Raw genomic sequence first — 57,671 nt, 5'->3', positions numbered from 1 at the left:
CAACAGATTCAATCCGGCCAGTAGCGACGTTGGATTGGGCGCTGGTCTGGAAAGTACCGCATGTTTGAGCTGCTTAACATCTTTACGCGCCGAAGGGCTGCCCATGGCTTGCAGCGCCATAAAGCGCTCGATGGTCAATTGGAAATCATCGACCAGTTGCTCGGTAAAAGCACTTAAGACTTGTGGCTGGATGCCTCGCCATGGTTTTTGCGCGGCAAACTTCGGCGAGCTAGCCACAGTGACAAGCTTACAGACTCGCAGTGGGTGGTGAAGGGCAATGTGAGTGGCGAGCAGGCCTCCGAGTGACCAACCGAGCCAAATTGCATTCTCTGGCGCATGCTTAAGGACTTGCTCGGCAAGATCGTCCATGCGTTCAAAGCTGGCTTGATGGCTGTGGCCAAAACCAGGTAAATCGACCACGTGAACACAGTAGTGTTGGCTGAGCGCTTCTACCGTGTTATGCCATACCGCGCCATTCATTCCCCAGCCGTGAACCAGCACTACGTCTTGACCGCGACCGCAGGTTTGCCAATAAAGCGGAGGTGAGTTGCTCTCATTTTGCTGCACTTTTTTCATCCTTCATCATGCTGCTTTGGCGCCATAATCGTTGTTCCAACTGGCCAAAGTGAAACTATGTTAGCGCAAACAATCAACAAATACATCGCGGACCTGTTGCCGATGCAGTGTGAGGTGTGTCAATTACTCTTGGCGGCCGACGAGCAGCAACTAGGGGTTTGCGCTACGTGTCAACACTATTTTTCACCAGTGCCGCGTTGCCAACGTTGCGGCTTAATGACGGTGGCTGAGCAAGTTGAGTGCGGACAGTGTTTAAAGCAGCCACCATACTGGCATAAGTTGTATTGTGTTGGTGATTACCAAGCGCCACTCTCTTCTTACGTGCATTTACTCAAGTACGAACGGCAATTCTGGCACGCCCGTAAGCTTGCGATGCTATTGGCACCACGTATCGACCAACCTGCCGATTTGATCACCTTTGTGCCCTTGCATTGGCGGCGTTATTTACAGCGAGGATTTAATCAAAGTGAGTTGCTTGCGCAGTCGTTAGCCAAACAACTTGCTGTGCCCCAGCAAGGCGTGTTTCGCCGTACTCGTGCAACTGCTCAGCAGCAAGGGTTAGACAAACACCAACGGATGAACAACATCCACAACGCTTTCGCATTGAAATCATTGCCAAATGTGAAGCGGGTAGCGATTGTTGATGATGTTTTAACCACAGGAAGTACCGTGCAGCATTTGTGCAAATTACTGCTTGATGCCGGGGTAAAAAGCGTTGATATTTATTGTATTTGCCGTACTCCTGAACCTGCGAGTTAGCCGAATTTGATGAATAGGGCTAGATCTCTCAATTTTCAGGAGTAGAATGGACAACTAATAGCCTACAAAATTACTCAGGTATTCGTCGTGTCAAATACAAATACAATTATTATTACTGAAACTGCCCAAAAACATTTTGCTAACCTACTGAGTCAGCAGCCAGAAGGCACTAATATTCGTGTGTTCGTTGTAAATCCAGGCACCCAAAACGCAGAGTGTGGTGTCTCTTACTGCCCACCAGAAGCCGTCGAAGCTACGGATACCGAACTCAGTTTCGACCACCTTACTGCTTATGTTGATGAACTCAGCTTACCTTTCCTAGAAGACGCTGAAATTGATTTTGTCACTGACAAAATGGGCTCTCAACTCACCCTGAAAGCACCGAATGCAAAAATGCGTAAAGTGTCTGACGATGCACCATTGGTTGAACGTGTTGAATACGCTATTCAAACTCAAGTAAACCCTCAGCTTGCTGGTCACGGTGGTCACGTTAGTTTGGTTGAAATCACTGATGATGGCATCGCGATCGTCGCATTTGGTGGCGGTTGTAATGGTTGTTCAATGGTTGATGTCACACTGAAAGAAGGCATCGAAAAAGAGTTACTGCAGCAATTTGAAGGTGAGTTGTCGGCGGTACGAGATGCAACTGAGCATGATCGCGGTGAGCATTCTTACTACTAAATTCGTATTAACCGAATGAAATACATAGGGTTGGCCACAAGGCGAACCCTTTTTTTTGATTTCAAACCCGGCTATTTTCTCCTATATTAATAGCATTCTCTTCGTGTAAAGGATCAAGCTTGTGGCCAAAATGACTCCACCAGAGATTATGGCGAAACAAACCGTCGCACAATCTCGATTATTCGCAATTGAAGCGCTCGACTTACGCTTTAGTAACGGTGAGCGGCGCACTTATGAGCGAATGAAACCGAGTGGTCGTAATGCGGTCATGATGGTGCCAATCACAGCGCAAGGCGATCTCTTGCTAGTGAGGGAATACGCGGCGGGTACGGAGCGCTATGAGTTGGGCTTTCCCAAGGGGTTAATTGACCCTGGCGAAAATGCCGAGCAAGCCGCAGTACGCGAGCTGAAAGAAGAAATAGGCTATGGCGCGAATAAGCTGACACCATTAAAGCAAGTGGTGTTGGCACCGTCTTATTTCTCAAGTCAAATGACCCTATTTATTGCAGAAGATCTATACTCAGAGCAATTAGAAGGGGATGAACCTGAGCCTTTGGATGTGGTGCGCTGGCCATTGGATCAGGCAGAAGAGTTACTGACGCACCTCGATTTTTGTGAAGCGCGGTCGATTACGGCGCTGCTACTTGCCTTGCGTATCTTACAAGCCTAATTATGACGACAGAGGTCATCGCCGCAGAGCATTAAGGATTATCTATGCCAATAACAAAAGATCTCTCTCATCACTTACCTGCCGTGATTGAAATTGCCCGCTCGGCAGGGCAGTTAATTCTCGAAATTTACGAGAAAAAGGAGTACCAAGCGTACACCAAAAGTGATGAAACACCCGTGACGAGCGCCGATATTGCGGCGCATAAATTGATTGTTGAAAAGCTCTCAGAATTGACACCAGACATTCCAGTGTTATCAGAAGAAGCGGCGGATATCAGCCTTACTCAGCGAGCGAGCTGGGATCGCTACTGGTTAGTTGACCCACTGGATGGCACCCAAGAATTTATTGCTCGTAGTGGTGATTTTGCCACGGTGATTGCACTGATCGAAAACAATCAACCAGTCATGGGCGTTGTCTATGGTCCGGTTTCCGGCGTAACGTATTACGCTTATCATGGTAAAGGTGCATGGAAGATTCCAGACCTAGACCAAAACGTGCGGATTAAAACCCACCAACATACAGGGCAATCAAGCCCCATCGCGATGGCCATCAGTCGTCGCCAAGACATTAACCGTATCACTCGCCGTATGAGTAGTGGATGGAACTACGATTTAGTGCCGCTCGGTTCTGCCGCATTGAAAGCGTGTTTGGTCGCCGAAGGTGCTGTCGACTGCTATCTTCGCCTTGGTCCAACGGGCGAATGGGATACCGCTGCGACACAATGCATTGTCGAAGAGGCGGGAGGGCGCATCCTAAGCACTCACCTTGATCCTTTGTCCTATAACGAGCGCGATACGTTAGAAAATCCTAATTTCATTGTTTTGGGTGACGAAAACTTACCTTGGGATCAGATCCTGAAAGTGAAGGATTAATGTTTATCCACTTTAGATTCCGAATATCTCGTTGCTCGATTCCGGAATGACGATGTTTTTACTGTCGTCATTCTGAACCGCGAGGAACGAGCGTGATTCAGAATCTGATTGACGACCTACGCTTTCGAATAGACATCCCTATCGCCAAGCCATCTATCAATAATCGCGACAGCATTATCCGGATAGTTGTCATGAATATGGCGAGCTATCCGCTGAACTTCCGGAATTAAGCGTTGATCGCGCACTAAATCGGCAATCTTAAAATCCGCCATGCCAGTCTGTTTCGTCCCGAGCAGTTCGCCTGGGCCGCGAATCTCTAGGTCACGCTGAGCAATCACGAAACCATCATTACTTTCTCGGAGCACGCCAAGTCGTTTTTGCGCTGTCTTTGACAGAGGAGAGTGGTACAGCAGCACACAATGACTGGCAACGCTGCCTCGCCCGACTCGGCCCCGCAACTGGTGCAGTTGAGCTAGCCCTAGGCGCTCGGGGTTTTCGATGATCATCAGGCTCGAGTTAGGTACATCAACACCCACTTCAATCACCGTGGTGGCAACCAACAAGTGCAGTTTGTTGTCTTTGAAGTCTTGCATCACGGCTTGTTTTTCTGCGGGCTTCATCCGACCGTGGACTAGGCCGATTTTAACATCCGGTAGCGTGCGTTGTAGCGCTTCGGCGGTATCCGCAGCCGCTTGTGCTTCAAGGACTTCAGACTCATCAATCAAAGTACACACCCAGTAAGCTTGCTTGCCTTCGGTTAAACACGCATGGCGCACCCTTTCGACAATATCATCACGCTTGGTATCAGGGATGGCGACCGTTTGAATCGGTGTCCGGCCCGGAGGTAGTTCATCAATGACTGATGTTTCAAGATCGGCATAAGCCGTCATTGCCAGCGTGCGTGGGATCGGCGTGGCCGTCATGATTAATTGGTGTGGATATGCGCCCTGCTTTTGGCCTTTCTCGCGTAACTCAAGACGTTGATGAACACCAAAGCGGTGTTGCTCATCAATGATCACTAAGGCGAGATGATGAAACGCAACGTGCTCTTGAAATAATGCATGGGTGCCGACCACCATTTTCGCTTCACCACTCGCGATGTCTGCTAACTGCGCCTCTTTGGCCTTACCTTTTAGTTTTCCGGCAAGCCAGCCTACCTTGATGCCCATCGGTTCAAGCCAGGTCGAAAAATTCACGGCATGCTGCTCTGCAAGCAGTTCGGTTGGAGCCATCAGGGCGACTTGATAGCCGTGCTCAAGCGCGCGCAGAGCGGCGAGCGCCGCGACTAAGGTTTTACCCGAGCCAACATCGCCTTGCACTAAACGCATCATCGGGTGCGGTTTGGCCAAGTCTTGTTCGATCTCTTGTACCACTCGCGTCTGAGCATTGGTGGGCGAAAACGGCAAGCCGGCCAGTAGTTGCTGTTTCAGCGTATTACGCTCTGCCAGAGGCAATGCGGCATCTTGCTGGCCTTTACTGCGCACCGAGAGCATCGATAAGTTTTGCGCCAACAACTCTTCCATGATTAAGCGAATCTGCGCTGGATGTTGGCCGTTGTCAAATTGCTCTAAATCGATACTTGGAGGTGGCCGATGAATGGTATGCAACGCGTGGGCGAGGGTGATTTGACTATCGTAAAGGCCACTGGGTAACAGCTCCTGTACGGCGGCTTTATCGAGTAACTCTAATGCTTGGTCGGTGAGGTTACGCAAGGTAATTTGACGCAAGCCCTCAGTGGTTGGATAGACAGGCGTCAGGGTTTGCTCGACATCGGGTTGTTGATGGGCAGTGTGGAATTTGTAGTCGGGATGGACAATTTCGAGTCCGTAGCCACCGCGTTTAATCTCGCCATAAGCATGGACGGTTTTACCCTCGACAAAGTTATTTTTTATCGCGGCAGTAAAATTGAAAAAACGTAAAGTAATGGTGCCGTTACCATCGCTGATTTTGACCGCGAGCATTTTGCGTTTGCCAAATACAGTATCGACGCTCATCACTTTGCCTTGCACCGCAGCCCATAAACCCGCATGTAATTTGACGATCGGATAGAGGCGAGTTCGGTCTTCGTAGCGCAGTGGCAGATGAAAAAGCAGGTCTTGAACCGAGTTTAAGCCGACTTTTGCAAGTTTCTCGGCGACTTTCGCGCCTACCCCCGTAAGGGACGTGAGAGGAATTGCAGATAGCAGTTGCGACATAACAGGGCTCGGTAAGTCATTCAATCATTAACAATAGTTAACCACCGAGCTGTGTTTTTGTACAGGAAAAATGTCGTTACTTCTTCTGCATCTCGGCCCACCATTGATCGTCAGCGACAATTTGGCCCTGCTCATCTAACGTTGGGTACGGCAAACCTTTACGCTTTGCCACTTTGGCCAATACCGGATGACCACGTTCAAATAGCAGGCGGTGAATAGTCTGTTGTGGAACTGAGCTAATGTCATTGTCGTACATACCCGCCGCTTCACGTTGACGCTGCGCTTCGTACAAAATGACGGCGCTGGCGACGGAGACATTGAGTGACTGAACCATGCCGAGCATAGGAATCATGATGTCTTGATCGGCAAGTTGTTTGGCTTTGGCTGACGCGCCCGCTTTTTCGTTGCCGAGAATGATCGCTGTCGGTTTGGTGTAATCGACTTGGCGAAAATCGACCGCGCTATTAGAAAGATTCGTTACCAGCACTTGCATGCCTTGCGCTTTAAGCTCGGCAATCGCGGTGTCGATATCGTCATGAGTTTCAACATCAACCCAGTTACGCGCCCCCGCAGAAGTATGGCTGAGGGTGCGCATTTCATTGGGCCACACGGCGTGAATCTTATGGATACCTGTGGCATCGGCAGAGCGAATCACAGCAGAGACATTGTTGGGCTTATGCACGTCTTCAAGACACAGAGTGAGATCGGCTTGACGCGCTTTTAATACTTGTTGGATTCGTTGGTAGCGTTCTAAGTTCATAGTGGTAGTGTGAGGTTCGTAGCGCCAGTAATTGAGGCATTAAGTCAAAAATGTCCTTGCAGCAGTGGCGGCAAGGACATTTTATTACGGTTTGAACAACGAGTTAGTTCTTGCGGCGACGAACTTTTAACGTCTGTGGCATGGCTTTGATTTTACGCATGATGCCTGCAAGATGAACACGATCTTTGGTTGTGAGCAGCACAGTGACGGTGTACAAACGGCCATCGCGCTCTTCGGTTGAAAGACCATGGATGTTAGAGCCTGTGTTGGAGATAACATTGGTCAGTTCAGCAAGCGCACCTTGACGGTTTTGCACATCAATAGTGACTTCGGTAATAAACTCTTTGTCGTAATCGTCTGACCATTCAACGGCCATGTACTTATCGGGTTCTTTTTGGTAACCGCGTACGTTTGGACACGTTTCACGGTGAACCACCAGACCACGGCCGGGTGAAACGTGAGCGATAATGTGATCGTCAGGAATCGGATGGCAGCAGTTAGCAAAGGTAAGCAAAATGCCTTCTGCACCACGAATAGGCAGTTTTTTCTTCGGCGAACCGTCGGCATTGACACTGATCGACTCCGTGAGCTCATCAGCATTGCCCAGTAAGCGGCGGGCGATGACGATACTCATTAATTCACCTAAGCCTATTGCCGCCAGCAAATCATCGACGCTAGCGACTTTAAGATCGGCCAAGACATGGTTGACGTTCTCTTCACTGATGTCTGAAAGTGACAGTTCACCGAGCGCATGGTTGAGAAGACGGCGACCTAGCGTAATTGACTCTTCGCGGCGCATCGTCTTGAGAACTTGGCGTATCTTAGTGCGCGCGCGTGAGGTCACCACGTAGTTGAGCCAAGCTGCGTTAGGGCGAGCCCCAGGCGCACTAATGATCTCGATGGTTTGACCATTTTTGAGTGATTTACTCAGAGGATACGGATTGCGATCGACACGGGCACCAACACAGGTGTTGCCGACATCGGTATGCACCGCATAAGCAAAGTCAACGGCGGTCGCGCCAACAGGGAGTTCAACAATACGACCTTTGGGCGTGAAGACGTAAATCTCATCTGGGAACAGATCAGATTTTACGTTTTCAATAAATTCAAATGAGTTACCTGCGCTTTGTTGTAGCTCAAGCAGGCTTTGCATCCAACGCTGCGCTTTAACTTGCGCGGTCGTGCCTGTGCGATCTCCGTTACCTTTATAAGACCAGTGAGCGGCGACCCCTTTGTCGGCCATCTGATCCATATCTTCAGTACGGATTTGCACTTCAACGGGTACGCCGTGAGGGCCTATCATCGAAGTATGCAGCGATTGATAGCCATTGGCTTTCGGCACGGCAATGTAGTCTTTCATCCGTCCTGGGCGTGGTTTATACAAGCTGTGTACTTGGCCAAGAACGCGATAGCAGGTATCGGCATCTTGCACGACAACTCGGAACGCGTAGATATCCATAATGGTGTGGAAACGCTGCTCTTTGGTTTTCATCTTGTTGTAGATGGAGAACAGGTTTTTCTCACGACCGACCACACGCGCCTTCAAGCCGACCTCTTCGAGGCGACCTTCGATTTCAGTATGGATACGCTGGATCATCTCTTTGCGATTGCCACGAGCGGATCGCACGACCTCTTTAAGTACCCGATAGCGATTCGGATAGAGCGCTTCAAACCCAAGCTCTTCGAGTTCGGTCTTGATGTTGTGGATACCGAGGCGGTGGGCAAGTGGCGAGTAAATCTCTAACGTTTCGCGCGCAATACGGCGTTTCTTGTCTGGACGCAGTGCGCCAAGAGTACGCATGTTGTGGGTGCGGTCAGCGAGTTTGATCAGGATAACGCGGATGTCTTGCACCATGGCAAGCACCATCTTACGGAAGTTTTCTGCCTGGGCTTCTTTGCGATCGCGAAACTTGAGTTTATCAAGTTTAGACACGCCATCGACCAATTCAGCAACGGTATTGCCAAATTGCGCTTCTAACTCCTCTTTTGTAACTTCAGTATCTTCGATTACATCGTGGAGTAGAGCCGCTTGCAGAGTTTCGATATCAAGGCGCATTTCCGCCAAGATACGAGCCACAGCCACAGGGTGGATGATATAAGGTTCGCCGCTAGAACGGGTCTGCCCTTCATGAGCATCTTTCGCTACCACATAAGATTGACGCAGAGCCTCAATTTGAGGCTCTGTTAGGTATTCTTGGGCAACGTCTTTGAGGCTATCGAATAGATACAAACTTTAGATCCGGAAGATAGTTGTTGACGTGAAGATCTGATTAACGGCTGTGAGCGATGCTGCTTACGGCGGCTAATTCAGCGGCTTCTTGTTCTTGCTGCTCTTGACGCGCACGTGCGTCAAGGATGTCTTTAGTGATAAGACCTTCTTCGATCTCGCGAAGAGCGATGACCGTTTGCTTATCATTCTCTTCTGGCACTAGTGAATCTTTACCGCCGGTTTGCATTTGACGAGCGCGGCGTGCCGCAATGAGAACTAGGTCGAAACGGTTACCAACTTTTTCAACAGCGTCTTGAACAGTTACGCGTGCCATGAGAACTCCAAATTAGTTTACTAAAATCTTGAATGACGAGAAATTATACAGGGTGTGAGTTCCTAGTGTCTAGGAACTCTTTCTCTTTAAGGGGATTATTCCGCTAAAAGCGCGTCAAGCATGCCTTTATATTTATCAGCTTGTTTGTCTTGCTTTAATCTTTCAGCGCGGATGATGGCCTTAAAGTCCATCAGTGCGTTGTCGAAGTCATCATTAATGATGACGTAGTCGTACTCGCGATAGTGTGAGATTTCCGCTTTCGCTTCTGCCATGCGCTTGGCAATAACGGCTTCACTGTCTTGACCACGAGCGTTAAGACGGCGTTCTAACTCACCGTTTGACGGTGGCAGAATAAATAAGCTTTTTGCTTGCGGCATTTGCTGACGAATTTGACGGGCACCTTGCCAGTCAATATCCAGAAAGACATCAATGCCTTTTTCTAAGTTGTTTTCAATCCAAACGCGCGACGTGCCGTAGTAGTTGCCGAACACTTCGGCGTACTCAAGGAATTCGCCTTTTTCAATCAGCTCTTCAAAGAGATCTTTTTGCACAAAGTGGTAGTGAATGCCATCTTGCTCACCAGGGCGCATACCACGAGTGGTATGCGAAACCGATACTTTCATTGCATAGGTAGGGTTGGTTTCTAGCATGGCTGAAATCAGACTCGATTTTCCCGCACCGCTTGGTGCCGATACGATATACAGAGTGCCTTTACCCATAGGGACATTCTCACATTTGGTTTGGTGATGGCTAACAGAGATCTGCTGACCATTATAAAGATAGCACTGACCGAGATTTTTCACCGAGTTGGTCAAATTTAGGTCAGAAAAATGGACGCGAAGAGTAGCATAAATAGGCGCTCTAGAACAACTATAGCAAGGGTTAGTGTGAGTAAGGAGGCGCAAACCACCAGTAATCTCAGACGGATTGAATTCATCGTTCAAAAGGCAAACGTTTGCTTTTGTTCTCTTTTAAGCCAGAAAAGCGTTGAGTTTTGATGTGAGATTCGTACAATGCCGCGCAAACGTTTAAATGCTGTATATGTTTAGTAAATTGGACTGAACGTCTCTACCACCGAGCCTATCTTGGTGACTACAGTTTTGTTTGTGGTTAGCGTCTGTTTCGTTCTCTATCAGCATTTGACTCCGTTCCTGTTTATTTAATCGTTAAGGTTTGATTGTGAGTCTCGATACCGCTGTAAAAGCCCAGGATAACCCTGGCATCCTAGAGTCCATTTTTAAAATTTCTGAGCGTAAAACCACCATTGGCACAGAGCTGTATGCTGGCTTTATTACCTTCTTAGCTATGAGCTATATCCTTGCGGTTAACCCAGCGATTTTGGGTGGCATACCAGGGATGGACAAAGGGGCGGTTTTTACTGCCACGGCTTTAGCGGCAGCGGCAGCTACTCTGATTATGGGGATTTGGGGTAATTACCCAGTGATGCTTGCACCGGGTATGAGCATGAACGGCTTTTTTAAAGGGATGTTGTTGAGTGGCTCAGTCGCCTTAGTGTGGCACGAAGCATTATTCGGTATTTTCCTTTCCGGCGTGCTGTATCTGATTCTATCGATGACCAATATTCGTAAATCGATGATTGAGTCGATTCCAGAAGATTTGAAGCTGGCCATTACTGTCTCTCTCGGTCTATTCATTGCCTTCTTGGGGCTAAAGAATGCGGGAATTATTGTTTCCAATCCGATCATCTTGGTGAGTATGGGCGATATCTCTGAGCCGAAAGTCATCATTGCTTACCTGAGTATCTTCATTGCGCTTGGCTGTATGATTCGCGATATCAAGTTGGCGACCTTTATCTCTTTTATTTCAGCGATTGCTCTGACGGTTTTGGCTGATGTGGTGATGGGAACCAACAATGCGCCGATGCCAGAGCAATTTATTACTGCGCCGCCAAGTATGGAAAGCAGTTTCGGCGCCGTATTTAACTTCTCGGGCCTGACGGCAGAGAAGATGTTCGATCTGCTGTTTATTGTCATTATCTTTCTGATTGTCGATTTCTTTGATGGTTTGAGCACTATCATCGGTGTTGGCCGTGACGCGGGGATCATTGATAAAGACGGTAAAGTGCCAAATGCTCGCTCTGCGCTAGTGGCGGATGCGGGAGGCACTGTGATTGGTTCTGTGTTGGGAACCACGTCAATTACGGCGTTTTCAGAGTCAGGTATTGCCTCGTCTCAAGGTGCGAAAACAGGTTTGGCGGCGGTTGTGGTTGCTGGCTTATTCCTTGTGTCTCTGTTTCTATACCCGCTCTTCTCAATTTTTTCTGCTGCGATGGTGGCACCAGCCATGGTTGTGGTCGGTATCTACATGATTGGTCGTTTGGGGCAGATTCAGTGGGAACAAAAAGAGTCTCGCATTGCGGCCTTCTTTACCATTATGTTCACGGTATTGAGTTTCTCGCCTGCAAACGGCATGGCAATGGGCTTTATTAGTTACGCTTTCTCTATGGTCGTGGCGGGCAAGCGTAAACAAGTCCATCCTGTTATTTATGTTCTGTGTGGTCTATTTATGAGTTACTTGATTCTGCTTTAGTACTAGCGGGCTAAATACGAATGGCTTTGCGTCGCGCAAGGCCATTTTTTATGGTCAGATACCAGAGCCACATCGTTCGTGTTACTGGCCGTATGGCAAGAATCGAACGTTAAGCAAGATGAGTTAAATAAAACAAAGCCCAGCAAACGCTGGGCTTTGTACAATAGAAATCGATGATTATTCGATGTTCTGGATCTGCTCGCGCATCTGCTCGATAAGTACTTTAAGCTCTACACCGGATGCGGTGATGTCAGTGCTGATCGATTTTGAGGCTAGAGTATTTGATTCACGGTTAAACTCTTGCATCATAAAGTCGAGACGACGGCCACATGCTCCACCATTTTTCAAGATGTTGTGCGCTTCTTTAACGTGAGAGTCGAGGCGATCAAGCTCTTCGGCGACATCTGATTTTTGCGCCAGTAGGATCAGCTCTTGCTCGACACGAGACGAGTCGAGTTCAATTTTGGCGTCTTCAAATTTCGAGAATAGACGCTCTCGCTGCCATTCAATGATTTCTGGCATGCGTGCGCGTACTCTTGTCACTTCAGCATCAATGGCATCTAAACGTTGCTCAATCAATGCCTTCATGTTGTCACCTTCGCGGCCACGCGCTTCAATGAACTCACCAATTGCCTCATCAAACGCCGCAAGCAGATCTTGATTGACGCTATCCATATCTTGCTCTTGCGCTTCCATCACGCCAGGCCAGTTCATTACTTGGAATGGATTGATACGGCTCAGCTCACCCGTCATGTGCATCACTTGTTCAGCGGCTTTAATCACTTGGTTGGCGAGCGTTTCGTTGATGGTTAGTTCACCTTTAGCGGCAGGGTTGGCTTCAAAACGCAGTGCGCATTCGACTTTGCCGCGGGCGAGGCGTTTTCGAAAGCGCTCACGCAGCATTGGCTCTAGGCCGCGGAATTGTTCTGGCAGGCGAAAGTAGGTTTCAAGGTAGCGTTGGTTAACACTACGAATTTCCCATACGGCGCTGCCCCAGTCGCCTTTGACTTCTTTACGTGCATAGGCTGTCATACTGTAGATCATCGAATTTTCCTGTTTAATTATCTTTGAAAATAACGCCTGCCAATAGTAGCACAAATCGCCAATCGATAGCTTTGCCGACTAAACTTCGCTATAATCTCGCCCCAATCAAAACGTCTCCCCCTGCAAATAAGGTAGATGCCCATGCGTCCAAATGACCGCGAGGCGGATCAGATTCGCCCAATTAAAATTACTCGTAACTACACTGCATATGCAGAAGGCTCTGTACTGGTGGAGTTCGGCAATACCAAAGTGCTTTGCAATGCGACCGTCGAAGAAAACGTCCCACGTTGGTTGAAAGGCCAAGGTAAAGGCTGGGTGACCGCAGAATACGGCATGCTCCCGCGCTCTACTCATTCGCGTATGCGTCGTGAAGCAGCAAACGGTAAGCAGGGTGGCCGCACTATGGAAATCCAACGTCTTATCGCGCGTAGCCTTCGTGCTGTCGTTGATTTAGAGGCGCTTGGTGAGATTATGGTCACGGTAGACTGTGATGTTATTCAAGCCGATGGCGGTACGCGTACCGCGTCTATTTCTGGTGCGAGCGTTGCCATGGCTGATGCCTTCCAACACTTAGTCGAGAAAGGCAAGCTTAAAGCGAACCCTATGAAGGGCCACGTTGCGGCGGTTTCTGTGGGTATCTTAGGCCAAGATATTTTATGTGATCTTGAGTACGTCGAAGATTCAGCCGCTGACACAGACATGAACGTGGTGATGACCGAAGATGGTCGCATGATTGAAATTCAAGGCACTGCCGAGGGTGAACCGTTTACTCATGATGAGCTAATGGACCTTCTCGCGGTGGCGAAGAAAGGCATTGCCGATATTGTTTCCGCGCAGAAGGCGGCGTTAGCAAATTAAGTGTTATCTAATAGCTTCCAATTGGAGGCTATTTTTTTAAGTTCCTAGAAGTCATTTTCTAGAAACTAGACCACGGCCCTTGGGAGCTGATCTCTAGGAGCGGTTGTAAACCAGATTCCAGATAGCTCGTTTATCACTTCTGGAATGACGAACAACATATCGTCATTCTGAACAGCGAGGTACGAGCGTGATTCAGAATCTCTTGTAATGATGCAAGGATCTGGTTTCGATCGCCTAGAGGTCAAATTCTAAGAGCTAGGTACTAGCCTCTAGTAACTATTATCAAGAGAGAAAGTAATGAAAGCATACCAGCGTGAATTTATTGAGTTTGCCTTAGAAAAAGAAGTTTTGAAGTTTGGTGAGTTTACTTTGAAGTCTGGCCGTAAAAGCCCTTATTTCTTTAACGCTGGTCTTTTCAATACAGGCCGTGACCTAGCGCGTTTAGGTCGTTTTTATGCCGCCGCTCTGGCCGACTCTGCGATCGATTTTGATGTGTTATTTGGTCCTGCGTATAAGGGCATTCCGATTGCAACTACCACGGCGGTTGCGTTAGCGGATCACCACGACATTGATACGCCTTACTGTTTTAATCGCAAAGAAGCGAAAGATCACGGTGAAGGTGGCAACTTGGTTGGCAGTGCACTCGAAGGTCGTATTATGCTTGTCGATGATGTGATCACCGCCGGCACAGCGATTCGTGAATCGATGGAAATCATCAAGGCGAATGGCGCCGATCTCGCTGGCGTTTTAGTCGCGATTGACCGCCAAGAGAAGGGCAAAGGAGAGCTTTCGGCGATCCAAGAAGTTGAACGTGATTTTGGCTGTGCGATTATCTCTATCGTTAGCCTGACTGACCTCGTCACTTTCCTTGAAGAAAAGGGCACCGCCCCTGAGCATCTAGATGCAGTTAAAGCGTACCGCGCAGAGTACGGGATCTAGACGATCCGAGAATCAAGTTCGGACTGCGTCTCTCAAGCGGTTCTTGATAGCTATTAAAAAAGGGTTGACGTATATGCGTCAACCCTTAAACGTTTTAACTCGCAACTATCCTTCGCTACCATCACCTTTGTGTGAGTTATCGTAAATACTCACACCATCTCGACGAGTTTTAAGCAGCGGCAAATTCCACATATATTGCTCTGGGCGAGGGCGAACTAAATCTTCGATGGCTTGATTCATTGCACGCGCATCTGATTCTTCGTCGCCAGTGGGGAAGTTCTCGAGCGCCGGTAAGATGTGCACTTCGTACTTACCGCTTTTATCGTTATAAGCGGGTAGTATCGGCACCACTTTCGCTTTTGAGAGACGCGCCATTTTACCAAAGCCTTTTAAGGTCGCCTTTTCGGTGCCAAAGAAAGGCACAAAAACCGAATTGGCAGCGCCAAAATCTTCATCTGGCAACCAGTAGCCAAGATAGCCATCTTTGATAGAACGGACAAAGGGTTTGACGCCCGCTTCACGAGCGAAAATGCGCCCGCCATATTGCATACGTTGCACGTGCATCAGCCAGTCGCCAATAGGGTTGCGCTGTGGCTTCATAATGGTCGTGACTTTGTAGCCCTTCGCTGCCAGCATCACTGCGGGGTAGTCGACTGCCCAGGCATGTGGCGCGAGAATAATCACGTTTTCGCCAGCATCGAGTAGTGGCAAGATATTCTCTTCACCGATCATGACTCCACGATTTTGGTTATGTTTGGTAGAGCGAACTAAAAACTCTGAATAACCGAGCAGGTATTGAGCCGCCTTAGCAAAGGTCTCTTCAAGTATCACCTGGCGCTCTTGTGCGGATTTTTCAGGAAAACAATAGGCCAAGTTCACGCGCGCTCGACGTACCACTCGACCATTTTTTTTGACAGCAAACACCGACAGTTTACTAGCCAAGCTATCGCGCCAACGAAATGGCATAAAGGCAAATAGCGCGGCAATGAAAATGCCTAACCATGTCCCCCAGTGCTTTGGATGGAGAAACGACCATTCAAACGTTGGGTTGTGTAAATGTTTGTCGGTGCTGTTTATTTGATTATTGCTCATTCAGCGACGCCTATAATTATTGGTAACGAGAGTTAGTCAGTGCTTGGTCGGGAAGTGACTTAAAGCGTTTATGTAGCCACATCCATTGTTCAGGCGCTCGCATAATAATCTCTTCGACAAATTTATTCATGTAGGCTGCGGCAGCAACTTGGTCTTGTTTCGGGTAATCGGGCTCGATATCCTTATCGGCGATGATTTCATACTGACCGGCCGCGTTTCTAAATCCAGAGCCCGGTACGATGGCACAATGGCTGGTTGTCGCCAGAATACTCGTCCCCGTCGTGGTGCAGGCCTCTTTGACCGCAAAGAAAGGTACAAATACCGATTTATTGTGGCCGTAGTCTTGATCGGGTAAGTAAAACAAGCGATCTCCCTGACGCAAGACACGAATCATCTGCTTAAGGTCGGTACGATAAATCAGTTTATTGCCATTGCGAGTTCGGCCACGATACTGAATAAACTCATACGCTGGGTTACTGTGAGGGCGATAAGCGCCGTAACCTTGCAAGCCGATCACACCAAAGGCGCGTGCGGTGATCTCGAGGTTTAACGCGTGTACGCAGCACAGTAAAGCCCCTTTTCCCTCTTGACGCAGGCGTTTTAAGATCTCAACGTCTTTCACCAGTAAAATGCGCTTAAAACGCCAGGTTGGCCAAAACCAAGTGATCCCAGTTTCGATCAGAGCCATGCCGGTATTTTTGAAATTCTCGGTAACGATACGTTCTACTTCTTGCTGTGGCATGTCAGGAAAAGCCAACTCAAGGTTGCGGCGCGCAATATGGACACGAGATTGACCAAAGCGCATACCAAGCCGTCCGATGGTGTGGCCGAGGCGCAGCAGCACGGAATAGGGAAGTAGATTCACTATCAGTGCAAGCAGACCAAAACCAAACCATACCCCCCAATATTTAGGGTGTAATAACGCGAACGAAAATGGCGGGGCTTGGTTGTACTGTTCTTTACTCATAACTGTTACTTAATTTGTGCGCTGAGCAGCGCCCAATACTCTTCAAAATTTGCAGTGGGTTGATATTTAAAGTCGCTACGGACGAAACGATTGAGGCTGCCCTCGACTTGACCAAGCAGTTGAGCGGCTAATATCGTTTCATTGACCGGAAAAGATTTTCCTTCACGGAGCATTCGTTCGCGCAAGATCTGGCGCAGTGAGGTTTCAATGCGCTCGAACAGTTGGTTGATGCGCTCGCGCAGACGCTCATTTTCAAACATCAGCGCGTGGCCCGACAAAATTCGGCTCAAACCAGGATTGCGTTCAGCAAACGCTAAAATCAATTGTAGCACCAAGCGAATGCGGGTCAGGGTGTCTTTTTCTTCATCTTGAATGCGATTAATGCGCGACATGAGTGACTCTTCGATAAATTCGATAAGCCCCTCAAACATGCGTGCTTTACTCGGGAAATGACGATAGAGCGCGGCTTCAGATACGCCAACTTGTTTCGCCAGTTTTGCTGTCGTGATACGCGAAGCGCCTTCATTAGACTCAAGCATCTCTGCTAAAGCTTGCAAAATTTCATCTCGGCGGTTGGTTTTTCTTGTTCCGGCCATGAACCTTTTCCTTTTGTTACCATTTCTGAATAAAAAGGTGTTGAGTCTAAGCAATTCAACACCAGACAACCGATGACCTGTCCTATTTATCGCGAAGTGTTGCTTTAAATAGCAACAATGAGCTTTACGCTTCTATTTGCTGCGCGATGGCCATCATGATTTGCGTTGCAATTTGTTGTTTTGATGCAAGGGTAAGTGATTGCTCACCCTCTTTCCAGTATAAGGTGATTGCGTTGTCGTTGCTATTGAAGCCTTGACCTGCGACAGAGACATCGTTAGCACAAATCATATCCAGATTCTTTTTGATAAGCTTAGTGCGAGCGTAGTGCTCTACATCTTGCGTTTCAGCGGCAAAACCAACGGTAAAAGGTCGAGATTGCACCAGAGCGGCGACCGACGCGACAATGTCAGGGTTTTTAACCATGGTGATGGTCATCTCATCGTTATCATCGGTTTTTTTGATTTTCTGGGTGGCAACCTTGGCTGGTCGATAGTCGGCGATAGCAGCGCAGCCGATAAAAACATCGTGTTCAGGAGCCGTTTTCATCGCCGCGTCAAACATGCTTTGTGCGCTATCCACATCAATGCGGGTGACGCCTGCTGGTGTTGGTAGGGCAACAGGGCCTGAGAGCAGGGTAACCTTGGCGCCGAGTTGCTCGGCTGCGCTGGCAAGGGCAAAGCCCATTTTTCCAGAGCTGTGATTGGAAATATAACGCACCGGATCAATCGCTTCTCGCGTTGGGCCTGCGGTGATCACCACAGACTTCCCTTTCAGTGGTTTGTCTGAGAAAAACTGCTCGCAGAGATCAACTAACTGCATTGGCTCTAACATTCGCCCAGGGCCAACATCGCCACAAGCTTGCTCACCCGCTGCCGGGCCCCAGATCTGCATACCGCGGCGTTCAAGCGTGGCGATATTTTCTTGCGTGGCCGTATTGCGATACATTTGCTGATTCATGGCCGGAGAAACAGCGATGGGTGAGTCGGTAGCCAGCACTAAGGTGGTGAGTAGGTCGTTGCCCATTCCTGCCGATACTCGTGCGATAAGATCCGCCGTTGCCGGGGCGAGCAGGACCAAATCAGCCCATTTGGCCAACTCGATGTGTCCCATTGACGCTTCGGCGGCAGGATCAAGTAAGCTGTCAGACACTGGTCTACCAGACACGGCCTGCATAGTAAGTGGTGTGATAAATTCTTTGGCGGCGGTGGTCATCACCACTTGTACATGAGCGCCGCGCTCTATTAGACGGCGGGTAAGTTCAGCACATTTATAAGCTGCGATACCACCACTAATACCTAAAAGGATCTTTTTGCCTGCGAGTGTTTGCATGATGATCTTCCTTACAATTTCTGCCCGTAAGATACCATGCTGCGTTTAGAGTGGCGAGTTACCCGTCTCTGGTTATCCATCGTTCGCTATTGAGTAACTATAAGATTACATAATCAAGCGCCGTGGTTCGCAAGCTAATAAACCAACCGTCACCTAGACGCCTTTTTTGATTAGGCTCTAGCCACCTTCACCACACAGGGTTAGTGACGACAGATGGAATTACCGAAAGCCTCGATGCCGCGTGAGAAATTGCTTTCTCATGGGCCTCAGGCACTCACAGACGCAGAATTACTGGCTATTTTCCTGCGCACCGGAACACAAGGAATGAATGTGATTGCGTTGTCTGACTTTCTGATCGATGAATTTGGCTCCCTGCGGGCACTCTTCTCTTCTGAGTTGGAGCAGTTCTGCGCCTACAAAGGGCTTGGTGTCGCCAAGTACGTTCAGTTGCAAGCGGTGTTAGAGATGACCCAGCGTTATTTGAGCGAAACCCTTAAGCGAGGCGACGCATTAACGAGCCCTGAACAGACCAAGCTTTATCTATCGGGTTTACTGCGTGAAAAACACAGAGAAGAGTTTTATGTACTGTTTTTAGACAACCAGCACCGAGTGATCAGTGGCGAGGTCTTATTCCAAGGCACCATTGATGCCGCTTCTGTCTATCCTCGTGAAGTGGTAAAACGTGCATTAGAGCACAATTCTGCGGCGTTAATTTTGGCGCACAATCACCCGTCAGGAGTGGCAGAACCGAGTCAAAGTGATCGCCGCATCACCCGTCGTATAACGGATGCACTGGCATTGGTTGACATTCGGGTCTTGGACCACTTTGTGGTTGGTGATGGGGAGATTGTCTCTTTCGCTGAGCGTGGTTGGATTTAAATCACATTTTTAGTTGTGAGTTCGCTGATTTCTGCTACAATCGCCCGACATTTTTTAGCACATAAATCAGCTCTGCCTAAAAAAGATCACGAAAACCTGTAAAAAGGATCTGTTCGGGTCTTGAGCAATGCTAATCAAGTTAGTATAATGCGCGACCTTTGATAGCCTTGTATGGGTTTCCATAGCGGTATAAGACCTCAAACTTCTAATTTAGAAACTGAGAGGTTCGGCCACCAAGGTTGATATCGAGCTGAAACGATTTTGGAGAAGACATTCATGTCACGAGTATGCCAAGTAACTGGTAAGCGTCCAGTAACGGGTAACAACCGTTCACACGCACGCAATGCTACTAAGCGTCGTTTTCTGCCGAACCTACAAACTCATCGTTTCTGGGTAGAGAGCGAAAAACGTTTTGTTAAACTACGTCTATCTGCAAAAGGTATGCGTATCATCGACAAGAAAGGCATCGATGCTGTTCTTGTTGATATCCGTGCAAACGGCGTAAACGTTTAAGAGGAAATAGACAATGGCAAAGAAAGGCGTACGTGAGAAAATTCGTCTAGTATCTTCTGCAGGTACTGGTCACTTCTACACGACTGATAAGAACAAACGTAACATGCCAGGCAAATTTGAGATCAAGAAATTTGATCCTGTAGTTCGCCAGCACGTTATGTACAAAGAAGCTAAAATCAAGTAATTGATTCTTCTTTGAACTTCCTCCGGGAAGCATGAATTGAAAACCCAACTATAGCGATATAGTTGGGTTTTTTATTATCTGCAATTTATACTCGTTATATCAAAGCTATAGGGAAGTGGTATGCGAGTCTCACCAAAACGTCGTCGGCGCTGGAACAACATTCTTATCTTGGGCGTGATTGCATTTATCGCGGTTCTCAACCTGCCGACACTGATCAAAACCTATCTACTTGACGATACGCCTGTCGTTACAAGCACTTACCCCTTTCTGCTTAATCCATCGGCGGAATTACAAGCGTTGCACTTTAGCGATTGGTCCTTGGAAAAACTCGAGGATGGCTGGCGTAGCTCTGTGACTAGTGCGATCCCAGAACAAGAGCTCGCACAGCGTTGGCAAGATTTGGTTGGAACAGAAGTCCCGGCGGATGACTTTGCCAATTTAAAAGCGCAATTAACAGAGCCGCAAACGATCGAGGTTTGGTATGTCGATCAGGAAGAGCCGCAAAGAGTCACTTATTATCAAACCCCACAGTTTTGGCTACTAAAAAATTGGCAAGATAAGTGGATAGCCATTTCGGTTGAACCTCGCTATCTTATGCCAGAGTAATATTTGTAAGCCGCACCTAGGAACAAGCATGCCAGAATTACCAGAAGTGGAAGTGAGCAAAATGGGGATCTCGCCTCACTTAGTCGGTCAAACCGTTGCTAAGCTGACTTTTCGTACTCCCAAGTTACGTTGGGATATTCCCCAAGATTTAAAGAAAATGGAAGGGCAGGTGATTCGCAATATCAGTCGTCGAGCTAAGTACTTGCTGATTGAAACTGATGTAGGTAGTGCGATTGTTCATTTGGGGATGTCGGGTTCACTGCGCGTACTCGATGCAGAGATTGCGCCTGCCAAGCACGATCATGTCGATTTGAAACTGACCAATGGCAAAGTCTTGCGTTATAACGATCCAAGACGTTTCGGTGCCTGGCTATGGACTGAAGATGGCCATCACGCCGCACTGGGTGCTATGGGCCCAGAGCCGCTGACCGAGGCGTTCAGTGCTGATTACATTGCAACCAAGGCGCAGGGTAAGCGTGTGGCGGTGAAGCAATTTATTATGGACAACAAAGTGGTGGTCGGGGTTGGTAATATCTACGCCAACGAATCGCTATTTAGCGCCCGTATTCACCCAACTAGAGCGGCAGGAAGCATCAAACGCCAAGAGTGGGTATTATTGGTAGATGAGATCAAGCAAGTACTCGCCACCGCAATAAAACAAGGTGGAACCACCCTCAAAGACTTTGCTCAAGCCGATGGTAAGCCGGGCTATTTTGCGCAAGAACTACAAATGTACGGCAAAGCTGGACAGCCTTGCCCATGTTGCGGTGAGCCGATTGAAGAGCAAAAAATTGGTCAAAGGAACACGTTTTTTTGTCATCAGTGCCAAACTTAGAATCGCGAGTTAGATGCGGCAGTTGGATTCTGAATCTCGCTCGTCCCTCGCTGTTCAGAATCTGGCTTTCTATAGCCACTCGCCACTCAGACTTTCTTTTTCTCTTTCAACGCCTCGGCGACAACCTGTGGAACAAAATTAGTCACATCACCACCATGAATGGCGACTTCACGAACGATGGTTGAAGAGATAAAAGCGTGCTCTTCCGCGGGCGTGAGAAAAACACTCTCAAGTCCTGGCATTAAGCGGCGGTACATATTGGTTAAGCCAAATTCGTACTCAAAGTCGCCCGTGGTACGTAAACCGCGGATCAACACATTGGCTTGCTCTTGCTTCGCAAAATCCACCATCAGGCCTGAAAAGCCTTTCGAAGTGACATTATCCAGATGATGAGTGACGTCCTGGGCGAACTTAACGCGTTCGTCGAGGGTAAACATGGTGTTTTTACTTGGGCTGGCTGCGACCGCGATGATCACCTCATCAAACATATCAGCGGCACGTTCGATAAGATCGAGGTGACCGTTGGTAATCGGATCAAAAGTGCCCGGATAAATCACTCGGGAAAGGTGTTTTTTGCTCACGTTGAACCACTCAAATTATTCTATCTTTTTCAATGGTAACAAAAAGGCTCACAATTACCCAATTAAGCCGTTATCATTGACGCAAAAGAGAGACTTAGGTGGAATGATGAAAAAGATATTGGTGGTCAGAAACGATAAAATTGGCGATTTTATGTTGGCGTGGCCGAGCTTTGCCATGTTGAAAGCGTCATTGCCTGACTGTCATATTAGTGCCTTGGTGCCAAGTTATACGGCTGCGCTAGCACAGCTTTGCCCTTGGATTGATAGTGTTCTGATTGACCCAACAGACAAAGGATCGAAGCAAGCACAAGCCGAGCTGATTACGCAGATCAAAGCCGAGCAGTTTGACGCCTCGATTAACTTATTTTCGACCACTTATAACGCCAAAGTGGTGTGGAAAAGCCGCATTCCTTATCGACTGGCTCCTGCGACTAAACTGGCGCAAATTTTTTACAACAAACGCATCAAACAAAAGCGCTCGCAGTCTGCCAAGCCCGAGTTTGAGTACAATCTCGATCTTATTCGTGCATTTTTAACGGATATTGGCAGCACTATTGTTGAGCCTAGTGCTCCTTATTTATCGTTTAGCGCTCAAGATCTTGAACAACAAAAAAGTAAACTTGCAGAGCAACTAGACTTAGATGTCGATAAGCCTTGGGTCTATGTCCATGCCGGCAGTGGCGGATCGGCGAACAATCTTTCTCATCAGCAATACACTCAGTTGGTGTGCGGCTTAGAAGGGGAGTTTGAAGTGGTGTTAACCGCTGGGCCTGGCGAAGAGCAAAAAACGGCGGATCTACAAGCGTTAATGTTAGAGCAAGGTCGCCATGCCGCTGTTTACGATAAGAACGATGGTCTGGTTGATGCCTCTTGCTCGATCACTTGCGCCGATCTGTTTATTGCTGGCTCCACGGGGCCCCTGCATATCGCGGCGGCGATTGATGTTCCTACGGTTGGTTTCTTTCCAAGTAAGCGTTCGGCGACACCGCTACGTTGGCAACCGATTAACTCGCAAGGCAACCATATCGCTTTTTGTCCGCCTCAAGCTGATGATAAAGTTCGCCAAGAGGATATGTCGCGAATCGATATTGATCAGGTTTTAGTAGAACTGAAACCTTGGGTCCAGCAAGTACTGAAATGATAAAGGGCTCTGAGGAGCCCTTTATGATGCGTTAACGGTGACTTATTTCTTATAGTGTGGGTCGTTGTCACGAGCCCAAAGGTCAGCATATTTCACAAAGGTTGAGTGGGCAGATAGCACCGCAATCAAAAAGCCTTGTTTACCATCCAAAAAGCCGCGTTTAAGTAAGTACATTTTCAAAAAACAGCCTAGAGCATGAACCATGCCTTGTGAAAGTGAGGCTTTTTTACCGCGTGCTTGGCGTTGATCGGCCCACGCTTTGGCATAGCCAGCCGACTTCACCAGATAGTGGTTTAGGTTTTGATAAGAATAATGCAGGATGTCACCGTCGAGTTCAGCCACCTGGCAACCCTGTGGAATAATCACAGATTCGTGCACAAGGTTGTCATTGTACTTTGTCAGTTTATTTGGGTAGAGGCGCACATGGCGATAATACCAACCAGAATGCTTAAGGAAACGACCAAATACCCAAGTGAGTTCGTTAAGGTTGTAAACGGTATTTTCAGGTGGGTTTTCTAGCATAGTAAGAATGTTTTGACGCAAAGTATCGTCAATGCGCTCATCAGCATCAACCGCTAAAATCCAATCACTAGTGGCGTAACTTTGCGCCAGTTGTTTTTGCTTACCAAACCCCGGCCACTCGGCATTAATGTAGAAATGTTCGGTATATTCTCTGGCAATGGCCTCAGTTCCGTCATTGCTACCAGAGTCGACGATAATAATCTCATCGACCCAGCGCAGACTCTCAAGGCAATCGCGTAAGCTATCTTGTTCATTTTTAGTGATAATAACCGCAGCGATGGACGCTCTGGTTGAGCTATTTTTACTCATAATAAAGACTCTTTTTCACACACCAAATCAAACATCGCAATGACTTGGTCTGAGGTGATTGTGTTCATCGCGTATTTATCTTTAACGCGCGATCGCCAACTGAGTTTACTGGCCGATTTACCAGTCTGTACTTCAATCGCTTGCTGCCATACGCTGACAACATAGTCGAGGTATTGATAAGGGCCAGTTCGCTGTGGATTGTGGTGAGCATATAAACCAATGACTGGCGTATCCATTGCATTGGCCATGTGTGCCGGGCCAGTATCAGGTGCGACAACGAGGTCACATAAATCAAGCAGAGCTAACATTTGCAGCAGTGAACTTTGCCCCACAAGATTGTTGATTTCACCAATACCATAGGTAAGGATCTCGCTGGCCAAATCGGTTTCGACTTTGGCCGGACTGCCCGCTAAGATGACGTTCCAGCCTTTAGTTTTCGCATGCTTAATGAGTTCACTATAGCCTTGCGCATGCCAGTTCTTATATGCCTTGCTTGCCCCAGGTACTAGGACAAGGTTGCGCTTATTTTGCGCGAGCTGCTGTTGTGCCCACTGTTTATCGTCGCTGCTGTAATTTAAGCACCAACGGGGTTTAATATCTTCAATGCCAAGCGTGCGGGCAAAAGCAAGTAATCCGTCAAGTACATGGGGTTTATCCGGGGAAGGAACTTTAACATTGGTAAACAGGGTTTGAAAATCTTGGCTACGAGTCGCATCAAAGCCAAGTTTATATTTCGCTTTAATACCTAATGTGGCGATACTGGCGCGAAACGCATACTGCATGTGCAGTAAGGCATCAAACTTTTGTTCTTTGAGCTGAGACCATAATTGCTGATAAGCGCGCCAACCCTGTTTTTTATCAAAAACAATCAGTTCAACCCCGTTGATACTCTCAAGCAACTTTGCTTCGAGTGCCCCTGTTATCCAAGTTATTTTGGTATTTGGCCACTGTTTTTGAATGGCCTGAACCGCTGCAATGGTATTACACACATCGCCAATTGCAGAAAGGCGCAATATACATAGAGATTGTGGAGCGGTATCAAAAAGTGCCATAGCATTGAGTAACTCATTGTTAGTGATATCGAATTATGCAGAGCTAACGAATAAATGTAAAATAGAACCGATTTTCGCCAATTTTAGGTCGCGTTGCTAAGTACAATGAAGAGTGTTACCGAGAACAACCAAGCATTTTGGTATGATGAACAGCTGTTGAAAGAGCCGGTAGAAAAAGCCTTTGATGCCGAGTATTGGCAGCAGGCGGGCAAAGTGATTGGCAGTGCGACAGGGCGCGGCACTACTTGGTTTGTGCAAACAAGTACTATCGCAGCCGCGCTACGACATTATCGTCGTGGTGGCTTATTCGGTAAGTTGGTTGCTGATAGCTATTGGTTTGCTGGTTGGGAAAAAACGCGCTGTTACCAAGAACTGCAGTTACTCAAGGTGTTGCGAGAAGCTGGCGTCAACGTGCCTAAGCCGATCGCTGCCAGAGCAACTCGCATCGGCCTCACTTACCGCGCTGATCTCCTAAGTGAAAAAATCGCCAATGCTCGAGATTTGGTTGCGATCTTAGCAGAAGCGCCACTTAGTGCAGAAATGTATAAAAAAATTGGTCAACAGATCCGAAAAATGCATAATGCGCAGGTTAATCACACTGATTTAAACATCCACAATATCCTTATCGATGACCAGCAGCAGGTTTGGATTATCGATTTTGATAAATGTTACCAGCAATCCGGCGAGGATTGGAAGCAAGGCAACCTAGAAAGATTGAAGCGATCTTTTGTGAAAGAGGTTGAAAAGTCGGGTATTATCTGGTGTGAGAAAGATTTTGAATCTTTAATACAATCGTGAGTTTAAGTAACCAGTACCTTGAGAGCATCTTATGTTGAAAGCCTCTGTAATCATATCTATCTACAAAGATGTAGAAGCATTGAACGCTATTTTGTACGCTTTGAGCAAACAAACAGAGCCAAATTTTGAAATAGTTATTGCGGAAGATGGCGACGCAAAAGAAGTGTCGGATTACTTAACCTCAGAGCCATACCCTGATTTGAAGATTACTCATGTGACACAAGAAGATTTAGGATGGCGAAAAATGACTGCCGTGAACAAAGCGGTCGCAAAAGCACAGTCAGACTATCTAATTTTTTTGGATGGTGACTGTATACCGCATTTTAAACACGTTGAAAGTCATTTAGAAAATAGCCAGTGCGGTAAAACTTTAATTGGACGTCGTGTATTTCTAGGGAATGTCTACTCTGAACAAGTACGGAAAGATCCTAAAAAAATTGCACCCCTGCAAAAACCTCTTTATTACTTAAGTAAAATTTATTCATTGCACAAAGATAAAGTCAGAAACTATGAGGTTGGCTTTATTAGTCCATTCCTACATTCATTATATAAAAATAAGTTTCTCAATCTAGTCGGCTGTAATTTCTCTTGTTATCTTGATGATTTTAAAAAAGTGAATGGTTATAACGAAGAGCTGCCAGGGGCTGGTGGGGAGGATGATGATCTATGTCATCGAATGATGGCGCTGGGGATTGAGATGAAGAATATTAAGTTTTTGTCACCAGTCTATCACTTGGACCACCCTGTTCGACGTTCCCAAGCTGATGTGAATGTAAGGATTACGGCAGAAAATATGGGGAATGGCCTTTTTTACTGTAAAAAAGGCTTAGATCGGCATTTGTAAAAACGCAGAGCAAGAGGCGGCGCTTGTGATGCGCCTCTCTCTCTTGGTTTTCATAACTAATTAAAAAAATAATCTTCAGCTTCAGACAAACAAACCTTCACACAATCTGCGGAACGTAAATGTTCCCTGTCTATATGTTCTTTGACTAAGTGGCTTGTTTGTTTGCACCACTCCATCTGCTCCTCATCAAACCCATAAGCTATCCCATACCGGTCACTTTGTTTGGGATACCATTGTTTGAGAGAGACTCCTTTGTCAGGAACAACAATTGAAGTACATCCACATAGAGTTGCAAAAATAGAGTACGCAGTATAATCATCGTAGCATATAAAATGCTTGGCTTGTTTAAATAGCTTAGCGACTTCTTCATGACTCAGTGAGTCAATCAAAACCGAATCTGATGGGTGTATTTGGGGTTTATGTTTTCCCTTACGAATAGCGTGACAAGTTAATGTCCGTTCATTTTCGGTAAGAGCACCATCAAGATTATACAAGTCGATTGGGTAATATATAACTTTAAGCTCGTTGTTTGACGTTTTAGAACCTTGAAAATTGAAGTCTTTAATTGCGGAGTTGAACTTAAAAATAAGCTCATCTTTGCCATAACCAACTTCACCACTAAAGTGCCCCGGTTGGTGAAGTAACCATCTGACAACTTTAGGTGCCAACAAAGGGTTTCCTTTGACTATTTCGGGGTAAATGACTACGGATTGCTCTATTTCTTGGCTAGTCGGATGGGCAACTATAGGTGTATCCCAAGATGGCTTTGTTGCGTAGCAGCGAACTTTCTTTAGGTGCTTAATTCTTTGGCTCAGACTTATTATGAAGCCTTTGCTTCTCTGCACTAGATCATAGCTTTCTGGGACGAGAAATGCTTGATGGTTTGTTTGAGTATTAATTAGATGCACTAGGCGATGAAGAACAACGACACCGCCATTTTTACCATCATATCCAGGTGCATAGACCATTATTTTCACTATTTAGCCTCTACTAATTGTGTAAGGAATAGTTCTAGATGGTGAAGTACTTTGTTAAATTCTTCATCGCTCATATTAAAATAGAGTGGTAGCCGAACGAGCTTTTCACTTTCTGAAGTCGTGTAGTTATCTTCCCCGTGAAAGCGGCTATGGGATTGTCCTGCTTTGGTACTGTGAAGAGGTAAATAGTGGAAAACGGTTAGAATGTCGTTTTGCTTCATGTAAGAGATAAACTGACTACGTGTTTGAATATCGCTAAACTTGAGGTAGAACATATGGGCATTATGCTGGCAACTCTCAGGAATTACTGGTAGTTGGATGACACGCTCTTCTTGGTATGCCTTTAACTCTTTATAATAAGTATTCCAACGCTCTAAACGGTCTAGGTTTATTTTGTCAGCGGATTCTAATTGAGCAAATAAGTAAGAGGCTTGTATTTCGCTAGGCAGCATGCTGCTTCCTATATCAACCCAAGTGTATTTGTCGACCATCCCTCTAAAGAAATTACTCCGGTTGGTGCCTTTTTCTCTTAATATCTCCGCACGTTCAATAAATTTAGAGTCATTGATCAGAAGCGCGCCACCTTCACCGCCAGCGGTATAGTTTTTGGTTTCATGGAAGCTGAATGCGGCTAAGTGGCCAATGGAGCCAAGAGATTTGCCTTTATATTCAGACATTACTCCTTGAGCTGCGTCTTCGATAACATAGAGGTTATGTCGACTGGCAATTTCCATGATGGTATCCATTTCGCAACCAACCCCTGCATAGTGAACAGGCACAATGGCCTTGGTTCTAGGCGTTATCGCTGCTTCTATCTTGGTTTCGTCAATGTTCATGGTATCAGGGCGAATATCGACAAAAACAATTTTGGCTCCTCTCAATACAAATGCATTGGCTGTGCTAACGAAAGTGTAGCTGGGCATGATTACTTCGTCGCCGGGCTTTATATTAATGAGTAAGGCCGCCATTTCTAGTGCGTGAGTGCAGGACGGAGTCAATAACGCTTTTTTTGTATTGGTTTTTTGTTCTAGCCAACTCTCACAGCGTTTCGCAAACGGCCCATCACCAGATAGTTTGTTGCTAGCTATGGCGTTCATGATATAGGAAAGCTCATTGCCAGTTACTGGAGGGCGATTGAAGGGTACAGCTAAAAAATCTAATTTGTTTTGCATCTGAGGTATTGCGCTATTGGGGACAAAATAAGATACAATTTAGCAGAATTAGTGAATTAACTGTAGTTTGATTATTGAAGCATGAATTACCAAGAAAGAGAATTCGATAGCCAGTTCTTTCGACGCCGCATAGCCGGTGTTGATTGGAGTGTGGACAGTAAAGCTGATTATTCCCCTCAACTAGTAACAGTCAAAGTTTCATCGTCAGAAATGAGAAAAATTGAAATGCTGAATACGCAGGGGTTTCAATTTTGTGAGGGGGAAATTAGTTACTGCAAAATTATAGAGTCTCAAAATTTAGTTGATAACCAATGTAACCTGTTGGATGCGTCAAGTTTGCACGAAGTAATGGGTCTGCTCGATGGTATGTACACGAACAGTCGGTTTAAAAAACCATGGTTTGATGATCAAGAACGAGACCGCTTTTATCAGGAGTGGCTAAAAAAGGCTTTGTTTGGAGAGTATGATGATATTTGTTTGGCTTATCGGATCAATAATGAAATAGCAGGGTTTGTGACCATCAAGTTTAATCAGGCTTGTGCCACTATAGGGTTAATCGGTGTATTACCTCGATTTCAAAGTAAAGGCATAGGCCGTATATTACTAGAAAGTGCAGAAATAGCAGTGATGCAGCAAGGGCTAAACAAAATATCAGTCGCTACACAACTTAGTAATCTAAGGGCAATGAATCTGTACGCAAAACACGGGTATCAAGTGTCAGGAACCGCCTATTGGTTTTATCTAGAGCTAGAGTAATTCAAGGGTTTTGCTCAAAGAGCCACTTGACTGCTTAAATACGCCATAGGCGTTCAAAGCGACTTGATGACGTTTATCTGCGTCTTCTATAAGGTTAAATATTCTCTGGGCAATATTTTTCGAAGAATCTTCAATATAAACAGCTTCATTCTTTAAAAGTGATTCAGCGATATCGTAAAAGTTATAATAGCTTGGCCCACTTACAATAGGTTTCTGCAATGCGGCGGGTTCGATGAAGTTATGGCCTCCAACTTTGTCACCTAACAAACTGCCGCCCATAAAGCAGATATCGCTCGCGCCAATTAGCGTTAACAGCTCACCCATAGTGTCGCTAAGGTAAACTTGGGTATTGCTAGTGACTATCTCGGAGGATGTTCTTCTGACGGTAGTCATTCCCGATTCTAAGAGTAGTTGATGAACTCGATCAAATCGTTCTGGGTGGCGCGGAACTATTATGAGTAATGCATTGGGGAAATGCTTTAAAATTAACTTATGTGCATTGATAATAACCTGCTCTTCACCTTGATGGGTGCTAGCGGCTATCCAAACAGGTCGTTCTGTTCCCAGGTTTGTACGAGTTTCTTGCGCCAATTGTAAGATATCATCCTCAATGGTGATGTCGTACTTAATTGAGCCCGTTACATACAATTTATGCTGTTCTACGCCCAACTGTTTAAATCGTTCGAGGTCGCTTGGAAACTGGCATAGGATTTTAGTAACATGAGGAATCATAGAACGAAAAAGCGCCCCGAATCTTTGATAGTTATTCTTGGATTTTTCAGATAGGCGAGCATTAACTACATAGATTGGTATATTCGCTTTGTCCACTAAGCTCAGAGTATTTGGCCAAAGCTCCGTCTCCATAATAATAAGCTTTTGTGGTTTAATCGTATTTAAAAAACGTTTTACAAAGCATGGGATATCCAAGGGCATATATCTGTGTTCAATATTACTCGCTATTTTGTTGACCTGTTCAGCACCCGTGGTCGTAGTAGTGGTTACTAAAATAGTGGATAATGGATATTTACGTTGAAGTTCTATAATAAGAGGTTTAGCGGCAATAACCTCTCCAACGGAAACTGCATGTACCCAGATAGTGTTGTGCCAATCGGGCTTTGCTTCACTATAGCCTAGGTACTCTTTCCAGCGAGAGCCTACGTGAGGTTTATTGGCTCGTTTTCTTAATAAAAGAAATAATCCAAATGGCAGCATTAAACATATCGCTGCCGTATAGAGCCACTGACTTAATCTAGCTATCATTTTTTCTTGACTAAATCTTCCGGTTTCATATGAGTCCATTTACCTCTAGGTTTGTCGATATACTGAAAGTATTCATTACTAAAGGTACCTTGAATACAAACATACTTGCGATCTTGAGTATGCACATTCTTGTCCGAAAGGATGTTGTTAAGCACAGTTGGACCAGTTGAACTATATACGCCCATTTCAGGGGTATAATTATTGATGTTGTATACAATTTGGTCGATCGCTTCCGCTAAATCCTGATTATCTGGTTTTGATGCGATGAAGTAGTTTGTGATCTCAGTATTGCCACTAACTTTTACATAAAGAGCTTGAGGTTCGTCTCCCAGCAGTTTGTCTAGAGACCAAACTAAAGTTGCGTCAATATCCATGTAAACGCCGCCTTCTTTATAAAGGATAAAAAGGCGCCAAAGGTCCGCTTGAGCAGCACCATTGGTTAGTCTTGAATATGCATCAAACACTTCAGTGGGAGCGTGAGCTTGTAAGTACTTTTCACGTTCTTCAGTACTTACATAGCGGTATTCACAGTTTAGAGACAGTAGTCTGTTAAACAGGTAATTTAAGTACATTGGTAAAGAGTACTTGTTGGTAAAGTTAGTCTGCCAAATTACCCTAGGTATTGCTTTTTGTTTATTTGTGTTCACTTTGGCCGGAGAATAGTCGGGAATCACAAAGCGTTTTTTAGGCAATAACCAATGAAATGGGTAAGAGAGCAATTTAAAAATATTGCCGACGATGCGAATTAATCTATTAGAAATTAAACGTTTAAAATTATTCATTGTTTAGCCGTTAGGTAAAGTAAGGTTTAGGCGTTCGATAACTCTTTGTGAGTCCAGTTTGTTTAAACAATCTTGATGTACCAGAGGGCAAGTACGCTTAAAACATGGTCTGCATTCAATGTCAGTATGAACTATGTCGAGTTTGTCAGTTAATGGTGGAGTATAGTCCGGTGAACTTGAACCATACACTGCTATTACATGGCAACCAACAGATGCGGCAACATGCATTAGGCCAGAGTCGTTGGAAACCACGGTACTACAAGCAGAAAGTAGATCTACTGCTTGGTTTAGTGTTGTTTCACCTGCAAGGTTATAACATTTGTCCCTTAGCGTCTCTGGTAATCGCTGCTTAATAATCTCGGTTACTGAGCGATCTTTCTGGGAACCAAACATCCATACTTGCCCACCATGTTCAATAATATGCTTAGCAACTTGAGCGTATTTGTCTTCTGGCCAACGTTTTGCTGGGCCAAATTCTGCGCCAGGGCAAAGACCAAAAGTACGCATATTAGTCGTTAGTCCTAAGTCAATGAGGCTTTTATTTAAGTTATTGGTGTCACTAGTTAGATGTGGAAATGGACAGCTTGATTTGATAGAGACATCATCTTTCATCGATTGAGCAGGATAGGCGAGGGCAACATAGCGCTCGACCATATATTGAAAGATGCGCTTATTGTTTCTCAAGTCATTCAATAAACCAAAGCGAAATTCGCCTTTCCAGCCAGTACGTTTCTTTATCCCAGCAAATAGAGGTATCAATGCAGATTTTGCTGAATTTGGCAAAATATAGGCGTGATCATAACCATTCTGTTTAAGCGAGCGGCCAATACGCCAGCGTTCCAAAAGGTTAAAGCTACCATGACCTAATGGCATTTCAATCGAGTTGGTTACTTGTGGCATCCGCTCAAGTATCGGCTTGCACCAAGCAGGTGCTAATACATCAATTTGAGCATTAGGGTGAATTTTTTTAAGTGTGATGTACAAACTTTGTGACATCACCATATCACCCACCCAAGATGGGCCAATAACAAGGATTTTCATGGCGTAAAATGTTCTAACTATAAAGTATTTAAGATTGTAACATAGTCAAATCTGCTTTGACCAAAATGTACCCGGTGGTTATTTTGCTTTACGAAAAACATAATCACCCCGCACTTTTCGCCATAACCCTAGCACCGAAGTTTTTGGAAAAATAGCAATACGGCGTATTTGATATGGATCTTGATGGAAGGCCAGTGGGCCACTATTGGTCGCCACGGCAAAGTCGAAGTTGAGTTCGCGTACGATGGTTTTAGAGTTATCGTCTAGATCACCATAGGGGTAAGCAAATGAAGTTAGCTTCTTACCAATAATGGATTCCAAAGCTTTCTTATTTTGCTTAATCTCACGCTTTTGCTCTTGATATGAAAGCTTACTCAAAAACGGATGGGTCAGAGTGTGACCACCAATCTCAATGTAGCCAGACCGTGCCATCGCTTTAATTTGCTTAGCGGACATGAGAGGGAATGGCTTATCTGGGTTCTCACTCGCTTCGACATCCCAACGGTTGTAGCTCTCGCCAGTCACTACGTAGACAACCGCTTTAAAATCATACTTCTTTAACAGAGGTAGCATTAGCTCATAGTTATCGACGAAGCCATCATCCACCGTTAGCATAAAATAGCGTTTGCCAGATCTTAATCTTTCAATCGTTCCTTTCGCGGCTAAGTCCTCAAAAGTGAGGCTTTCAAATCCCATTCGTTTAAGCAGTTGTAAGTGCTTTTCAAACATATTGATATCGATATATGGGCCGCGAGTGCCTTTTTGCGATTCGTTGTTGATAAAACGGTGGTACATCAAGACGGGCATTTCTTTGCGCAGTTTAGTAATCACCACATCTTGATAAATTGTTTCGACCTGAGAAACAATATTGCTGAGGTCATAGTTCTGTCGAATGGTGTCTGTTACGGCTGGTGAGCATGACGAGTGACTCAACCCTTTTTCGACTTCTTGCGCAATAGACCTAAAGTCGACGTCGAGGATGTTAGGGCCTATATCGCCGAAGTTTGTCGCCATCGCATGCGAGATGTTATTTTCATCGACAATGCCGATTGAAATAGCTTCGCCAATGGCCAGTGTTGGTCTGCCACACAATAGAGACTCTATTGCGACTCTGCCAGCGCCAATAACAAGATTAGAACGATGCAACACTTCGGCGACATTATCGGTATAGCCGGGAAATTTGACTTGATCAGTGAACTTCTCAAACCTCGCTTCCATCGCCGAACCCGTTAAAACACGGACATCATATTTATCGAGATCTAGACTCTCATCTAACAAGCGATAGCATAAATCCCCTTTTGGACCTGTTAGACGGCCCACAATTGTAATAATTGGCTTTGTGTTGTTTGGGCGTTCGGCCGGAAAGAATGCATCGGTCTCTATGCCGTTTCGGCTCACTATCAGTTGAGATTTTGGAATGTTGAGTTCATCAATCAGTTGTTGTTCTATTGCTTCACAAACTGGCAGCGCTTTATCGCCCATTGCATGAAACGCTTTACGCGAGCGGTGTACTGGTTGACGGCCATGTACTGTTGTCACCATTGGTGTGCCGGTGATTTTACAGGCTACGTGACAACTCCAGCTTGAAGCGCGAGAGTGTGCATGAACTAACTGAATTTTATGTTTTTTTATTAAATAAACCAAATAAGCGACGTGCCAAAAACGGCGTGGAATACTACGTTTGTTAAAACGTAGCTTAAAAAACTGGCCAATAAATGGTTTGGTCAGTGTGTCAGAGACGTAGTGAACGGTATGGCCTTTTTGAGTGAGCTGATTACCCACTGTGGTTGCGTACACCTCTGCGCCAGTAACCTCTAGTTGGGAGAGTGCCATCAAAATATTCATTAGCTAGAATCTCGAATTGAAAACTTAGTCTACGTCTTGGGCTTGATGATAGCCATCAAGAGCGATGAACTGTTGGTTAGTTTGTGTTTCTTCAAAAAGTTGTGTCGCACGTTCTAAGCGAGGTAACTCTGGATGAAGGATGTGGAGAACAACCGCTTGATGAAAAACGTTCTTTATCTGTTTTCCTGTATTAACAAGTCGGTATTCAATATCAGTATCTTCACCAACACATGGTACATCGTAGCGGTTATCAAACCCATTAACTGCTATAAAGTCTTCTTTATGCAGTGAGAAGTTACAGCCGACAATACCTTTAGGCTTTCGGTTGAGAAACTTAAGTATAGATTCATTGGTAATACGAATTCCTTTCTCGATATTCTTTCCTTTCCCGAAAAGGTATTTCACCAAAATCCCTAGCGAATGCTGCGAAAAAAAACACTCAGGTTTAGCGCTGTTGTATAAGTTAACTTTGTATTCTGCGGCCATGTCGACGCGACGACCGTTAAGAATCACACCGTGAGCTTTGTTTGCTAAATGGTCGTAAACAAAGTGTTTTTGAGGGATACAGTCGCCATCAATAAAAATAAAATATGGGCTTGTAGCCTGTTTTACTGCCTTATTGAGAATTCGGGTTTTACGAAAACCATTATCTTTTTGCCAAATATGCTTAATAGATAATGAGGATTTATCAATAAGTGCATTGACCTGTTCGACGATTTCTTGCCTAGAACCATCATCTGCAATAATAACCTCGAAGTTCTCTTGCTGGTTTTCTAACGCTTTGATAATGCAGGTAAGAGCATGAATGTTGTTGTAGTAAGAAACTATGACGCTGGCTTCGAACATCGATTTTGTCTTTTAGCTAAATCTTGAATTAGCAGAGTATGGCATAACGCAAGCATTAAGAAAAATATCGTGGTTTGGTACTCAAGTCCACTAGTATAGAACAACGAGTTGATAACATAAGTTATCATTAAGCATACACCACTGTATGCCCAGACAGACCCTGTTTCAAGTTCGCGATAGAATGCGACAAACAATGAGAATAGCAGCAATACAAATATCATTGCGTATAAGAAGCCGAGCTTAACAGATAGATCTAGATAGGTGTTATGTAAATCCTTGAACGAGAACTGATGGTTGGTATGTTTAATGATTTGACTTATATTGGAACTTTCTTGCAAAAAGTGTGTAAAGTTGACCTCAAACTGATCAATACCTGTACCAAATAAGAAGGTGTGTGGGGCGTGAGTGAGTAAGTAATAGCTGTAGTGTAGACCTTGTTCCCACATCGCTAACCTAGCATTATTTGAATCATTGCTACTAAGATCGAAAATGCTGGCAATACGTTCTCCCACCACACTGACTTGCGGTAAGTCTTTGGCAATATAGCTGCAAACCGAAATAGTGAAAGCGAGGATAAAAAAGCCAGTAGGTCTACGGTAGATAAAGTAAAGTGAGCAACTTACCATCAAAGCTAATAATGGTCCTCGACTGCCAGAGAGAAGTAAAAAGGTGCAACTCATTACTAAAAAAATGAACAGCAGCATCTTTTGTTTCAAGTTATCGGATTTTTCGACTATAAGTGGAATGGTCATCGCGATGGAGTACGCGAGCAGCTCACTCCATCGACCAATATCCCAAAAGCTATCAATTCTTTGACCGTGCCAAGAATCCATACCAATAGCAGCAATTTTCATCGCTGCATAACTTAGAGCGATAACGAGGCTAACCAATAGAGCGTAGCTTGCGTATTGGGCGTTATTATTACGCTTGAGTTGGTAATAAAGTAAAGGCAAGAGCAGGAAGATTGCCCCCTTTCTAAAAAAAGTAAAGAAGTCGCTTAAGGATGATGTAAACAATAAGCTTGATATTACACCAACGCTGAATAAAGTGATGCTAATCCTAGTTATAGGTTGAGGGAGAGGCAATGTAGCCAATGGCCTTTTTTTATAAAGAATTAAAGCTTGGGTTATGATGAGTAGAATCAGGCCGATATAAATAAAAGACTTTGACACAAATAATGATAGGAATAGCAAGGCTATAATGGTTGTTTCAGTACGTTGGGATTTTGATGACATTTATGATACTTATCGGCAGCTCACTTAGAGAGCGACGCTGTCGCATCGCTCTGGTTATTTAAGCTTTAATTCTAGTTATTAATAATGGCCATATATTCAGCCACACCTTGTGCAACCGTTTTAAACTGATGATCACAACCTGCTGCTCGAAGCTTAGTCAAATCCGCTTGCGTGTACTCTTGGTAGGCGCCTTTTAAGTGTTCTGGGAAAGGAATCGTCGCCACTTCACCCTTAGCATGATAAGCGATCACTGCTTTGGCTACTTCTTCAAAAGATTCGGCGTTACCGGTACCAAGGTTGAAAATGCCAGACACGCTGTTTTGTAAAAACCACAGGTTGACTGCTGCAACATCACCGACATAGACAAAGTCACGTTTGAAGTGTTCACTACCTTCAAATAGTTTAGGGTTTTCACCTGCATTCATTTGGTTATTGAGGTGGAAAGCGACTGATGCCATAGAGCCTTTATGTTGTTCACGAGGGCCGTAAACATTGAAGTAACGAAATCCAGTGATTTGAGACAGCTTCTCGCCATGCTCTTCAGCGTCTTGCCAGAGTCTGCGAACGTAATTATCGAACTGCTGTTTTGAGTAACCGTATACGTTGAGTGCGCCTTCGTACTCTTTTTCTTCAACAAAGGTATCTGTTTCACCATATGTTGCAGCAGAGGACGCATAAAGAAACGGAATTTCACGTTCTAGGCAGTAATGTAGAAGCTCTTTTGAATACTCATAGTTATTGAGCATCATATATTTGCCATCCCACTCAGTCGTCGCCGAGCAAGCGCCTTCGTGGAATACAGCGTCAATAGGGCCAAAGTCATCGCCAGCCATGATTTGTGTCAGAAAATCATCACGATCCATGTAATCAGCGATATCAAGATCAACAAGGTTTTGAAATTTCTTACCGTTTTTAAGATTATCAACAACTAAGATATCACTAATACCTTGTTGGTTAAGTTCTTTTACGATGTTGCTGCCAATCATGCCAGCGCCGCCTGTTACGATGATCATAAGTAGGTCCCAGTGAATAATGAAATTGATTCCAGTATATCATGCAATAGTTTTGAGTCGTATAGGTCATATGTGAATACTCTATGTTACTAAATGATGACAGGCATTAGATTTTTGAGTTCTAGCAGCTGTCGATTCTGTATGTTCAATGTAGTACTATTGCGCCATCAAGATGAGAGCGTCCATTATTGAGTTGAGTACTTGTGTGATGTGGCTTAATTTGAACAAAAGCAGTGTTCAAAAAATATTTTTGGGCTGACGAATTAAGGAAGAAAGAGCATTATGACGATCACGCCAGAGCGTATGACCCACCTTAAACAGCTAGAAGCTGAGTCTATCCATATTATGCGCGAAGTGGCCGCTGAGTTTGATAACCCAGTGATGCTTTATTCTGTTGGTAAAGATTCTTCAGTGATGCTACACCTTGCGAAAAAAGCGTTTGCACCAGGTGTACCTCCGTTTCCTTTGATGCATGTTGATACAACATGGAAATTTAAGGAAATGATTCAGTTCCGCGACTACATGGCAAAAAAGATTGGCATGAAGTTAATTGTTCACCAAAACCCTGAAGGGCTGAAAATGAACATTAGCCCATTTGTACATGGTAGCTCAAAACATACAGATATCATGAAAACTCAGGGTTTAAAGCAAGCATTAGATAAACATGGTTTTGATGCGGCATTTGGTGGTGCAAGACGTGATGAAGAAAAATCACGCGCTAAGGAGCGTGTATATTCGTTCCGCGATGAGCACCATAGATGGGATCCTAAAAGCCAACGTCCAGAGTTGTGGAATATTTATAACGGTAAAGTCAATAAAGGTGAGAGCATTCGTGTATTTCCATTGTCTAACTGGACAGAGCTCGATATTTGGCAATACATCTATCTAGAGAGCATTGAAATCCCTAGCCTTTACTTAGCGAAGAAGCGCCCGGTTGTAGAACGTGACGGTATGCTGATCATGGTTGACGATGAGCGAATGGAGCTCAAAGATGGAGAAATCATTGAAGAGAAAATGGTTCGCTTCCGCACTTTAGGTTGCTATCCGTTGACAGGTGCTGTGGAATCAGAAGCCACTACGTTGCCGGAGATTATTCAAGAGATGCTACTAACCACTACATCAGAGCGCCAAGGACGCGCTATCGATCATGATAGCTCAGGGTCAATGGAGAAGAAGAAGCGCGAAGGTTATTTCTAACCTATTCACGCTATGCTTATTACTGCACTTGTCATTGTTGCTTTACTCATTAACTTGATATTCTCAAAGTATCGAGCTGTGTACTTGTTTATTGTCGCGACTGTTGTTTTATATGTTTGTGGTCAAATAGAACAAAGTCGCTTAATTGGTAATATCACTAATAGCTCAGTGCTGACCTTAGTGTGTCTAATGATAGCTTCTCTCGCTTTAGAGAGAAGCTACTTGTTGCCATGGCTATCGAGTAAAATATTCGATGATAGTTATGGAAAAACACTTTTCAGGCTAGGTATATCGAGTGCCGTGAGCTCGGCCTTTCTTAACAATACTGCGGTTGTTGCGACATTAATGGGCGGCGTGCAGCGTAACCAAGATCACCCACCATCGACTCTACTTATCCCTCTGTCCTATTTTGCTATTTTGGGCGGCACCTTAACCTTGATAGGGACTGCGACCAATTTGGTCGTTAACGCATTGCTGGTTGAGTATGGTCAAACCGAGTTAGATTTCTTTAGTTTCTTACCGGTTGGTTTATCTTTGGTTGTCGTAGTCGGTGGTGTGATATTTATTAGCGCTCGAAAATTGACACGTAGGGATGAGCTTAACACTCAAAATGCCCCCTACTTCATCGATGCGGAAGTGAAACCAGATAGCCGGCTGGTGGGTAATACGGTGAGAGAAAATAAACTGCGTTCACTCGATGGCCTGTTTTTGGCCGAGATCGTCAGAGGCGATCAGCTCATCTCTCCTGTTACGCCTGATACTCGTATTCAAGCCAATGATAAGCTGGTTTTCACCGGAGATGTAGAAAACGTTAAGCAGATACATTTACTCGATGGAGTCGAGATTTTCGCTGATGAGAGTCAACTTCTCTCCTCCAACCTTACCGAGGTCATTGTAAGCCCCGAATCGGTTTTGATTGGTAAAACGCTTAAAGCAACGGACTTTCGCTCACGCTTTGATGCTGCGGTGGTCGCCATTAGTCGGGAGGGACATCGCCTGTCTGGCAAGCTCGGCGAGCAAGTGATTCACTCGGGCGATAAGTTAATGTTGGCGATTGGCGAGGACTTCAATAAGCGGCAAAACTTAACTCGAAACTTTTTTATTATCAGTGGTATTGAGCTCAATCATACGCTTTCATCCTGTCAAAATTTACTGACTATATTCGGTTTTCTCGGTGCGGTTGTCGTTTCAGCGACGACGTCGTTATCCCTACTCGAATCGATGTGTGCTTACATTTTGTTAATGCTCGGAGTTGGCGTAATTGACGGTACAACCATTCGCCGTCGTTTCCCGTTTGAACTATGGTCCGTATTGGTCTGCGCACTTTCTATTGCTTATGCGTTTACTTCGTCTGGTTTGGCTGAGTGGATTACACAAGGACTATACAGCTTATTAGGCGATCAACAGCCCTATGTGGCGTTGATATGCTTATTTTTGGTGACGGTATTACTGACAGAAATTATCACCAATACCGCTGCCGCGGCGATTATGTTACCGATAGGACTAGCATTGGCTGATGCTTATCAGGTTTCTACACTACCTTTTATTATGGCCGTCGCCTACGCAGCAAGCGCGTGCTTCTTAAGCCCGTATGGGTATCAAACCAATCTGATGGTAATGAATGCGGGCGGTTACCACTTTAAAGACTTTATTAAAGTGGGTTGGAAAGTCTCGTTTACCTATAGCGTGGTCGCATTAATCGCAATACCATTCTTTTTTCCTTTTTAATCGTTTTTGAAAGTAGATTTATGAACCCGTATACAAATAAACAGCATCATTCAGTGAGCGACGATATTGTCTGGCATAATACGAGTGTCTCTTCGCAAGAGCGTACCCAGCTAAAACAACAAAAACCGGTAGTGCTTTGGTTTACTGGCTTAAGTGGTTCGGGTAAATCGACCGTTGCCAATGCGGTGGAAAAAAAATTGCTTGTGCTAGGTAAACACAGTTATCTGCTTGATGGTGACAATGTGCGCCACGGACTCAACAAAGACCTAGGTTTTAGCGATGAGGATCGTGTTGAGAATATCCGCCGTATTGGTGAAGTCGCCAAATTGTTTGTTGATTCCGGTGCTATTGTGTTAACTGCGTTTATCTCCCCTTTTATTGCAGATCGAGAGCAAGTTAGAGCCTTATTGAGCGATGAGCAGTTCTTAGAAGTGTTTATCGATACGCCGTTAGATGTATGTGAGCAGCGCGACCCAAAAGGATTATACAAAAAAGCTCGCGCAGGTGAGATTAAACACTTTACGGGGATTGACTCTGACTATGAAGCGCCAAGTAATGCTGAAATACATGTGCAAACAGCAGGTGTATCGATTGAAGCTTGTGCTCAGAAAATTATTAATCAACTTATCGAACGCGAGTATATCTAATTATGCATTACGATGTGTTCAATGGAGATGCTGATGGCATCTTATCTTTAGTTCAACTGCGCAAATTTGATCCTAAAAGTTCAACTTTAATAACTGGTGTGAAGCGAGATATCAAGCTAGTGCAGCAAGTGGTTGCCGAGCCTGATGTGAGTGGTGTAACGGTTTTAGATCTTTCGATGGAGAAAAACCTAAGCGCGCTTCACCAGCTGCTAGACAAAGATATCCCGGTTTTTTATTGTGATCATCACCGTACTGGAGAAGTGCCGCAAGCCGATAACTTTACGGCACTGATCAACTTGGACGCGCAAATTTGTACCAGTTTACTTATCAATAAACATATCGGTGGCAGTTATGCGCATTGGGCGATTGCGGGCGCGTTTGGTGATAATCTCATCACTCAAGCTGAATATTTAGCTACTGAGTGTGGGTTAACACAAGAACAGACAGAGTTTTTAAAACAGTTGGGTGTTTTAATTAATTACAATGGCTATGGTGCGGGTTTATCTGATCTGCATATAGCACCTGCTGTGCTCTTTACTCAGTTGATGCAGTATGAGTCTCCCTTTGAATTACAGGCAGATGCTAAATCACCGTACTATGTGCTTAAACAAGGTTATGAAAGTGACGCCGATCATTTAACAAGGTTGCAGGCGAAACTTTCTACATCGGAAGCTGAAGTCTATATATTGCCATGTGAAGCTTGGGCAAGGCGTATCAGCGGGGTATTTGGCAATCAGTTAGCTAACCAGTCACCAAGTAAAGCTCATGCAGTGTTAACGCTTAACGCAAGTGGTGAAGATTATACCGTAAGCGTAAGAGCGCCTTTAGAAAACAGAACTGGCGCCGATGACGTATGCAGTCAATTTGCAACAGGTGGAGGCAGAAAGGCTGCTGCGGGTATAAACCAGTTACCAAAGTCTGAAGTGGAAAACTTCGTTCTGACTTTAAATCAATTTTATAAGAAGTAGGATTAGGACATGTCACACTCTTCAGAGCTGATAGCTAAAGATATCGAAGCATATCTAAAAGTGCATGAAAACAAGGATCTATTGCGTTTTATAACCTGTGGTAATGTTGATGATGGTAAATCTACTCTTATCGGACGCTTACTTTACGATTCAAAACTGATTTACGAAGATCAGATGGCGGCTATTGAAAAGGACTCTCAGAAGTTCAATAGCACAGATGAAGCATTTGATTTAGCTCTGCTGGTTGATGGTCTGCAATCTGAACGTGAGCAAGGTATTACCATTGATGTTGCTTACCGCTATTTCTCGACAGATAAACGCAAGTTCATTATTGCTGATACTCCAGGGCATGAGCAGTACACTCGCAATATGGTGACAGGCGCTTCGACCTGCGATCTTGCGATTGTGATAGTCGATGCCCGCCGAGGTATTCAAACCCAAACACGTCGCCATAGCTACATTTGTTCACTGCTAGGAATTAAACACATTATTGTTGCGATTAACAAGATGGATCTAATGGAATATAGCCAGGACGTTTACCAGCAGATCAAAGCGGACTACCGTGAAATGGCGAAAAACTTCAATATTGACGACATCCGCTTTGTACCAATCTCGGCGCTAAAAGGCGATAACGTTGTTACCCCCAGTGAGAAGATGGATTGGTATCCTGGTGCAACACTGATGAAGCTGCTTGAAACTGTCAAAGTTGATAAAGACAAAGACCTGAAGCATATGCGCTTTCCAGTGCAATATGTTAACCGCCCTAACTTAGATTTTCGTGGATTCTGTGGCACGCTGGCATCAGGGCAAATTCAGGTTGGTGATGATGTGACGGCACTACCGTCAGGCAAAACCTCAAAAGTAAAATCTGTATTCACTCATGACGGTGAACTGCAGACTGCTCAACCAGGGCAGGCCATCACAATAACGTTGGAAGATGAAATAGATATTTCTCGTGGAGATATGATTGTTCACACCGGTCACGAGCCTAAAGTGACCAATCAGTTCGAAGCGCACTTAGTATGGATGGATGAGCAGCCCATGCTGACCCATAAAGAGTATCTGTTCAAGTTCGCGACAAAGAGCTGTACTGGCAAAGTGATCAATGTTGCGCATAAAGTTGACGTGAACACGCTAACGCAGCACGCAGAAAATGGCGAAAGCTTAGCTCTTAATGAAATAGCATTAACCAACATCAAGCTTACCGACAATGTCGCGTTAGATGAGTACCAAGCGCTGCCTCAAACGGGGGCATTTATTGTCATTGACCGCTTTAGTAACGTAACGGTTGGTGCTGGCATGGTGAGTGCGATTGTTGATAAAAAAGGAAAGTCTGAGGGGCGAGTTTACACTGAGTCAGAAAAAGCACTCAACGCATTTATCCGTCAGCAGTTCCCTGAATGGGACTGTAAAGCAATTGAGTGCATTTAACAGATAAATACTTATAATTAGCAGTTATTAAAAAGTAGGGATTAGATATACATGAAAATTCTTGTTACAGGCGGCGCTGGTTTCATTGGCTCAGCAGTTGTGAGACATATTATCGAAAATACAATGGGCAGTGTTGTAAATGTTGATTGCTTGACCTATGCGGGTAACCTGGAGTCTTTAAGCTCTGTTGAAAATAGTGACCGATATGCGTTTGAACAAGTCAATATCTGCGACAAAACTGGGTTAGAACGCGTATTTGCTGCGCATAACCCCGATGCAGTGATGCATCTTGCGGCAGAATCTCATGTAGATCGTTCAATTACAGGACCTGCGGCATTTATCGAAACGAATATTGTCGGTACTTATACCCTTTTAGAAGCAACGCGCGATTATTGGAATAAACTCGATGAGTCAGCCAAAGAGGTGTTCCGCTTCCACCATATCTCCACTGACGAAGTGTACGGTGATCTGCCCCATCCTGATGAAGTTGACGTGGGTACAGATCTGCCAATGTTTTTAGAAACGACACCTTATGCGCCATCAAGCCCATATTCAGCCTCAAAAGCATCTAGTGATCATCTTGTTCGCGCATGGCTACGAACCTACGGCCTTCCGACGATAGTGACCAACTGCTCTAACAACTACGGACCTTACCACTTCCCAGAAAAATTAATCCCTCTCGTTATTCTAAATGCGTTAGAAGATAAAGAACTGCCGATTTATGGCAAAGGTGATCAAATCCGTGATTGGCTATTCGTTGAAGATCATGCTCGTGCACTGTACAAAGTAGTAACCGAAGGTAAAGTTGGCGAGACATACAACATTGGCGGCCACAATGAAAAGCAAAACTTAGAAGTGGTACAAACCATTTGTTCCATTTTGGACACGTTAGTCCCGAAAGAGGCCGCATACGCTGAACAAATCACTTACGTTCAAGATAGACCAGGACATGATCGCCGCTACGCGATTGATTCAAGCAAAATGCAAACAGAGCTTGGCTGGACTCCAGTGGAGACCTTCGAAACTGGCCTTAGGAAGACGGTTCAATGGTATTTAGACAATCAGCAATGGTGTCAAAATGTTCAGGATGGTAGTTACCAACGTGAGCGCTTAGGTGTTGAAACTACAACGGGTGGGACACAATAATGAAAGGGATTGTTCTTGCGGGTGGCTCTGGAACTCGTCTATATCCATTAACTCGTGGTGTATCAAAGCAATTACTGCCTATCTACGATAAGCCGATGGTGTTTTACCCTATTTCAACGCTGATGCTAGCCGGCATCAAAGATATTCTTATCATCACCACTCCTGAAGACAACGCTGGTTTTAAGCGCTTATTAGGCGATGGCTCTGATTTTGGTATTAACTTGGAATATGCCATTCAACCAAGCCCAGATGGTCTAGCGCAAGCGTTTATTATTGGTGAAGACTTTATCGGCAAAGACAGTGTCTGCCTAGTACTGGGTGACAATATTTTCTATGGTCAATCGTTCAGTCAAACATTAAAAAGTGCTGCTTCAAGAGAGGGTGGTGCAACGGTATTCGGTTATCAAGTTAAAGATCCAGAGCGTTTTGGTGTGGTGGAATTTGATGACAATATGAAAGCAGTCTCGATTGAAGAAAAACCAGCTAAGCCAAAATCGAATTACGCGGTGACAGGCTTGTATTTTTACGATAACCGCGTAATTGAGTTTGCTAAACAGGTAGAGCCGTCTCAGCGTGGTGAATTTGAAATTACTTCTATCAATGAAATGTACCTGAACGATGGCTCGTTAAATGTTGAGTTACTTGGCCGTGGATTTGCTTGGCTTGACACGGGCACCCATGAAAGTTTGCATGAGGCGTCATCATTTGTTCAAACCATCGAACATGTTCAAGGGTTGAAAGTGGCGTGTCTGGAAGAAATCGCGTGGCGACAGGGATGGTTAACCAACCAAGAGATTGAACGACTAGCAACGCCTATGTTGAAAAACGAATACGGTCGTTACTTGATGTCATTGATTAATCCACTGTAGGACACAAAATGAAGGTACTGATTACAGGTTGCAATGGCCAAGTCGGCCATTGTTTAGTTAACCAACTCCGCGGTAAAGCGGACATTTTAGCTGTAGACAAAGATAAGTTGGATATCACCGATCAAGCGGCAGTCTATACGATGGTTGTCGAATTCGAACCGAACTACATAATCAATGCGGCAGCACATACGGCGGTGGACAAAGCAGAAGAAGAAGTTGACCTTTCTTTTGCGATTAACAGAGATGGTCCTAAGTACCTTGCAGAAGCGGCTGAAAGTTGTGGTGCTGTCATGCTGCATATCTCAACAGACTATGTCTTTGATGGCTTAGGTCACATGCCATATCAAGAGAGTAATCCAGTTGGACCGCAGGGTGTGTACGGGAAAAGCAAACTGGCTGGTGAGCAAGTAGTTGCACAATCGTGTGATGAGCACCTTATCTTGCGCACAGCTTGGGTATTCGGTGAGCACGGCAATAATTTTGTCAAAACCATGTTGAGACTAGGCCAAGATCGCGACGTACTTAGTATTGTCGGCGATCAAATCGGTGGACCCACGTATGCCGGTGACATTGCAAGCGCATTGATCACTATGATTGAATACATCGAGAAAGAAGGCGCTCCTGAGTGGGGTGTTTACCATTTCTCTGGTATGCCCTACGCAAGCTGGTTTGACTTTGCAGAGCGTATTTTTGATGTTGCTGAAGAGCACGGTGTTTTAGAAAAAAAACCAACGATTTCAGCAATTCCAACATCAGCGTACCCAACACCAGCGAAGCGTCCTGCTAATTCACGTATGGACTGTAGAAGGATAGAAGCCCAGTTTGGAGTTCAACCAAGTGATTGGCAACTAGCATTAACAAATATTCAGGCGTATAAATAATATGAAAGTCATGGATACTAAGATTCCTGATGTAAAGATCATTGAACCTACAGTGTTTGGTGATGAGCGTGGCTTCTTTATGGAAACTTGGCAACAGAGAAAGTTTGAAGAACTTGTAACAGGTAAGCCAACGGTGTTCGTACAGGATAATCATTCTAAATCGAAGAAAGGCATTTTACGTGGACTGCACTATCAGACAGAAAATACACAGGGAAAACTTGTGCGTGTTGTCTCTGGCGAAGTTTTCGATGTAGCGGTGGATATCCGCAAAGACTCACCAACTTTTGGCCACTGGGTAGGAGTTTGTCTTTCTGCTGAGAACAAGCGTCAACTATGGGTTCCTGAAGGTTTTGCTCATGGTTTTTACGTAACAAGCGAAGAAGCTGAATTTGTTTATAAATGTACCGATTATTATCATCCAGAAGCTGAAGTTTCAATTAGATGGGATGATAGTGAGTTAGGTATAAATTGGCCATTAGATGGTGAACCGTTTTTATCTAATAAAGATATAAATGGAATTTCGATTTTAGATGTATAGATTCTTAATAAATTGGTAGTAAGTAGATGAACAATAAGATTTGTGTGATTGGTTTAGGCTATGTTGGATTGCCGTTGGCAGTTGAGTTTGCAAAAAATAACGAAGTTATTGGGTTTGATATAAATAAAAATCGAGTTGAAGAGCTTATAAATCATCACGATAGTACTTTAGAGGTGGAAAGTGAGATTTTGAAGGGCTCTTCAAATCTGACTTACACTAGTGACCCTAGCGAACTGTCTTGTTGTAATGTATATATTGTTACAGTCCCAACGCCTATTGATGAATTTAATACGCCAAATTTGAATCCTCTAATAAGTGCGTCAAAGACCGTGGGTTCAGTTTTATCAGAAGGGGATGTGGTAATATATGAGTCTACTGTATATCCAGGGGCGACGGAAGAAACCTGTGTTCCACTATTAGAATCTAGGTCAAGACTTAAATATAATGAGGGTTTCTTTGTTGGATATAGCCCAGAGAGAATTAACCCGGGAGACAAAATCAATACACTGACTAAAATAAAGAAAATAGTTTCTGGTTCTGATAGCAAAACATTAGACTTCGTTGATAATTTATATCTTAGCATTATATCAGCAGGGACATATAGAGCTAGCTCAATAAAAGTAGCTGAAGCTGCGAAAGTAATAGAGAATTCACAGCGTGATTTGAATATCGCATTTTTTAATGAGTTGGCAATTATTTTTGATAAATTAAATATAAATACAAAAGAGGTAATAGAGGCGGCAAGTACGAAATGGAACTTCGTGAAGTTATTTCCCGGTTTGGTTGGCGGTCATTGTATTAGTGTAGACCCATATTATCTAACGCATAAAGCTCAAGCTTTTGGATACCATCCAGATGTTTTACTCTCTGGAAGAAAGATTAATGATGGAATGGGTAGCTTCATAGTAGAAAAGCTAACAAGAGAGTTGATTAGAGCAAACATTAGTCTCGTAAACTCAAGCGTATTGATAATGGGTATAACATTTAAGGAAAACTGTCCAGATATAAGAAATACACGAGTTGTGGATATAAAAAAATCTCTTGAGTCTTTGAATATAAGTGTTGATGTATACGATCCTGTTGCTAACAAGAAAGAAGTGAAAGAAGAATACGGAATTGATTTGATCGATAGTATCGAGAGTAAGAAATGGACATCAGCTATCGTAGCAGTAGCACATGATCATTTTAAAAATATGGATAGTGAGTTCATTGAAGCTTTGCTTTTAGACACTAATGCTCCAGTTTTTGATGTGAAAAGTATGTATCCATCAGAAAGAAACTACCTAACACTATAAGAATATTATTTTGAAATCTAAATTCACAATAGATTTTCAACAGTCCATATCAGAGCGAGAGTTTTGGATGACTCTCGCATGGGTAGAGTTGAAAAGAAGCTATAGCGGAACATATCTGGGTATTTTTTGGAGACCATTGAGTGCCACCATAGTTGGACTTACATTAGGTTTAGTATACTCGATAATATTGCAACAGCCACGAGGTGACTATATACCGTATGTAATAACAGGACTGGTTGTATGGTCGTTTACATCTCAGTTAATAATAGAAGGTGGAAAGTTATTTTATGCAAATGCATCCCAAATCAAAGAGGTACCTTTAAGTTATTTTTCTTATATCTACAAATATTTACTGCGGAACAGTATTTCTCTCATTCTTAGTTTTATGCCCGTTATAATTGTTCTTACATATTATGGCCAAATTGCGGATTCACGATTTTTTCAAACTATAATAGGCATTATAATAGTCTCGATAAATGGTTTTTGGATTAGCATTGTGCTTGGAATCGCTACTTTACACTTGAAAGACTTATCTGAACTGACCGCAAACTTCATGAGGTTAGTGTTTTTTATAACTCCTGTTCTTTGGACTCCAGAGATGGCTGGAGCAAAAGGAGAAATTATTGTTTACAATCCGCTCTTTTACTATCTTGATGTAATACGCTCCCCGCTAATTGGTCACGAAATTAATGGAAATTCCTATGCAGTCACTTCTATTATTTCGATATTTGGTATTGTTTTGGCCTATTTTGTGTACAACAAATATAGAGATAAAATTTCGTTCATGGTGTGAATATGTCAAGTATAATTGTAAAAAATCTAACTCTAGATTATCCGATTAGAAATAAAATTAATATAAATAAAAAATCGGATACTAGTGTTGGCGGAAGAATCTTTGAAAAAGATGGGATGCCATACTTACGAGCAATCGATGATATTTGTTTGGAAATCCAATCTGGTGATCGAGTCGGAATCATTGGCCACAATGGAGCTGGTAAATCAACGTTACTAAAAACGTTGGCTGGAATTTATAAACCAACTTCAGGAACAGTAAATATAACCGGAAAGGTTGCACCTTTATTCAACCTAAAATTTGGTATGGATATGGAGTTGACAGGTTATGAAAATATAGTATTACGCGCATTGTACTTAGGTGTTCCAAGGCACGAAGTGTTGAAGAAGCGGGAAGAAATCGCTTTACTTTCAGATTTAGGTGACTTTCTTCATTTACCCATGAAATCATACTCTTCAGGTATGGTTGCACGTCTTGCATTTGCTGTTTCTGTAAAAATCGATGCTGATATATTACTTTTAGATGAAATGATTGGAACTGGTGATGCTAATTTTATTAATAAAACTAGTGAAATGGCGGAAGACTTTGTTGCAAGTTCTAACATTTTGTTATTGGCATCGCATTCTAATAAAGTAATTCGTGAAATCTGTAATAAGGCAATAGTCTTTGAACATGGTAAGATTGTAGATTTTACCTCTGTTGATGAAGCTCTGAGTATTTATAAATCTAGAAGTGAATCTCACCACCAAAAAGTTAATGGTATTCCTTCACTAAGATATGATGATGTTGTAGAAGGAAGCAAAAAATATACATTAATTAATGATTGCTCTCTTGATTTGAATAGCTACAACATCAGAAAATCGCTATCGATGCTAATGGGAAATAAAGTTTCGTGCATAGCTAATGTAAGCTTTGAACAATTTTCAGAAAATTATTCAGAGCCAAATAAAGCATATTGGATTAACAAAAGGAATAAGTTTTCAGAATGTTTGGATGATGAGTTATCTTCAGTGTATCAAAAATGGCTCTGCTTAAAAGAAAAGATAAGACAGAATAGAGAGATCTTTAATAAGATTGATGAATTAGATAGTGATTTTTTTGTTATATCTTCTAGTCAACATTTCAGTAATAACTCCCAAAATAGCTTGATATTTTTTTCTATAGTAGCATTGGTTTCAGAAATTAAACCTGTAGCAGTACTTAATCTGTCGGCATTTAATGTTGATCATGAAATACTAAAAGATAGCCTGTCAAAAGTAGACTTGGTTCATGTGAAGGATAATTTTGCTAAGAAGTATTTGAATCTTTCTGGTATAGGTTCCATTAATGCTCCAGATATATCAAGTGCATACATTAGTACGTTGGAGTATGATAAAAACTTGATAATTGATTCAAAGCAGAGATTAGGCTTGATTAGTTTGGATGGTTTAAATAACGAAAGTCTCCTGAAGGAAATTATTGAACTATTTAAATCTAAAGATATAAAACCAGTATATCTATCCATGGAAGAGTATCAAAGTGGTAAAGATAAAGATATATGCATAAGTCTTGATATTGAACATATGGATATCAAGACTTTTAACCCAAAACTACTTTTGGTGTTTTTAGGACAGTTTGATTTAATTGTTTCCAGTAGCCATAAATTAAATCTTTTTGCATTGCGAGTTGAATCTAACCTAATTTGTTTGCCTACAGATAGCTTTTGTGTTGAAGGAACACTAGGTTATATTAGTGATGATATTCCAGTTGCGTATTGCACCCGTGATTTAACATTGTTGATTGATAAGCCAAAGATTAGGGTTTCAAATGACCCTTTAGGAGTGTTTTATAAAAGACTTCGTAATAGTTTAACTTATCCAATGAATCAGTTGCTGAGAAATGTATGATATAGGTCGCATTTACATCTGGTTTTAAATCTGCGATTGTGATGTTTTAATGCAGTATATTATTGGGGTTGTTAAAACTTCTAAAATGACAATTGGGAGTTAACCCTTAACTGTTAACACTTTTGTCTGACTTGTTATTTAGTTAGACCAGTTTCTATTATTAATTGAGGCTAAAAACTTTGAATCAAGAAGAAAGCGAAATTATTAAGCAATACAAGACGAAGCATGATGCTTTGGCTTCAGAATATGAATTGTTAAAAAAAAATCATGCTAAGTTAAAAGGTAGGTACAACGAACTTATTAGATTAACAAATAGGACCGATATAAGACTGATTCTTAGGCTTACCAACTTAATTATTCGGGTTCCTCTAATGAAACGAGCTCTTCGCTCGTTGAAAAGATTAAAACACTATTCAAAAGAAGCTATCGGTTCTGAGCGAGTAAGGTTAAATAATGTTGTGGGTGGAGATTCTAATGTTATAGAGTGGCCTGTTAATAATGAGGTAATAAGTAAGCTGAATCATTACGAAAAAAAACCTGAGAATCCAAGAAAATATGCGGTGGTCACAGCTTTATATGGCACTTCGGACCAACTTATGCTTCCCTTAAGTATAAGAAATGATTTTGACTACTTTTGTTTTTCTGATAAGGCTAAAAATACTTTTGGTTTGTGGGAAATTGTTAAATCTCCATATTTTCACTCAGATCCAACTCGTATGGCTAGGTATGTAAAAACCCATCTCAATTCATTGTTTCCAAACTATGAAGCAATTATATGGTGTGATGCAAATATTCGCTTTGAAAGCTTTGTATACGACCAATTTGATAAATTTTGTTTAGGAGAGTCTGATGCAAGTTTTATTAAACATATACATAGAGACTGTTTTTATAAAGAGGCTGAGGCTTGTATAGAGCTGAATAAGGATAATAGCGAAGCTATTAGGTCTCAAATTTTACGATATCGAGAAATGGGGGTTAAAGAAAACCAAGGGATGTACGAAACTGGTTTGCACTTTATTAAGCTCAAAAACAATAAGGTTATGGAATTCTATAACTTTTGGTGGAAGGAGATTGTTACAGGTTCTAAACGAGACCAGTTATCAATACTACCGGCAATTAATCATTCCCAACTAGATGTAGACTTGCTATTAGATGATGGCTTATGTGTAAGAACTTGTGACGAAACTGAACTTATTCCACATAAGCAACTAAAGCACATGGTAACGCCTAAAATCTTATCTGATTTTTATTCGGTCTCTGAGCCGAAGAAAGTCGAAACTACCCTCAAGGTAGAGAATAGAGCTAAAACGGACGTTATAATCTGCGTATATAATGCGCTTGATGATGTTAAGTTATGTTTCGAATCAGTAGTAAAACATTCTTATAAAGATGTAAATAACATTATATTCGTTAATGATTGTTCCGGTCAAGATACATTAGAGTTCTTATCGTTGCTAGAGAAAAAGTACGAAAAGGTCATTTTGGTCAATAATCAAGTTAATCTAGGCTACACAAAGTCAGCAAATATTGGTCTCAAGGAAAGTAATGCAGATTTTAGGATAGTATTAAATAGTGATACGATAGTTACCAGTAATTGGCTGAAGAAAATGGTGTCAGTTGCATATGGTTCGGACTGTATTGGTATTGTTGGTCCAATCTCTAATGCTGCCGGATCACAGTCAGTCCCATCGACAAAGGGAACAAAAGGGCAAACCGCTATTAATTCTCTACCTGAGGGATATACATTAGCCGATATGGGCATGTTGTCAGAACTATTTTCAGACGTTTATCCTGCTGTCCCTCTTATACACGGCTTTTGTATTGGTATTAAATCTTCAGTAATTGACAGAATAGGCTATTTTGACGAAGTTAATTTTGAACGATATTATGGAGAGGAAAATGACTATTGCTTAAGGGCATATCAAGAGGGCTTTGATTTAGTCGTCGCTACAAATACATATATATTCCATAGTAAATCCAAAAGCATTGAAGAGGAAGAGAGAATAATTCATATGAGTAAAGCAGGTGAGAAACTAAGAGATTTATATGGAAAGCAAGAAATGCGAAATTATTGTCTTCAATTGGAAAATAATCCTAACCTAATCGAAGTTCGAGAACGTTTTGACAGCAAGTGTTATAGCTAGTTCCGATTTTCACTATGATGTTATACTTTGTAGTTACAATGGTGGCGAGTATATATCGGAGCAATTGACGAGTATTGTTACGCAATCTATTCAGCCTCAAAAGGTTGTCTTGTCTGATGATGGCTCTACAGACAATACCATTTCAATTGCTGAGCGTTTCATGCGTGAATACAGTGAAATAGAGTTGATCATCATCAAAGGACCTGGTTTTGGGCCATCTGCTAATTTCCTTAGCGCTTTGAAGTATATAACATCAGAATATGTTTTTTTTTCAGACCAGGATGATGTTTGGGAAAGACACAAGGTTTCTTCATATGAAAAGTACATTAAACTTCATTCAAAATGTAAAGCTCAGTTGTATTTTTCTGATTCCTTGCTTGTCGACAAGAGTTTGAAACCTATCGGAAAAACACATTTAGAGTTTTTAGGCGTTAGACCTGATGAAAAAGCAAAATCGTCAATCCTATTTTCTAATTATGTTCAAGGGGCAACTATTTGTTTGAATAATGAGCTAGTAAGTTTATTACGTACTGATATTGAAAGACACGGTTTTTCCGGCATAGTTATACATGATTGGTGGTGTGCATTAGTGGCATTTAAGTTTGGGGAGTTGATATTTATTAATAAACCACTAATTAAATATCGTCAACACGACAATAATGTCATCGGATGTGCACGACGACCTATTTTTGGAAAGAAGATGTTATCTATGTTTCTTAAATTTAAACAGTTGATTAGATTATTTGCATTTAGTGTATAAGCTTCACGCTTCATAATTCAGTGGGGTGTATTAATGATTTTTGTTGGTGTAAGTTAAAATTTTAGGGATTGAATGTAATTATGGAGCGTCAGCTTTGAAAAAGTTTCTCGGAGTTATTACAAGGTGCAAGGATGAATTTTTCATTAAAGAATTCGTTCAGTATTACTTAGATGAGGGGGTCGATTACATATATATAATTGATGATAATAGTCGTGACAAGTCAATATATAAGGATTTGAATTATTATGATAAAGTCAGTGTTATTTATGATTCAAACATTATTGAAGATGATAAAGCTAATCGATTGTATCAAAAGATCAAAAATAAGTTTGAGTGGATTGCTTATTTAGACGTTGATGAGTTTGTTGTACCTAAGAAAAATCAGCACAATACTATTGTGAGAGAGTTAAAAGAGAACTTTAATCACGTCGATTGTATTAAGATTCCATGGGTTATGATGTCATCAGGTGGGCGTGTTTCTAATCCAGATAGCGTTTTAAGGTCAAATGTTTGGAGGTGGGATCATGACAAAAAACATCCCAATAATATTCATAAGTTTCGATGTAGGTACGAAAGTATTGAAGTAAAATGCATATTTAGAACAGATAAATTTGACTCAATATCACATCATCATCATCCATCGCTCCCACGAGGGGATGTTAAAGTTGTAGATTCGATAAACATCGCCCATAGTGAAATTAATTCATACTACGATTCACTTCGGGAGAAAGATATTATTTCTGGGCACCTAGTTTGTTATCATTACCGAATGGTGTCGACAGAAAATAACAAGAGTAAGCTTCGAAATAATAAGTGGTATAAAGACAATTTGTATAGTTTGGAGGACCTTGAGAAATCTGATCATGCTGAGATATTTGACAATACGTTATCGGTTAGGAACTTTAGAAAAAAAATATTTATCATTGGATTTAATAGGGTTGCGACTAGAAGTTTACACTATTTATTTTTAAAAAATGGACTTGCAAGTGTACATTGGGATAATAACAATCTGGCTGGCTCAATGTGGGCTAACCTAAAGAAAGGAAGGAAATTATTATCTAATGGTGAAGTTGTTAATAAAGAAGTTAACTCTCCAGTTAAGTATTCAAAGGCTCAAGTTTTTTCTGATATTACTTTTCCAGAGCATAATTTAGATGCTAAGGATTTTTACAAGTTTTTGGATAATCAGTACCCAGATTCATTATTCATCCTAAACGTTAGGAATGTCGAAGATTGGATTAGGTCTAGAAACAAACATTCAAAAGGAAAATTAGTTAGAATACTAACTGAGTATCATGGTGTATGTGCGAGTGAGTTAGAGGAAATATGGAGAACCATGTGGCTCGATACTATTGATGACATGCATAAGTACTTTAGCGGAAGAAGTGACTTTCTTGTCTTCGATATTGATTGTGATGACGGTAATAAGCTAAAGGAATTTTTTAGTAAGCACTTTGTCCTAGATGCCTCATCATATGATCATATTAAATAATATTATGATACTGATGTATACTCCTTAAAGTAAGGTTTAGTTACTAACCTTTAATTTTAGTATTAGGATTTTTATGAGACCGATAATTGTAATAGGCATGCATCGCTCAGGTTCATCTGCACTTACTCATCTATTAACGAGTTTTGGTTATTATTTTGGAGAAAGTGATGATGGTATTGGTGCGGGTAAGGAAAACCAAAAGGGCTTCTGGGAAAGGAAAGATGTTCGCAGTGTAAATGACCAGATACTCTACGGAATGAAGTGTGAATGGGACTGTATTAGTCAATTTAATTTTTCAGCACTGAGTCCCTTAGAATTCAATGAGTACGTGAACAAAGCGTCTACCGTCATTCAGGGACTAGAGAAAGTGCAATCAAACTGGGTTATGAAGGAGCCTAGAGTTTGCTTAACGTACCCTATTTGGAAAAGCGCTCTTGATGAAAAACCGTTGATTATTTATATTCACCGGGAACCTATTGAAATAGCTAATAGCTTATATCACCGAAACAAATTGCCTATCAATTATGGATTGGATTTATGGTATCGTTATAGCGCTTTTGCTCTTAACAACATTAATAATCATGATGTGTTGTTCCTATCTTATTCTCAGCTTAGCTTGTCTCCTGTAGAGACAGTCTCTAAAATTGCTCAGTTTTTGAGGTTGAACTCACAGGAGTTTGTCATGCCTTCGAATGAGCAGATAACAAGCATTATTGACCCAAAGCTTAAGCATCAGAAAAGTAGTCAGCCAAATCAAGGGTTGTCAGAATGTCATATAAAGTTAAATTCATATATATACAATCTAATATCAAAGAATAGTACTCATAATTTTGACTTTGACTTTGACTTAGAACCAAGTGATATTTTAGATAGTGCTCTGTGTGAACGTTCATTATTTTTTGATAAATACATTGAATACAAAGAAAAATCACGTTTAATCAATGAGTTTTCTACTAAACTTAAGTCAAAACGTGATTGTCTCACTAGTGATATCAATATATTAAAAGAATCAAAGAGTTCTTTATTAAACCAGAATAAGACGTTAAGTGAAAGGGCTAAGCATTTGAACGAAGAATTATCCGAGCTTAGATGGAAAAGCGAAAACCCTAGCTACCGTTCAATTGTAAGAGACATCGGCCGGTATATTAAGAGAAAAATAGCGCGTTAAATGGGCGACAGCATGATGGAATCACGAGCACTTCTTGAGTACTTAAATAAGTTATTTTATAGGAATGTTTGTCGTAATCGTTCACTAGTAGTAACTTGACTCAGTGGAGTTCTGGTAAAAGCCTGATTCAAGTAATAAGTACGATACTAAGGTATAGAAATTAAACTGTTGAAAGTGTTACTCTCTGCTCGTCCAAAAAGCAAGTTGTAGTGCCATTAGTTTCATTGGTGGCCGAGGAAAAGAGATATCAGATTTATACCCTTTTGAAACTGGAAAGTTCAACCTCTGAAATTGCCTCAAATTGAAGTGTTATAGTGCAATTGTGTACCGTGGGCTAAGGTGGAACCTAATGTTCTAATACTACCCAAAGGACGCTTACGTTTCTTCTGTTTGTGGGCTTAAGTTGTTAAGCAGTTGAGTGCTTAGAATTTGTCCGTCTATTGCTCAGTAAAGTTGGATTCAAGTGTTCTGAAAAGTAGGAGCCACAGTTAGCTCTCTATGTTGTCTAGGACAAACGTAAGGGAGTATCTTATCGTTTGTGAGGTAAGGATGTAAACCTCCCCTAATTAGTTGCGCCCATAATTAGAGGTTTCGGCTTGTTCATTCTTCATTAAATATTCCCATGGTGTCAGATCGTTGAGGGCATCATGGGGACGTTCTTCGTTGTATTCTCGTATCCAGTTTTCTGTTAGCTCACGCACGTCATTCAAGGTTCTGAACACATACATATCGAGGATCTCTGTGCGATACGTACGGTTAAATCGTTCGACATAGGAGTTCTGAGTCGGTTTGCCTGGTTGGATAAATTCCAGCTTGATATCATGCTCCTCAGCCCAAGTCGCCAGCGTTACAGAGATGAACTCTGGGCCATTATCCATTCGCAACTTTTCTGGATAACCTCGCCATGCAATGATTCGTTCAAGCACTCGAACCACTCGTTGCGCAGGGAGGCTTAAATCCACTTCGATAGCGAGTGCTTCACGATTGAAGTCATCTACTACGTTGAAGGTTCTAAATCGACGTCCGCACTGTAAGCTGTCACTCATAAAGTCAATCGACCAACACTGGTTAGCTACCATTGGCACATTAAGCGGCTCAGGCGAAC

56 protein-coding genes and 1 riboswitch (1 of these 57 running past the window's edge) are annotated in these 57,671 nt (G+C 43.2%); of the genes, 32 read left to right on the top strand and 24 right to left on the bottom strand.

Features of this window, described 5'->3' with window-relative positions:
- Window positions 1-576: the 5' portion of a pimeloyl-ACP methyl ester esterase BioH gene (gene bioH, locus BS19_RS11465; protein ID WP_038175427.1), read on the bottom strand. 243 nt of this gene lie to the left of the window's left edge; only the first 576 of its 819 coding nucleotides appear in the window; the start codon lies at window positions 574-576; its stop codon lies beyond the left edge, outside the window.
- Between the two features lie 57 nt (window positions 577-633).
- On the opposite strand from bioH, the gene BS19_RS11460 reads away from it, so the two are divergent.
- The 4 genes from BS19_RS11460 (at window position 634) to cysQ (ending at window position 3,558) form a co-directional block, all read left to right on the top strand.
- Window positions 634-1,335 (top strand): ComFC family protein, encoded by a 702-nt coding sequence (locus BS19_RS11460; RefSeq protein ID WP_038175426.1) that lies wholly within the window; start codon window positions 634-636, stop codon window positions 1,333-1,335.
- Window positions 1,336-1,422: 87 nt separating this feature from the next.
- Window positions 1,423-2,016, top strand: a complete 594-nt coding sequence (gene nfuA / locus BS19_RS11455; RefSeq protein ID WP_051686530.1) for a Fe-S biogenesis protein NfuA — start codon at window positions 1,423-1,425, stop codon at window positions 2,014-2,016.
- A 121-nt stretch (window positions 2,017-2,137) separates the two neighbouring features.
- Complete coding sequence (gene nudE / locus BS19_RS11450) at window positions 2,138-2,686, top strand: ADP compounds hydrolase NudE (RefSeq protein ID WP_038175424.1); 549 nt, start codon at window positions 2,138-2,140, stop codon at window positions 2,684-2,686.
- 44 nt (window positions 2,687-2,730) lie between these two features.
- Entirely contained in the window at window positions 2,731-3,558 is an 828-nt protein-coding gene (cysQ, locus tag BS19_RS11445) for a 3'(2'),5'-bisphosphate nucleotidase CysQ (protein WP_038175423.1), read from the top strand.
- 116 nt (window positions 3,559-3,674) lie between these two features.
- Here the strand turns inward: cysQ and recG are convergent, their stop codons facing one another.
- The 5 genes from recG to gmk form a co-directional block, all read right to left on the bottom strand.
- The gene (gene recG / locus BS19_RS11440) at window positions 3,675-5,753 is read right to left on the bottom strand and encodes an ATP-dependent DNA helicase RecG (protein WP_038175422.1); all 2,079 of its coding nucleotides are present in this window, start codon (window positions 5,751-5,753) and stop codon (window positions 3,675-3,677) included.
- A 76-nt stretch (window positions 5,754-5,829) separates the two neighbouring features.
- Window positions 5,830-6,513 (bottom strand): tRNA (guanosine(18)-2'-O)-methyltransferase TrmH, encoded by a 684-nt coding sequence (gene trmH / locus BS19_RS11435; RefSeq protein WP_038175421.1) that lies wholly within the window; start codon window positions 6,511-6,513, stop codon window positions 5,830-5,832.
- 103 nt (window positions 6,514-6,616) lie between these two features.
- Window positions 6,617-8,743 (bottom strand): bifunctional GTP diphosphokinase/guanosine-3',5'-bis pyrophosphate 3'-pyrophosphohydrolase, encoded by a 2,127-nt coding sequence (spoT, locus tag BS19_RS11430; protein WP_038175419.1) that lies wholly within the window; start codon window positions 8,741-8,743, stop codon window positions 6,617-6,619.
- Between the two features lie 40 nt (window positions 8,744-8,783).
- Window positions 8,784-9,056, bottom strand: coding sequence for a DNA-directed RNA polymerase subunit omega (gene rpoZ, locus BS19_RS11425; RefSeq protein ID WP_038175418.1), 273 nt, complete (start codon window positions 9,054-9,056; stop codon window positions 8,784-8,786).
- Between the two features lie 95 nt (window positions 9,057-9,151).
- Window positions 9,152-9,775, bottom strand: a complete 624-nt coding sequence (gene gmk / locus BS19_RS11420; RefSeq protein WP_038175417.1) for a guanylate kinase — start codon at window positions 9,773-9,775, stop codon at window positions 9,152-9,154.
- A gap of 296 nt (window positions 9,776-10,071) precedes the next feature.
- Window positions 10,072-10,171: riboswitch (purine riboswitch) on the top strand.
- Window positions 10,172-10,235: 64 nt separating this feature from the next.
- Here gmk and BS19_RS11415 point away from each other — a divergent pair.
- Window positions 10,236-11,606 (top strand): NCS2 family permease, encoded by a 1,371-nt coding sequence (locus tag BS19_RS11415; RefSeq protein WP_038175416.1) that lies wholly within the window; start codon window positions 10,236-10,238, stop codon window positions 11,604-11,606.
- A 177-nt stretch (window positions 11,607-11,783) separates the two neighbouring features.
- Here the strand turns inward: BS19_RS11415 and BS19_RS11410 are convergent, their stop codons facing one another.
- Window positions 11,784-12,650: a YicC/YloC family endoribonuclease gene (locus tag BS19_RS11410; RefSeq protein ID WP_038175415.1), complete on the bottom strand. Its 867-nt coding sequence runs from the start codon at window positions 12,648-12,650 to the stop codon at window positions 11,784-11,786.
- 141 nt (window positions 12,651-12,791) lie between these two features.
- On the opposite strand from BS19_RS11410, the gene rph reads away from it, so the two are divergent.
- A complete protein-coding gene (gene rph / locus BS19_RS11405; RefSeq protein ID WP_038175414.1) occupies window positions 12,792-13,508 on the top strand; it encodes a ribonuclease PH in 717 nt (238 codons plus the stop codon).
- Window positions 13,509-13,805: 297 nt separating this feature from the next.
- Complete coding sequence (pyrE, locus tag BS19_RS11400; protein WP_038175412.1) at window positions 13,806-14,447, top strand: orotate phosphoribosyltransferase; 642 nt, start codon at window positions 13,806-13,808, stop codon at window positions 14,445-14,447.
- A gap of 105 nt (window positions 14,448-14,552) precedes the next feature.
- On the opposite strand, the gene lpxM is transcribed toward pyrE, so the two are convergent.
- The 4 genes from lpxM to coaBC form a co-directional block, all read right to left on the bottom strand.
- Window positions 14,553-15,539: a lauroyl-Kdo(2)-lipid IV(A) myristoyltransferase gene (gene lpxM / locus BS19_RS11395; protein ID WP_038175411.1), complete on the bottom strand. Its 987-nt coding sequence runs from the start codon at window positions 15,537-15,539 to the stop codon at window positions 14,553-14,555.
- Window positions 15,540-15,555: 16 nt separating this feature from the next.
- Window positions 15,556-16,506 (bottom strand): Kdo(2)-lipid IV(A) acyltransferase, encoded by a 951-nt coding sequence (locus BS19_RS11390; protein ID WP_038175410.1) that lies wholly within the window; start codon window positions 16,504-16,506, stop codon window positions 15,556-15,558.
- A gap of 5 nt (window positions 16,507-16,511) precedes the next feature.
- A complete protein-coding gene (gene slmA / locus BS19_RS11385) occupies window positions 16,512-17,102 on the bottom strand; it encodes a nucleoid occlusion factor SlmA (protein ID WP_038175409.1) in 591 nt (196 codons plus the stop codon).
- A 124-nt stretch (window positions 17,103-17,226) separates the two neighbouring features.
- Window positions 17,227-18,432, bottom strand: coding sequence for a bifunctional phosphopantothenoylcysteine decarboxylase/phosphopantothenate--cysteine ligase CoaBC (coaBC, locus tag BS19_RS11380; protein ID WP_038175408.1), 1,206 nt, complete (start codon window positions 18,430-18,432; stop codon window positions 17,227-17,229).
- Between the two features lie 213 nt (window positions 18,433-18,645).
- On the opposite strand from coaBC, the gene radC reads away from it, so the two are divergent.
- The 5 genes from radC (at window position 18,646) to mutM (ending at window position 21,449) form a co-directional block, all read left to right on the top strand.
- Window positions 18,646-19,311 (top strand): RadC family protein, encoded by a 666-nt coding sequence (radC, locus tag BS19_RS11375; RefSeq protein WP_038175407.1) that lies wholly within the window; start codon window positions 18,646-18,648, stop codon window positions 19,309-19,311.
- Between the two features lie 276 nt (window positions 19,312-19,587).
- Window positions 19,588-19,824 (top strand): 50S ribosomal protein L28, encoded by a 237-nt coding sequence (gene rpmB / locus BS19_RS11370; RefSeq protein ID WP_004743834.1) that lies wholly within the window; start codon window positions 19,588-19,590, stop codon window positions 19,822-19,824.
- Between the two features lie 13 nt (window positions 19,825-19,837).
- Window positions 19,838-20,008 (top strand): 50S ribosomal protein L33, encoded by a 171-nt coding sequence (gene rpmG, locus BS19_RS11365; RefSeq protein WP_004410866.1) that lies wholly within the window; start codon window positions 19,838-19,840, stop codon window positions 20,006-20,008.
- Window positions 20,009-20,128: 120 nt separating this feature from the next.
- Window positions 20,129-20,614 carry a hypothetical protein gene (locus BS19_RS11360; RefSeq protein WP_038175405.1) on the top strand — a complete coding sequence of 162 codons (486 nt, stop codon included), beginning with the start codon at window positions 20,129-20,131 and terminating at the stop codon, window positions 20,612-20,614.
- A gap of 28 nt (window positions 20,615-20,642) precedes the next feature.
- On the top strand, window positions 20,643-21,449 hold the full coding sequence (mutM, locus tag BS19_RS11355; RefSeq protein WP_038175404.1) for a bifunctional DNA-formamidopyrimidine glycosylase/DNA-(apurinic or apyrimidinic site) lyase: 807 nt from the start codon (window positions 20,643-20,645) through the stop codon (window positions 21,447-21,449).
- Between the two features lie 86 nt (window positions 21,450-21,535).
- Here the strand turns inward: mutM and coaD are convergent, their stop codons facing one another.
- The gene (gene coaD, locus BS19_RS11350; RefSeq protein WP_038175403.1) at window positions 21,536-22,030 is read right to left on the bottom strand and encodes a pantetheine-phosphate adenylyltransferase; all 495 of its coding nucleotides are present in this window, start codon (window positions 22,028-22,030) and stop codon (window positions 21,536-21,538) included.
- Between the two features lie 106 nt (window positions 22,031-22,136).
- Here coaD and BS19_RS11345 point away from each other — a divergent pair, with 106 nt between their 5' ends.
- Window positions 22,137-23,171 (top strand): glycosyltransferase family 9 protein, encoded by a 1,035-nt coding sequence (locus BS19_RS11345; protein ID WP_038175402.1) that lies wholly within the window; start codon window positions 22,137-22,139, stop codon window positions 23,169-23,171.
- 42 nt (window positions 23,172-23,213) lie between these two features.
- On the opposite strand, the gene BS19_RS11340 is transcribed toward BS19_RS11345, so the two are convergent.
- Window positions 23,214-24,002 carry a glycosyltransferase family 2 protein gene (locus tag BS19_RS11340; protein WP_038175400.1) on the bottom strand — a complete coding sequence of 263 codons (789 nt, stop codon included), beginning with the start codon at window positions 24,000-24,002 and terminating at the stop codon, window positions 23,214-23,216.
- A complete protein-coding gene (locus BS19_RS11335; RefSeq protein ID WP_038175399.1) occupies window positions 23,999-25,054 on the bottom strand; it encodes a glycosyltransferase family 9 protein in 1,056 nt (351 codons plus the stop codon). Before BS19_RS11335 ends, BS19_RS11340 begins: the two co-directional genes overlap by 4 nt.
- Window positions 25,055-25,159: 105 nt before the next feature.
- Between BS19_RS11335 and BS19_RS11330 the strand changes: the two genes are divergently transcribed.
- Both BS19_RS11330 and BS19_RS11325 read left to right on the top strand, forming a co-directional pair.
- Window positions 25,160-25,852, top strand: coding sequence for a 3-deoxy-D-manno-octulosonic acid kinase (locus BS19_RS11330; RefSeq protein ID WP_038175397.1), 693 nt, complete (start codon window positions 25,160-25,162; stop codon window positions 25,850-25,852).
- Between the two features lie 31 nt (window positions 25,853-25,883).
- Window positions 25,884-26,696: a glycosyltransferase gene (locus tag BS19_RS11325; RefSeq protein ID WP_038175396.1), complete on the top strand. Its 813-nt coding sequence runs from the start codon at window positions 25,884-25,886 to the stop codon at window positions 26,694-26,696.
- Between the two features lie 56 nt (window positions 26,697-26,752).
- Here BS19_RS11325 and BS19_RS11320 read toward each other — a convergent pair whose 3' ends face one another.
- Together BS19_RS11320 and rffA are read right to left on the bottom strand one after the other, a co-directional pair.
- On the bottom strand, window positions 26,753-27,664 hold the full coding sequence (locus tag BS19_RS11320; RefSeq protein WP_245609279.1) for a WavQ: 912 nt from the start codon (window positions 27,662-27,664) through the stop codon (window positions 26,753-26,755).
- An 8-nt stretch (window positions 27,665-27,672) separates the two neighbouring features.
- Window positions 27,673-28,845, bottom strand: coding sequence for a dTDP-4-amino-4,6-dideoxygalactose transaminase (gene rffA / locus BS19_RS11315; protein WP_038175394.1), 1,173 nt, complete (start codon window positions 28,843-28,845; stop codon window positions 27,673-27,675).
- Window positions 28,846-28,926: 81 nt separating this feature from the next.
- On the opposite strand from rffA, the gene BS19_RS20580 reads away from it, so the two are divergent.
- The gene (locus BS19_RS20580; RefSeq protein ID WP_245609277.1) at window positions 28,927-29,601 is read left to right on the top strand and encodes a GNAT family N-acetyltransferase; all 675 of its coding nucleotides are present in this window, start codon (window positions 28,927-28,929) and stop codon (window positions 29,599-29,601) included.
- Here the strand turns inward: BS19_RS20580 and waaA are convergent.
- The 7 genes from waaA to rfaD all read right to left on the bottom strand — a co-directional run bounded on the left by waaA (window position 29,593) and on the right by rfaD (window position 37,623).
- A complete protein-coding gene (waaA, locus tag BS19_RS11305) occupies window positions 29,593-30,900 on the bottom strand; it encodes a lipid IV(A) 3-deoxy-D-manno-octulosonic acid transferase (protein WP_425425011.1) in 1,308 nt (435 codons plus the stop codon). The two genes, BS19_RS20580 and waaA, sit on opposite strands and share 9 nt — an antisense overlap.
- Window positions 30,858-31,643 (bottom strand): glycosyltransferase family 32 protein, encoded by a 786-nt coding sequence (locus BS19_RS11300; RefSeq protein WP_038175391.1) that lies wholly within the window; start codon window positions 31,641-31,643, stop codon window positions 30,858-30,860. The genes waaA and BS19_RS11300 overlap by 43 nt, the downstream gene beginning before the upstream one ends.
- 3 nt (window positions 31,644-31,646) lie before the next feature.
- On the bottom strand, window positions 31,647-32,684 hold the full coding sequence (gene waaF, locus BS19_RS11295) for a lipopolysaccharide heptosyltransferase II (RefSeq protein WP_038175390.1): 1,038 nt from the start codon (window positions 32,682-32,684) through the stop codon (window positions 31,647-31,649).
- A gap of 78 nt (window positions 32,685-32,762) precedes the next feature.
- Window positions 32,763-34,529, bottom strand: coding sequence for a bifunctional glycosyltransferase family 4 protein/polysaccharide deacetylase (locus BS19_RS11290; RefSeq protein WP_038175389.1), 1,767 nt, complete (start codon window positions 34,527-34,529; stop codon window positions 32,763-32,765).
- 24 nt (window positions 34,530-34,553) lie between these two features.
- Window positions 34,554-35,375 carry a glycosyltransferase gene (locus BS19_RS11285; protein WP_038175387.1) on the bottom strand — a complete coding sequence of 274 codons (822 nt, stop codon included), beginning with the start codon at window positions 35,373-35,375 and terminating at the stop codon, window positions 34,554-34,556.
- Entirely contained in the window at window positions 35,354-36,229 is an 876-nt protein-coding gene (locus BS19_RS11280; protein ID WP_169739015.1) for an O-antigen ligase family protein, read from the bottom strand. Before BS19_RS11280 ends, BS19_RS11285 begins: the two co-directional genes overlap by 22 nt.
- Window positions 36,230-36,681: 452 nt before the next feature.
- Window positions 36,682-37,623 carry an ADP-glyceromanno-heptose 6-epimerase gene (gene rfaD / locus BS19_RS11275; protein WP_038175384.1) on the bottom strand — a complete coding sequence of 314 codons (942 nt, stop codon included), beginning with the start codon at window positions 37,621-37,623 and terminating at the stop codon, window positions 36,682-36,684.
- A 282-nt stretch (window positions 37,624-37,905) separates the two neighbouring features.
- Between rfaD and cysD the strand changes: the two genes are divergently transcribed.
- From cysD to BS19_RS11195, 16 genes are all read left to right on the top strand, one after another.
- The gene (gene cysD, locus BS19_RS11270; protein ID WP_038175382.1) at window positions 37,906-38,820 is read left to right on the top strand and encodes a sulfate adenylyltransferase subunit CysD; all 915 of its coding nucleotides are present in this window, start codon (window positions 37,906-37,908) and stop codon (window positions 38,818-38,820) included.
- Between the two features lie 12 nt (window positions 38,821-38,832).
- Window positions 38,833-40,548, top strand: coding sequence for an SLC13 family permease (locus tag BS19_RS11265; RefSeq protein WP_038175381.1), 1,716 nt, complete (start codon window positions 38,833-38,835; stop codon window positions 40,546-40,548).
- Window positions 40,549-40,568: 20 nt separating this feature from the next.
- Window positions 40,569-41,195, top strand: a complete 627-nt coding sequence (gene cysC / locus BS19_RS11260; RefSeq protein WP_038175378.1) for an adenylyl-sulfate kinase — start codon at window positions 40,569-40,571, stop codon at window positions 41,193-41,195.
- Between the two features lie 2 nt (window positions 41,196-41,197).
- Entirely contained in the window at window positions 41,198-42,163 is a 966-nt protein-coding gene (locus tag BS19_RS11255; protein ID WP_038175377.1) for a hypothetical protein, read from the top strand.
- A gap of 9 nt (window positions 42,164-42,172) precedes the next feature.
- Window positions 42,173-43,594 carry a sulfate adenylyltransferase subunit CysN gene (gene cysN / locus BS19_RS11250; protein ID WP_038175375.1) on the top strand — a complete coding sequence of 474 codons (1,422 nt, stop codon included), beginning with the start codon at window positions 42,173-42,175 and terminating at the stop codon, window positions 43,592-43,594.
- Between the two features lie 51 nt (window positions 43,595-43,645).
- The gene (rfbB, locus tag BS19_RS11245; RefSeq protein WP_038175374.1) at window positions 43,646-44,740 is read left to right on the top strand and encodes a dTDP-glucose 4,6-dehydratase; all 1,095 of its coding nucleotides are present in this window, start codon (window positions 43,646-43,648) and stop codon (window positions 44,738-44,740) included.
- A complete protein-coding gene (rfbA, locus tag BS19_RS11240; protein ID WP_038175373.1) occupies window positions 44,740-45,609 on the top strand; it encodes a glucose-1-phosphate thymidylyltransferase RfbA in 870 nt (289 codons plus the stop codon). The genes rfbB and rfbA overlap by 1 nt, the downstream gene beginning before the upstream one ends.
- 8 nt (window positions 45,610-45,617) lie before the next feature.
- A complete protein-coding gene (rfbD, locus tag BS19_RS11235; RefSeq protein WP_038175372.1) occupies window positions 45,618-46,490 on the top strand; it encodes a dTDP-4-dehydrorhamnose reductase in 873 nt (290 codons plus the stop codon).
- 1 nt (window position 46,491) lies between these two features.
- Window positions 46,492-47,028, top strand: coding sequence for a dTDP-4-dehydrorhamnose 3,5-epimerase (gene rfbC, locus BS19_RS11230; protein WP_038175370.1), 537 nt, complete (start codon window positions 46,492-46,494; stop codon window positions 47,026-47,028).
- A 26-nt stretch (window positions 47,029-47,054) separates the two neighbouring features.
- A complete protein-coding gene (locus tag BS19_RS11225; RefSeq protein WP_038175369.1) occupies window positions 47,055-48,323 on the top strand; it encodes a nucleotide sugar dehydrogenase in 1,269 nt (422 codons plus the stop codon).
- Between the two features lie 67 nt (window positions 48,324-48,390).
- Complete coding sequence (locus BS19_RS11220) at window positions 48,391-49,116, top strand: ABC transporter permease (protein WP_157631169.1); 726 nt, start codon at window positions 48,391-48,393, stop codon at window positions 49,114-49,116.
- A 2-nt stretch (window positions 49,117-49,118) separates the two neighbouring features.
- On the top strand, window positions 49,119-51,002 hold the full coding sequence (locus BS19_RS19805; RefSeq protein WP_084185980.1) for an ABC transporter ATP-binding protein: 1,884 nt from the start codon (window positions 49,119-49,121) through the stop codon (window positions 51,000-51,002).
- Window positions 51,003-51,181: 179 nt separating this feature from the next.
- Window positions 51,182-53,146 carry a glycosyltransferase gene (locus BS19_RS11210; RefSeq protein WP_038175366.1) on the top strand — a complete coding sequence of 655 codons (1,965 nt, stop codon included), beginning with the start codon at window positions 51,182-51,184 and terminating at the stop codon, window positions 53,144-53,146.
- Entirely contained in the window at window positions 53,124-53,906 is a 783-nt protein-coding gene (locus BS19_RS11205) for a glycosyltransferase family 2 protein (protein WP_051686529.1), read from the top strand. The genes BS19_RS11210 and BS19_RS11205 overlap by 23 nt, the downstream gene beginning before the upstream one ends.
- 94 nt (window positions 53,907-54,000) lie before the next feature.
- Window positions 54,001-55,398: a glycosyltransferase family 2 protein gene (locus BS19_RS11200; RefSeq protein WP_038175365.1), complete on the top strand. Its 1,398-nt coding sequence runs from the start codon at window positions 54,001-54,003 to the stop codon at window positions 55,396-55,398.
- Between the two features lie 73 nt (window positions 55,399-55,471).
- Window positions 55,472-56,566, top strand: coding sequence for a sulfotransferase family protein (locus BS19_RS11195; protein WP_038175363.1), 1,095 nt, complete (start codon window positions 55,472-55,474; stop codon window positions 56,564-56,566).
- A gap of 566 nt (window positions 56,567-57,132) precedes the next feature.
- Here BS19_RS11195 and BS19_RS11190 read toward each other — a convergent pair.
- The coding region (locus tag BS19_RS11190; RefSeq protein WP_038175362.1) for an IS3 family transposase at window positions 57,133-57,671 on the bottom strand (539 nt) is incomplete at its 5' end.

The organism is Vibrio pacinii DSM 19139, from assembly GCF_000711795.1.
Taxonomy (GTDB): Bacteria; Pseudomonadota; Gammaproteobacteria; order Enterobacterales; family Vibrionaceae; genus Vibrio; species Vibrio pacinii.
This window is presented reverse-complemented; position numbering and strand designations above follow the sequence as displayed.

Bases quoted from the DNA above. Each gene is read 5' to 3' on its own strand.
- BS19_RS11320 (WP_245609279.1), bottom strand. From the start codon at position 27,664: ATGGTCTATGCACCTGGATATGATGGTAAAAATGGCGGTGTCGTTGTT.
- BS19_RS11265 (WP_038175381.1), top strand. From the start codon at position 38,833: ATGCTTATTACTGCACTTGTCATTGTTGCTTTACTCATTAACTTGATA.
- BS19_RS11335 (WP_038175399.1), bottom strand. From the start codon at position 25,054: ATGGCACTTTTTGATACCGCTCCACAATCTCTATGTATATTGCGCCTT.
- BS19_RS11280 (WP_169739015.1), bottom strand. From the start codon at position 36,229: ATGAAAATTGCTGCTATTGGTATGGATTCTTGGCACGGTCAAAGAATT.
- recG (WP_038175422.1), bottom strand. From the start codon at position 5,753: ATGTCGCAACTGCTATCTGCAATTCCTCTCACGTCCCTTACGGGGGTA.
- lpxM (WP_038175411.1), bottom strand. From the start codon at position 15,539: ATGAGCAATAATCAAATAAACAGCACCGACAAACATTTACACAACCCA.
- rpoZ (WP_038175418.1), bottom strand. From the start codon at position 9,056: ATGGCACGCGTAACTGTTCAAGACGCTGTTGAAAAAGTTGGTAACCGT.
- trmH (WP_038175421.1), bottom strand. From the start codon at position 6,513: ATGAACTTAGAACGCTACCAACGAATCCAACAAGTATTAAAAGCGCGT.
- BS19_RS11460 (WP_038175426.1), top strand. From the start codon at position 634: ATGTTAGCGCAAACAATCAACAAATACATCGCGGACCTGTTGCCGATG.
- rfbA (WP_038175373.1), top strand. From the start codon at position 44,740: ATGAAAGGGATTGTTCTTGCGGGTGGCTCTGGAACTCGTCTATATCCA.
- rfaD (WP_038175384.1), bottom strand. From the start codon at position 37,623: ATGATCATCGTAACAGGCGGCGCTGGCATGATTGGCAGCAACATCGTA.
- coaBC (WP_038175408.1), bottom strand. From the start codon at position 18,432: ATGCAAACACTCGCAGGCAAAAAGATCCTTTTAGGTATTAGTGGTGGT.
- BS19_RS11285 (WP_038175387.1), bottom strand. From the start codon at position 35,375: ATGTTCGAAGCCAGCGTCATAGTTTCTTACTACAACAACATTCATGCT.
- rffA (WP_038175394.1), bottom strand. From the start codon at position 28,845: ATGCAAAACAAATTAGATTTTTTAGCTGTACCCTTCAATCGCCCTCCA.
- BS19_RS11225 (WP_038175369.1), top strand. From the start codon at position 47,055: ATGAACAATAAGATTTGTGTGATTGGTTTAGGCTATGTTGGATTGCCG.
- pyrE (WP_038175412.1), top strand. From the start codon at position 13,806: ATGAAAGCATACCAGCGTGAATTTATTGAGTTTGCCTTAGAAAAAGAA.
- cysC (WP_038175378.1), top strand. From the start codon at position 40,569: ATGAACCCGTATACAAATAAACAGCATCATTCAGTGAGCGACGATATT.
- BS19_RS11325 (WP_038175396.1), top strand. From the start codon at position 25,884: ATGTTGAAAGCCTCTGTAATCATATCTATCTACAAAGATGTAGAAGCA.
- radC (WP_038175407.1), top strand. From the start codon at position 18,646: ATGGAATTACCGAAAGCCTCGATGCCGCGTGAGAAATTGCTTTCTCAT.
- BS19_RS11340 (WP_038175400.1), bottom strand. From the start codon at position 24,002: ATGAGTAAAAATAGCTCAACCAGAGCGTCCATCGCTGCGGTTATTATC.
- rfbC (WP_038175370.1), top strand. From the start codon at position 46,492: ATGAAAGTCATGGATACTAAGATTCCTGATGTAAAGATCATTGAACCT.
- BS19_RS11330 (WP_038175397.1), top strand. From the start codon at position 25,160: ATGAAGAGTGTTACCGAGAACAACCAAGCATTTTGGTATGATGAACAG.
- BS19_RS11220 (WP_157631169.1), top strand. From the start codon at position 48,391: ATGACTCTCGCATGGGTAGAGTTGAAAAGAAGCTATAGCGGAACATAT.
- cysD (WP_038175382.1), top strand. From the start codon at position 37,906: ATGACGATCACGCCAGAGCGTATGACCCACCTTAAACAGCTAGAAGCT.
- rfbB (WP_038175374.1), top strand. From the start codon at position 43,646: ATGAAAATTCTTGTTACAGGCGGCGCTGGTTTCATTGGCTCAGCAGTT.
- BS19_RS11345 (WP_038175402.1), top strand. From the start codon at position 22,137: ATGAAAAAGATATTGGTGGTCAGAAACGATAAAATTGGCGATTTTATG.
- slmA (WP_038175409.1), bottom strand. From the start codon at position 17,102: ATGGCCGGAACAAGAAAAACCAACCGCCGAGATGAAATTTTGCAAGCT.
- rpmG (WP_004410866.1), top strand. From the start codon at position 19,838: ATGGCAAAGAAAGGCGTACGTGAGAAAATTCGTCTAGTATCTTCTGCA.
- BS19_RS11300 (WP_038175391.1), bottom strand. From the start codon at position 31,643: ATGAATAATTTTAAACGTTTAATTTCTAATAGATTAATTCGCATCGTC.
- mutM (WP_038175404.1), top strand. From the start codon at position 20,643: ATGCCAGAATTACCAGAAGTGGAAGTGAGCAAAATGGGGATCTCGCCT.
- waaF (WP_038175390.1), bottom strand. From the start codon at position 32,684: ATGAAAATCCTTGTTATTGGCCCATCTTGGGTGGGTGATATGGTGATG.
- BS19_RS11390 (WP_038175410.1), bottom strand. From the start codon at position 16,506: ATGAGTAAAGAACAGTACAACCAAGCCCCGCCATTTTCGTTCGCGTTA.
- BS19_RS11255 (WP_038175377.1), top strand. From the start codon at position 41,198: ATGCATTACGATGTGTTCAATGGAGATGCTGATGGCATCTTATCTTTA.
- cysQ (WP_038175423.1), top strand. From the start codon at position 2,731: ATGCCAATAACAAAAGATCTCTCTCATCACTTACCTGCCGTGATTGAA.
- gmk (WP_038175417.1), bottom strand. From the start codon at position 9,775: ATGGGTAAAGGCACTCTGTATATCGTATCGGCACCAAGCGGTGCGGGA.
- BS19_RS11290 (WP_038175389.1), bottom strand. From the start codon at position 34,529: ATGAATATTTTGATGGCACTCTCCCAACTAGAGGTTACTGGCGCAGAG.
- BS19_RS11195 (WP_038175363.1), top strand. From the start codon at position 55,472: ATGAGACCGATAATTGTAATAGGCATGCATCGCTCAGGTTCATCTGCA.
- BS19_RS19805 (WP_084185980.1), top strand. From the start codon at position 49,119: ATGTCAAGTATAATTGTAAAAAATCTAACTCTAGATTATCCGATTAGA.
- BS19_RS11410 (WP_038175415.1), bottom strand. From the start codon at position 12,650: ATGATCTACAGTATGACAGCCTATGCACGTAAAGAAGTCAAAGGCGAC.
- rpmB (WP_004743834.1), top strand. From the start codon at position 19,588: ATGTCACGAGTATGCCAAGTAACTGGTAAGCGTCCAGTAACGGGTAAC.
- rph (WP_038175414.1), top strand. From the start codon at position 12,792: ATGCGTCCAAATGACCGCGAGGCGGATCAGATTCGCCCAATTAAAATT.
- rfbD (WP_038175372.1), top strand. From the start codon at position 45,618: ATGAAGGTACTGATTACAGGTTGCAATGGCCAAGTCGGCCATTGTTTA.
- cysN (WP_038175375.1), top strand. From the start codon at position 42,173: ATGTCACACTCTTCAGAGCTGATAGCTAAAGATATCGAAGCATATCTA.
- BS19_RS11360 (WP_038175405.1), top strand. From the start codon at position 20,129: ATGCGAGTCTCACCAAAACGTCGTCGGCGCTGGAACAACATTCTTATC.
- BS19_RS20580 (WP_245609277.1), top strand. From the start codon at position 28,927: ATGAATTACCAAGAAAGAGAATTCGATAGCCAGTTCTTTCGACGCCGC.
- waaA (WP_425425011.1), bottom strand. From the start codon at position 30,900: ATGGACTCATATGAAACCGGAAGATTTAGTCAAGAAAAAATGATAGCT.